Source organism: Rhizobium leguminosarum bv. viciae (assembly GCF_012276115.1).
In the GTDB taxonomy this organism is placed as follows: Bacteria; Pseudomonadota; Alphaproteobacteria; order Rhizobiales; family Rhizobiaceae; genus Rhizobium; species Rhizobium leguminosarum_T.
Genome location: NZ_WIEU01000019.1, coordinates 1 through 56376, shown reverse-complemented (window position 1 = coordinate 56376; position 56376 = coordinate 1). Strand labels below are relative to the sequence as shown.

Here is a 56376-nt window from a genome sequence, read left to right as displayed (position 1 = left end):
ATTATTATCAAGCAAGCCCTCACCGCTTTTGCGTTGGTAAAACTTCGTGCTAAGCGGATAGTCAGTCTTGCAAGGGGTTCGCGTGATCAAAAAGCCGACGATGTCCGACATCGCTGCCGCCTGCGGCGTCTCGCAGGCGACCGTGTCGCTTGTGCTCAACAATGCTCCGGGAACGCGCATATCGCCGGCAACGCGTGAGGCTGTTCTCAGTGCGGCGGCCAGGATGGGTTACAGGACGCAGGCTCGGCGCATCGATCGGCGTCCTCTGATTGCCATGCTCATCAACGAGGTGACAAGTTCGCCCCATGTCGCCGGCTTGATCGACGGAGCCGCAGAGGCGGCAAACGAGCTGGGCTATCTGCTCTCGGTGATGCCGACGGACGCCGACGAGGAGGCAGAGCAGGCCGCTCTCGGCCATCTCGCGACGCTGCCAGCTGCGGGCGTCATCTATGCGCGGCTGATCACGCAGCAAGTGACGCTTGCTCCGCAGCTCGCGGAATGGCCGACCGTACTTTTGAACTGTTATACGGTCGACAAGCCTCTGCCGAGCGTGGTGCCCGGAGACCTGTCGGCTGTCATGAAGGCAACGCTGTCGCTGATCGATGCCGGGCATACGCGCATTGCTTATATCGGTGGCGAGGACGCGATCGAAGCCTCTCGCGAGCGCATCAAGGGTTATCGCCGAGCGTTGACAATGCGCGACATTCCTGTCGACAACCATCTTATCATCAAGGGGCGTTGGACGATTCAGGGAGGCTATGCAGCCTTCAAGCGCCTGCAAGCGCTCGATGACCGGCCGACGGCGATATGCTGTTTCTGCGACCGAATTGCCATGGGTGTCTATGAAGCCGCAAAAGAAGCCGGCCTCTCTATTCCGCGCGACCTTTCGGTCATCGGTTTCGACAATGAATCCTATTCCGGCGATATGCTGCCGCCACTCACGACGATGCAACTGCCCCATGCCGACATGGCGCGCTATGCCGTCGAGAAACTTGCCGAGATGATCGCCGCGCCGCGGATGCGGCATGACAACCACAAGGTCAAGCTGGAGTGCGAAATGATCGTGCGCCAGTCGGTCGCGCCAATAGACCCCGTATAGGCCGGATGCCAGGGTGGATTCCCCGGTTGTTCACAAGCGCTTCCTCGGATGACCGGCTCAAGGGCGAAACTCTGTCGCGGTGCCGGTGCATTTGGTTGTCTGCGCGCGTCCGGGCTGGCGCCGACAGCTGGAGAAGGGCTGACTGCTCAGCTCCGACAGTTTAAGCACTAGCTCGCAAGATATACGTCCAGCTCGTGTGGAACGCTCTGGGCGGCTGGCGCTCGCTTGTCGCAATGCTATCTATGAGATAGCGCCCCGCTTCCTCCAACGATCCCCATTCCGGGCCGATCGTGGTGAGGCGCGGCTCGCAATAAAATCCTTCCTCCGCATTACCACATCCCACGACGGCGATCTCCCGCGGCACCGAGATACCCAGGCGGGAAAACTCCTCGATCACCGTCACGGCAGTATAGTCCGACTCGACAAAAACCGCTGTTGGGCGTGGCTCGAGCGCCACGATCCTGCGCGCGCAGTCGGCGGCTAACGATCTTTCGCTGGCCCCCACCATTGTGTCGATGACGACATCACCGTTGAGCCGTCTCTGGTGGTCCATGATGGCTTGAAGACGGTGATTGGGACTAAGGCCGGTATTTTGAACATAGGCAAATATTCGGTGCCCTTTCGAAATGAGATCCTCGAATGCGGTTTCGAGTGCCGCCACGAGGCCGTTGTTCAGCACGCTAAATCGCATTGATCGGGCCGTCGAGTGTATGATGAGGCAATCCTTGCCCATGCCGGCGAAAACTTCGTCAACCTGTTCTTCGCTCAGATACTCAACGTCGGCGACCACACCATCGGCCAAGCCGGCTTCCACTTCCGCAAGGACTTTCTGCAGCTCAGCGATGTTCGATGCCGTTGACACGATCGGCAGCAAACCACGTTCTACGGCAGCCTGGCCCAGATCCTGCACCATCTTATCGGCGTAAGGGATCCCGAGTTTTGGCAGAATGATGCACAGGCGCTCGCTCTTCTGGCGGCGCAAATGACGCGCAGTCTTGTTTGGCACATACCCAAGCGCCTCAACCGCTGCTCGGATACGTTCCCGAGCCTCGGGACCGACACGCTTCAGATGTTCAGCTCTGTCACTGAAGTAAAAGGAAACGGCAGCGGTAGAAACGCTTGCATGGCGCGCGACGTCAGCGACCGTCACGTTCCTTTCGTTGGACGCCGGCTGCAACGGCCGCGCCTGTTTCCCGTGCTCATTCATATCGGCGTTATCGTCGGTAGAGGTTCGCCTGCGTCGGCGATCCGGCGTAGGAGTTCTGTTCGCAGGCTCTTGCGAACATCCTCGAATTCGCCGTGCCTGCAAAGATTATCCAGCTCATACGGATCCTTTTCGAGGTCGTAAAGATGGGTCTCGACATAAGCGGAACCGTTCATGTCATGCCAGCCACTCAACTCCGGCCCGCCCACTTCGTATTTCCAGCGCCTGGTCCTCAAGGCCCGTCCGACATGGCTCTCGCTTATTTGCACGAAAATACTCTCGTTCTCCAACGGAGAACATCGGAATATCGACCGTCCTTGCATCTCGTCCGGCACCGGCAACCCGGCCGCCGCGAGCAAAGTTGGGGGAAGATCGATAAGACTTGCCAACCCCTCGTAGGGGCCGCGGTTCATAAATCCAGGCCCATGAAAAAAGGTCGGAACTCTGATCGATGCCTCGTGGCACGACCGTTTGTATTCCTTGTTTCTCGTCTTGAAATGGCAGCCATGGTCCGACGTGAACAGGATCACAGTGTTGTCGAGCTGCTTGAGACTGATCAACGCATCGACGAGCCGCCCAAGCGCTTCGTCAAGCCGCTGAATCATGCCCATATAGCCGGGATAATGCTCTGAGGACGATCCGCCAAGCACGGCCAGATCGGGGGGCAATTCCATTCTTTCTCGGATACGCTCCTCGTAGCCAACCGGGGCTGGATAATCATCAAACTCGTTTTGGTGGTGTGGCTCGATGAACGACAGAAACAGGAAGTACGGTTTGTCCCGCGGCTGGGCGACATAACGGATTGCGGCGTCTGTCAAAGCGTCGACCCTGTAGCCGGGCAGCTTCACCGCTTCGCCTGCCGCATTAAACATCGTCGTGTCGTAAGCATAGGAGGTGAATTCCAGGATGTTGGACGCCAGCCAGTGCTGATATCCACCTCGCTCCTCCGGCGGCACCGGTTCCCTGGAGGCAAGATGCCACTTGCCGATGTAGCTCGTCTCATAGCCGCCCTTGGCGAAATGGTGGGCCAGCGTCTTCTGTTCCGGAGGAAGCGGGATGTCGTTTCGAAAGCATCCGGTCGTCGTCGGATAGAGCCCGGTCTGAAGCGCGGAGCGCGCCGGGCCGCAAACCGGCTGGCAGGTAAAGGAATTGGGAACAAACATGCCTGCCTGGGCCAAGCGGTCGAAATTCGGCGTAAACCTGAGTGGATGACCGTGAAGTCCAACTGTGTCCCAGCGCTGCTGGTCCGTGAAGAACACGATGACATTCGGAGAAGAGTTCATGATAACCTCGTTCGACTATTTCATCCCGGACATCATCACCGACTGGACGAAATAACGCTGCATAAACACGAACAGCAGAAGGCTCGGGACGAAGAGAATGACCCCGCCCGTTGCGGTCAGATTCCACTGTGTAAAGAATTCGGAATTGAACAGAGTGAGCCCGGTGGTGATTGGCCGCATTTCGACCGAGCTGACGACGACCAGCGGCCAGAGAAACTCGTTGAACTGAAAGACGAATGTGAGAAGCCCGAGCGTGGCCATTGGTGGCCCAAGCTGCGGGAGAACGATCGCACGATAGATCCGCCACTCCGACGCTCCGTCCAGCCTTGCCGCATCGAGAAGCTCCGAGGGGACCGGCCGGATGAACTGACGCATCATGAAGATGCCATAGGCGCTCATCGCGAACGGCATGATCAGCCCCTGATAGGTGTTGAGCCAGCCGAGCTCCGCCGTGAGAATATAGAGCGGGATCATTCTGATGAAGAAGGGCAGCATCAGGGTCGATAGCAGGGCGGCAAACAGGAAGCGCCGGCCCGGGAATTCTAGCTTGGCAAACACATATCCGATCAGCGGATCGAACAGCAGATGGAGTATCGTTATGCCTCCGGCGATCACGAAGCTATTGACGATGAAGCGGGCAAAGGGAGCTTTGTCCCAAATGGTGATGTAGTTCGAGAATTGCAGTTCCGAGGGGATGATAACTGGCACGCCGCTGAACAGATCGGCGTCGCTCTGCAGCGATAACGACACCATGTAGAAGAAAGGAAAAAGCGCCAGGATCACGAAGAATGCGAGCACAAGATAGGTGATCAGAGACGTTCCAACCGAGCGCTGGTTTGCTACGCTTGCCATCAGTAAGAGATCTCCCGATTCAGGAAGCGGAACTGCAAGGCGGTGACGACCAGGATGACGATCAACATCAGAAATGACAGTGCCGATGCATAGCCGATATTGAGTTCGACGAAAGCCGTTTCGTAGACATGCAGCGCGTACAATCTTGTCGCTTCGGCAGGACCGCCACCCGTTAAGAGATATGGGGCCGAAAGGTCCTGGAGGTGGGCGATCATGCTGATGACGGCGAGAAAGAGCGTTGTCGGGGTCAGCAGCGGAACGGTAATGCGGAAAAACTTCTGCCTGGCCGATGCCCCATCGACGTCAGCCGCCTCGTATAGATCCTTGGGAATCGATTGGATCGCCGCAATGTAGATCAGCATTGCATATCCGATATCCTTCCATACCGTGACTGCGATGATGGTCGGCAAGGCGGTCGACGGTGTGCTCAGCCAGTTCTGCATCGGTAGCCCCAGGGAGGCCAACATTGCATTCAACATGCCGGTGTATGGGTCGAGAATGCTTTTCCACATCAGCGCAACGATAACGAAGGAAATGATGTAGGGGAAAAAGATGATCGCCCGGATCGTCGTTGCAGCCTTGACGGGTCCGGCGAGGATGGCGGCCAGGCAAAGGGCAGGCAACAGAGTCCCGATCGTTCCGCAGATTGCGAAGACAGCGGTCCGGATGAAGGCATTGCGAACCCTTTCGTCCGTCAGCGCTTGCATATAGTTGTCAAATCCGGCGAATTCGGAGTCACCGATCAGCGGCTGCCCGCGAAAGAAGCTGGCCCAAAGTTCGACGGCGATCGGGTAGAAGAAGTAGACGGTGAAATACAGGATCGCCGGCGACAATACGATATAGGCAAACGTTGCCTGACGGCCTTGGTGGCTGTTCAAGGACTTCATGCCGGCGATCTCCGGTTCTACTTTTTCGTCACTTTTTCTGAAGTTCTGCGTTTGCCTTTGCAGCGTAATCCGACAGCACTGCCTGGGCGGGCTTGTTGTTGTAGAGAATGTCCTGAACAGCCGCTTTGAACAGGTCCTGAACAGTCGCATTCTTGCCCGTCAGGGAGAGTTCCGCCGACGAATCCACCGCGTATGGTAGGCACTGACTGAATTTCCCGAGCACCGGATCAGACTTGACCTTTGGATCGGCAGCCCAGGATTTGCGCGGCATTGTCATGCCATTTGGTATCGAGGCCGCCAGTTCGGCATCAAGCGAGACCAAGCGCTTCAACAGATCCCACGCTTCCGCCGGATGTTTGGCATCCTTCGGAATGAAGACGCTGACACCTCCGGACATCGTTGCCTGATCCTTCTCTGTCAGCGAAGGCGCGACATCCCAATGCAGCTTTGGATTGCCTGTTTTGATGGGTCCGACATCCCATGGCCCTGTCAGGATCATGGCTGCCCGTCCAGCCGTGAACAGTTTTTGCGGACCCTCATAATCAGCGCCGGCGACAGGAAGGGTTGCGGCCTTATCCTTGTGGATCAGATCGGCGACGAACTGCAGCGCTTGAGCGGACTCGGGACTGTCGAAAGTCACCTTATTGGCGGCTTTGTCGTAAAACTTGCCGCCGTTTTGATAGATCCAGGGTGTGAAGTAGGTGGCCACCTGGTTGGGTGCGAAGCCAAATCTTCCGCTCTTCGTAACGGCAATGGCGGCGTTGCGGAATTCTTCCCAGTTGGCGGGTGGCTTTTCAAAACCTGCCGCTTTCAGCAGATCGACGTTATAAACCAGCGTCGCGCACGTCAGGTGTAATTGAACGCCGTAGTACTTTCCATCGATGGTATTTCTCGCCACCGAAAAGTCCTGCCAATCGTCAGGATAACCCATCGCCTTTCCGTCTTTGGCGACGAAGTCGTTGAGGGCGGTTATCTTTCCTTGCAACGCGAATTCCGGCACCCAGCCACCAGGTTCGGCAACAAGATCCGGCGCATTACCAACAGACAGGTCGGCCACCAGCTTCGTGCGCAGATCCGGCCATTGAAAACGGCCCCACTCGACGGTCCAGCCGGGATGATCCGTTTCGAACTGTTTGATGACGTCTGCATAAGCTCGGTAGGCGTGGCCGGCGTTCCAATAGATTCTTAGGGTTTCGGCCTTTGCTGGTGCGCAAAGCGCGAGGCCAAGTGCGGTAACGGCTATACGATTGACAAGCTTCATCTGTCTCCTCCTAGCGCAATCCTGGCCATATGTAGCAGGACGCCCCTCCTCAAGAACGTCGTGCAGCCAGCAAGTTAATGGATTAACTTACCTTGGCCGCGCTGTCAATCTGCCGATCAATTGATGTCGAAAGCGATGCGAAAGCCTATGTGGCCGGTCGTGGAGTCGCCGGTGCTGCCCATTCGAGCAGCGATGCGATACCGATGGCAGTAAGATGCATGACAGAGGTAAGAGCCGCCTTTCAGAACTCTTTTTCCTTCCTGTTTGGATGCCGAATTGGCTGAGTTGGCCGCCTTTCGGAGAGAACGAACGCGGAATGGATCGGCGGTCCATTCCCAACAGTTTCCGACCATATTGTAGAGACCATATCCGTTTGGCTCGAAGGAGAGTGCCGGCGCCAGGCCGGCATACCCGTCCGCAGCGGTATCAAGGTCGGGAAAACGTCCTTGCCATATGTTGCAGGGTGTGAACGTCTCGCTCGGCTGTTCATCGCCCCATGGGTAGACGGGCTGGTCGAGGCCGCCGCGTGCGGCCTGTTCCCACTCAGCCTCACTCGGCAATCGTCCGCCCGCCCAGTGACAATAGTCCGACGCATCCTGCCAGGAGATGTGTACGACAGGAAAGTTCCGGAGCTTTTCAAGCGACGAACCCAGACCACTGGGGTGGCCCCAATTAGCGCCCTCGACCTTCCGCCACCATTCGGCGCCGACTACTCCCGATGTCGGAATATTTCCATCGAGGAATTTATAGAAAACGTAGGACCAGCCAAGTCGCTCCGCCTCGGTCACGTATCCGGTTGCCTCGACAAACCGCGCGAATTGTTCGTTGGTGACTGCGCCGACAGATATTTCGAACGCGTTTATTTGAACCGACCTGACCGGTCCCTCACCGTCATGAGGCAACAAAGGCCGGCTCGTTCCGACCAAGACGCGACCACCTTCAATTCGGGCAGTTTGCAACACCGGACGGGATGAAGCAGAGTGGATCGAGGCCCGCGGCCCGTGCGGAACTTCCTGTCCGCCCGTCGATTGAAAACCACAACAACTCGCCATCAGCCTGCCTCCTACAGCATTGCAGATCTAAGCTTACATAAGGGGCTGACGGAACCATAATCCAGCGGCCCTCTAGCTACCGCGCCGCCTGACTTGGCGTTGGGATACCTTAACTGCCGATACGCAGCTTGCGCGCCAGCGCCTGAAGCTCCTTGAACCCTTCATAGCGCTTGTCATGAATATTGGGGATCGCCCCTTCTGATGGCAGAAATGTCGTTTCGACCGCCGAGAGTGTCGTCATCGCTTCGCGCACATCCGCAAACAGCCCGCCGGCGACCGCGCCCAGGATGGCGGCCCCCAGGAGCACCGGTTCCTCAGCCTTTGTCGCGATGACCGGCTTGCCGCTCGCATCGGCGAGCAGCTGGCGAACGAAATCGTGCTGGCCGGCGCCACCGCTGATGACGATGTTTTCGATGGTAACGCCCGCATCGGCTTGCGTCTCGATGATCTGCCTCAGGCCGTAACCGATACCGCAAAGCCCTGCGACGTAAAGCGAGACCAGGCTGCCTATATCGTCCTCCATCCCGAGACCGGCAATGATTGCGCGGGCGTGCGGATCGGCAAAGGGCGCGCGGTTGCCGAGGAACTCGGGAACGACGTGCAGTCCGCTCGCAAGCGTGACGGCGTCGGAAGAACGGCCCGCCTTTAGGGCGGCCATATCTGCAAGCAAAACCGGCAGCGGAACGCCCGCCTTCTTCGAAAGCTCCCGCGCTTCCGCGGCAGCCGGATGGAAGGAGAGCAGCTGGTCGATCGCCGCGCCGGCGGCACTCTGGCCACCCTCGTTCAGCCATAGTCCCGGCACCATCGCCGAATAATAAGGCCCCCAGACGCCGGGCACGAACGACGGTTCTGCTGTCGATGTCATCGTGCAGGAGGAGGTGCCGAAAACATAGGCCAGATTGGCTTGTGGACCGGCACCCGTGCCGACGGTTCCGATTCCGCCCGCATGGGCGTCGATCAGTCCGACAGCGACAGGCGTTTCCGGCTTCAGGCCGAGCTCGCCGGCTGCAGTCTTGGTCAGTCCTCGACCGAGGGCCGAGCCGGGCTCGACGATAGCCTGACCGATGCGGGCAAACTCTTCGTCGGCGAGACAGCCGAGGCCGATCTGATGAAAATAATCGCCATCCCAGCGGTTTTCATGAGCGAGATAGGTCCACTTGCAGGTGACCGTGCAGGTCGAACGCGACAGATCGCCGGTCGCTCGCCAGGTCAGGAAATCTGCAAGGTCGAAGAATTGCCACGCGGCATCAAAAACCTCAGGGCGATTTTCCTTCAGCCAGAGAAGCTTGGGCGTTTCCATCTCAGGCGAGATACGGCCGCCGACATAACGCAGGACGTCATGGCCGAGCGCATTGATGCGCTCCGCCTGCGGGACGGCGCGGTGGTCCATCCATACGATGATGTCCCGGTTCGGATCTTCCGAAGGCCCGACAGGAAGCGGCTTGCCGCCTTCGCCAAGGACGACGAGCGAACAGGTGGCATCGAACCCGAGCCCCATGACGGACGCCGGATCGACCCCGGCCGAGGAAACCACTTCGCGCACTGCCGCGCAAACGGCCGCCCAGATCTCGGTGCTCGATTGCTCAACCATGGAGCCCGGTTCGTGAAACAGGGTGATATTCCGCTTGGCGGACGCAAGCATCCGGCCGGTTAGGTCGAACAGGCCGGCGCGGGCGCTGCCGGTGCCGACGTCGACGCCGATGACATGTTTGGCATGTGCTTCTGGCGTGCGAGATGTGTCGCTCATGGTCTCTCCTTTGAAATCGGCAAGGATCAGGCTAACTGCAGTCTGGGCCGGTGTTTACAGATCCACGCTATTCGGCAGAATCACCAGATCGCGGACGGTCACATTACGCGGTCGCAACAGCATGAAAAGGACGGCGTCGGCCACTTCTTTCGGCTGCATCAGGCTGCCATTGGCCAGCGCTTCTTCCATTTTCGCTTTCGGCCAATCGTCTAGCAAGCTGCTCCGTTCCGCAGCCTGCGCATCTCAGGAACTCTCCGGTCGCCCATTTGTTTTATATTCTGCACCGCCCAGAAGTTTGCCCCCCGATGCAATCGGCGACAGTGGAGCTGATCCATGGATATGACGCGCATCCGAGATCGCATGGTGGAGCACCACGTGACGCGTCGTGGCATTCGCGATCAAAGCGTCATCGGAGCGATGCGCATGGTACCGCGCGAAAAATTCGTTCCTCCAGGCTCCGAGGAATTCGCCTATGAGGATGCACCGCTGTCGATCGGCGAGGGCCAGACAATTTCGCAGCCGTTCATCGTGGCGCTGATGCTCGAAAAGGCCAATCTGAATGCCGGTGACAAAGTGCTCGAGGTCGGAACCGGCTCCGGCTATGCTTCGGCCCTCATCAGCCGGATAGCAAGACATGTCTACTCCATCGAGCGTCATGAAAAGCTGGCGTTTCAGGCCAGGGAACGGTTCGAGAAGCTGGGATACCGCAACATTGACGTTCGCGTCGGCGATGGCAGCAAGGGCTGGGCGAAAGCCGCTCCGTTCGATGCCATTATCGTTTCTGCGGGCGCACCCGAGGTGCCAACCGCCTTGAAAGAACAGCTGCACCTTGGAGGGCGGCTCATCATCCCGGTCGGCGGCGGTGAAGGGCAGCGCCTGAAACGGTTCACGCGCACCGGCGCCGCCGCATTCGAGGAAGAAGATCTCGGCGGGGTACTCTTCGTTCCCTTGATCGGCGAAGACGCCTGGACAGCTTCACATCCAATGTACACGGCGACGACCCCCTCATTGCCGGGAACTATTGCGCCCAAGCCAAGTTCTCCGCCAAACGCACAGGGAGGGGGCATGGGACAGACAAACAAGTTGCCCGCGTTGCCGGAAGGCGTGCTCGATCATAGCGAATTTCAGCAAAGGTTCTGGGCTGTCCAACGTATTTCCTGGATCGTGTTCATGCTTCTTTTGGTGACCTGCTTGCTGGGATTGCTGGGAAGAGGTGGTCCGTTTTCGCGGCAAACACTCGTATTGCCCGAAGGATCCGTGGATTTTCCCGTCATCTCCCGATGGAATGCCCCCGAGGACATGACCGTGACCTTCACGCCGTCATCCGAAGACAGGGTCTTCACGATCGATGCCGCCTTTCTTCAAAGCTTTTCAGTTGAGGGGATCGATCCGCCCCAAAAGGCGACCTTCGCGCGCGACGGCCGGATAGGTTATGTGTTCCCCGCCGACCCGGCTGGGCCGACGCAGATCGTCTTCCGGCTGCAAACGCAAGTTCCCGGCCTTCGTCGCGCCCTCATCGGCATGGGCGGCGAGACTCGCACCCAATCGACTTTCATCTTTCCATGAGGGCGGCACGGTGGAAGCGGTATTACGTGGACTGGCAATTTATTTCACGCTGCTCGTGATCATCCGTCTGTCGGGAAGGCGGACATTGGCCCAGATGACGCCGTTCGATCTGGTCATCGTGCTGGTGATCTCCGAAACCACCCAGCAGGCGATGCTGGGCGATGACTTCTCGATCACCAACGCCGTCATCTTGATCCTCACGCTGTTTACGACCGATATCGGCCTGTCCTACGTGAAGAGGTGGTGGCCTCGCGCAGCTCATATAATCGATGGTGTTCCAACCATTCTGGTGACGGATGGCGTCTACGACGAAGGCGCACTCAAAGGTGCCCGGCTGCAGAAGGAAGATGTCATGCAAGCGGCTCGAAGCCAGGAAGGCATCGAGAGCGTGACGGAGATAAAATTTGCCATCCTCGAAGTGAGCGGCAACATCAGCATCATCAAGAAGCAGAAATCCGGCTGACAATCGATCTCTGGCATCAAAAGATCAAATGTGATCTTGTCACATCACTGAGGCGGCTCTGACTGGGGAATGATCCAATGCCCGTATATGAAACGACGAGGCCGACGACGCGTTGCCCTTCCCACCCTGGGGCACTGCTTGAGGACATCATCCCTGCAACGGGAAAAACCAAGGTGGAAATCGCCAATCTGCTCGGAATCTCGCGCCAGCAACTCTACGATATTCTGAACGAGAAGAAGCCGGTTTCGCCCAATGTCGCTGCCCGACTTGGGAAATTGTTCGGTGATGGCCCCGCAATATGGCTGCGCATGCAGGCTGCCTATGATGCTTGGCACGCCGAACGGGAGGTGGACGTCTCCAGCATCCCGACGATCAGGGCGGCATGATCAAAAGCGCGCTTATCGGCATTGCCGAGGCAGCAGCGAAAACATCGTGATGATCTTTCTGCTTTTTCGAGCGGGATGCGCTTCAGAAGGATAGGTCGAGCACTCTGCCCTCGAACAGGCGATCCCGGGAGCCTTCGAGATGCGCTTTCATCAGTCTTTGCGCATCGTCTGGCCGGCCATCGGCGATCGCCTTGTAGATGGCGTTATGCTCCTCATAGACCTGTTCCAACCCCTGGCGGGGGCCGAGCAAAGAGAGGCCGTGGAGATGCATGCCGACGGCGATATGGGCTTTCAGCGCATCGATCGAGGCCGTGTAATAATGATTGTTGGCAGCCTCCGTCACCGCGCGGTGGAAGAGGAAATCCGCATCGGTGCGGTGAAGCTGATGGCTGGTCGCCTCGCGCAGATCCGCAAGCGCACTGGCGATCTTCTGAATCGCCTGCTCATTGCGGCGTTTGGCGGCGAAATAGGCGGCGGCCGGCTCGATCGTCAGGCGGAATTCGTAGCAGCGCTGAATGTCGGCGATCGTCTTGACCGGCGAATAGGCAAGCTGCGTCGTCGGTGATCCATGTGCGCCGACGAAGGTGCCGGCGCCCTGCCGGGCATAGACCATGCCCTGATCGCGCAGGCGCGCCAGCGCATCGCGGACGATCGGCCGCGACACACCCAGCATGGAAGCGAGCTCGTGTTCGCCGGGAAGGCGTGAATCCGGCGGATAGTTTCCGCCGCGGATACGCTCGAGCAACTGGTCGAAGACGCGATCGACCAGCTTGACGGCCTTGCCGCGTTCGGGCTTGCCCTGCGGGCCGGCTTCCGCGTTCAAAGATTCGCCATTCCCTTCAGCCACGTCATTCTCCTCGGCGGTATCTTACTATGCCGCCCGATTCCAAAGGACTAGTCTTAGCAAACTATCGGGCTTGCCGAAGCCCCCCGACTTCACGGCGCACCGAAAATGCCGCCCGTCGGCTGCCGTGACATCGAACCACGGCACGCCGGCTTCGATTTCACCCTGCGGCGCCAACACTCTGACCCCGAGCGCCTGGAAAACGGCAAGGGCCGTATCGCCGCCGCCGACCATCAGCATGTCAGGCTTGGTATCGCCGATAACCGATCTGACGCCCGCCGCAAAACGGCGGGCGACCAATGCCGCATCGGCTGCCATATCGCCGGAGCAGCGCAGCAGCGCCGGCAGCGCCATACCCTCCCCGACTTCGACCTGCCCCATCGGCGCGTCCACGACCATGCGCAGGACACCCGAGGCTTGGAGCCGCTCCATCTGGATAGCGGTAATCGGGTCGCGCGAGCCAAAGGCAAACAGGGTGCGCCGGGTCGCCGCAAATTCCGGCACCGGCTGCCGCCCCATTTCGCCGAGCTGGCGGGCAAGCGCGGCCCCGAGGCCCCTTGCGCCGACCGCAAGTGTCGTCAGCCAGTCATGCCCCTCTGCGATCTGGTCGAGATCGCCATCGTCCTCGGCATCGGCAATCACGACGCCGTCCGCGCTGATTTCGAACAGCTCAGCGATCGGCAGCGGCTGGTTGATGCCGCGGCCGACGACACACCCTCGGTAGGTCAACCGCTCCTGATCGGGAATGGCGGGCGCTACTAGGATGGTCTTCCGATCGAATGCCTTCGCCAGCGCAAGGCTCTCGGCCGCGACATTGCCCTTGAGCCGGGAATCGATCTTCTTCATGACGACCGCGGGCTTCTCGCCACGAAACACCGCCGCCGCCGACCGTACTCTTTCGGCGGCTTCGCGCTCATCCAGCGCGCGGGAGGCGGTGTTGATGACGACAACGTCACAGCCGGTGGCGATCGCATCCTCTGCTGCCTCGACATCGACGGCAACCGCAACCGAAAGACCGGCTTCGACGAAGGGTGTGCCGGTATCGAGCGCGCCCGTCAGATCATCGGCAATGATGGCGGCCTTCAGCGTCATGCGGTCTGTCCGGTGTTGACCGCATGACAGGCGACGAGATGGCCGGGTTTTGTTTCCTGCCACGCGGGGATGACCTTGCTGCAGACATCCATGGCAATCGGGCAGCGCGTATGGAAACGGCAGCCGGATGGCGGGTTCAGCGGGCTCGGCACATCGCCCTGCAGGATCTGGCGCTGGCGGGTGCGCTCATGCTCGGGATCGATCTCCGGAACAGCCGACAGCAGCGCCCTGGTATAGGGATGCAGCGGATTGTCGAAGAGTTCCTCGCGGGTGGCAAGCTCTGCGAGCCGCCCGAGATACATGACGCCGACACGGGTGCTGATATGGCGCACGACCGCGAGATCATGGGCGATGAACAGATAGGTCAGCCCGTATTTTTCCTGCAGATCGAGCAGCAAGTTGATGATCTGTGCCTGGATCGACACGTCGAGCGCCGAGATCGCCTCGTCGCAGACGATGAATTTCGGCTGGCAGGCAAGCGCCCGGGCGATGACGACGCGCTGGCGCTGACCGCCGGAAAGCTCGTGCGGATAACGTTGGGCAAACCGAGTCGGCAGGCCTACATCAGTCAAAAGTGTCGCGACCCTGTCCTTCAGCTCGGCCTTGGTGCAGAGCTTGTGGAAGAGGATCGGCTCACCGATCGCCTCGCCCACCGTCATGCGCGGATTGAGTGTCGAATAGGGATCCTGGAAGACGATCTGCAGGTCGCGGCGGAAGGGCCGCATCTGCTTCTCGTCGAGCGCCGCGAGATCCTGGCCCTTGTAGACGACTTTGCCGCTGGTCGCCTTGTAGAGGTTGAGGATGGTGAAACCGGTGGTCGACTTGCCGCAGCCGGATTCGCCGACCAGGCTCAGCGTCTCACCTTCCATGATGTCGAGATTGACATTGTCGAGGGCATAGACGGTTGCTGAGCGTTCGCCGAAGGCGCCGAGCTTTACGTGGAAATGCTTGACCAGATTTTCGATCTTGAGCAGTGGTTGAGCGCCCATCACGCGGCCTCCTGCATTCTCTGGACGACGAAACAGGCGGCGCGGTGGTTGGCGCTGCCGCTCAACGGTTCGAGCTGCGGTACCTTTTCGTGACAGATGTTCTCGGCAAGCGGGCAGCGCGGCGCAAATGGGCAACCCTTCGGCCGGCGGCCAGGCTCCGGCGGCGTACCGCCGATCGAGCTCAGCCGGCTTGCCGGCGGGTCCGAGAGCTTCGGGATCGATGACAGCAGTCCGCGCGTATAGGGATGGCTCGGGCGGGCATAGAGCTCGTCGACCGGCGCATCCTCGACCACCGTGCCGGCATAGAGCACGGCGACGCGATCGACGAGGCCGGCGATCAGCGCCAGATCATGGGTGATCCAGACGACCGACATGCCGAGCTTGGCCCTGAGATCCTTCACCAGATCGACGATCTGGGCCTGGATGGTGACGTCCAGCGCCGTTGTCGGCTCGTCGGCAATCAAAAGCTTCGGATTGCAGGCAAGGCCGATCGCGATCATCACGCGCTGGCGCATGCCGCCGGAAAGCTCGTGCGGATAGGCCTGCAGCCGTTCTTCCGGACCGGGAATGCCGACAAGGCGCAGAAGCTCGACGGCACGGGCGCGGGCCTCCGACTTCTTCATTCCGCGGTGATAGATCAGCGGCTCGCAGATCTGGGCACCGACGCGCATCACCGGATTGAGCGAGGTCATCGGATCCTGGAAGACGAAGCCGATATCGCCGCCGCGCACCTTGCGCAGCTCGCGATTCGACATCGTCTGCAGATCGCGGCCGTCGAATGTCGCCGATCCCTTGGTGACCTTGATCTTGTTCGGCAGCAGCCGCATCAGGCTCAGCATCGTCAGGCTCTTGCCGCAGCCGGATTCGCCGACCACACCAAGCGTCTCACCCTTGTTGACATGCAGATCGATGCCATCGACGACCACGGCCGGGCCGTTGCGGCCATCGATCTCGACGGTGAGGTTCCTGACATCGAGCAGGCGGTCGGTGCTTTTCGTATCCATCATTTGCTGCCCCGCGGATTGAGCGCGTCGTTGAGGCCATCGCCAAGGAAGCTGAAGGCAACCGAGGCAAGGCCGAGCACGGCCGCCGGAGCGGCGAGAAGGTGGGGATAATGCTGCCAGACACGCAGGCCGTCGGAGATCATGTTGCCCCAGCTCGGCGTTGGCGGATTGACCCCGACGCCAAGGAAGCTGAAGGCGCTTTCCAGCACCATCGCCGTGCCGAGACCGGCGCTGACCGAGACGATCAGCGGTCCCAGCGCATTCGGAATCACATAACGCTTGATGATGATCCAGTTCGACAGGCCAAGCGCCTGGGCCGCGGTGATATAGGGTCGGCTGCGGATCGACAGCACCTGGGCGCGGACGAGACGGGCGTAAGGCGGCCAGGAGATCAGCGCCATCGAGCCGAAGACGAGGATGAAATCCACCCACATGGTTTCGCGATAGAAGGGATTGAGGGTCTCGAGGTAACGCGCCTCCATCCATTTGCTGATCGGCGATTTCAGCGAGGCGTTGATGACGACGACGAGCAGCAGGTTGGGAACCGACATCGTCACGTCGGTCAGCCACATGATGGCACGATCGAACGGATTGCCGAAGAAACCGGCAACGGCGCCGAGCACGAGACCGATCAGCACGGCGAAGACGGTGACGATGACGGCGACGAGGAAAGCGGTGCGCGTGCCGAAGACCACGCGGCTGAAGACGTCGCGGCCGAGATCGTCGGTTCCGAAGAGATGGCTCATCGACGGCAGGACATTGCGGGCGTTGAGGTCCTGGCTCAGATAATCATAGGGCGTAAGGTAGGGGCCGAAGATCGCCGTGAAGGCGAGGATCAGGACGATGACGAGGCCGAAGATGGCAAGCCGGTTGCGCTTCAGCCGATACCAGGCGTCGCGCCACAGGCTGACCGGCTCTTCGTCGGTTTCGATGGTGGAAAGAGGGATGGCGGACATGGTCAGCGGCTCCTTCTTGAATCATTGGCGCGCGGGTCGAGCAGCGGATAGAGCACATCCACCAGGAGGTTTGAGACCATCACCAGGAACGACCCGATCAGCGTGATCGCCAGAATGACCGGATAATCGGAATTGATCAGCGCCTGCACCGTCAACCGGCCGAGGCCCGGCAGGCCGAAGACGAGTTCGACGAAAATCGCGCCGTTGACGATGGTGATCATGATCAGGCCGAGCTGCGTGACAACGGGAGTCAACACCGGCCGCAGGATATGGCGCAATGCCACGATGATCTCGGGCACGCCCTTGGCGCGGGCGGTGCGGACGAAATCCTCCGACAGTACCTCGATGACGGCGGCACGCGTCTGGCGCACGATCAGCGCGATCGGCTGGAAGGAAAGGACGGTGAGCGGCAGCAGGATACGGACATCGAGGATACCGCCCCAGCCGTAAGGCACGCTCGCACCCGGCAGCAGCACGATGAGGCCGACCATCAGCAGCGGACCGGCGACATAGGCCGGGATCGCCCAGAGAAAGAGTGCGGAGCCCAGAATGGCATAGTCGATGCGCGAATTCTGGTTGAGCGCGGCGATCATGCCGAGCGGTATCGCGACGACGGCGGTCAGGATGATGGAACAGAGCGCAAGCTGGAAGGAGACGGGGGCTGCGGCCGAGACCATCGCCCAGACGGAGCGGCCCGAGGTCAACGAATTGCCGAACTGGCCGTGCAGCAGGTTCCAGATGTAAAGGCCGAACTGGACGATGAAGGGTTTGTTGAGGCCGGCACTTTCGCGAATGGCTTCGATGCGCTGCGGATTATAGGCGACGTCGCCTGGCGCGCGCAGGAAGATCAGCTTGATCGGATCGCCGGCGCCATAGAAGGCCAGCGCGTAAACGGCCAGCATCACCACCAGAACGGACGGAATCCAGATGGCAAATCGGGTTAGCACGTAGCGCAGCAAGGCCACCTCCCACCTGTTGTTCGATGCGTTCCCGCATTTGGCTGCGATCGCATCTCTTGTTCTTGAAACTTGCGCGAAGGCCTTGCGGCCTTCGCGCGGCTTATCGCCGACAGGGACGGTTTCCGCCGATCAACCGATGGAAATGTTCCAGGGTTCTACGACCTGCCAGTCAAGGTTCTTTTCCAGGCCCTTGACGTCCTTGGTGGCCCAGCGCGACATCGCCTGAGAATACCATGGAATGAAGGCCCAATCCTCGCGGAACACCTTCTGGGCTTCCTGGGCGAGAGCGATGCGCTGCGGATCATCTGCAGCCTTGGTCGTGGCTTCGGCAAGGGCACTGTCGACCTTGTCGTTCTTGTAGCCGCCGAGCTTATTCTGCGCGTTCGACGAGGTCGAGGCGATGCAGCCCGCCAGATAGGAGACGGCATCCGGCACGCGGGTGCCGACGTCGTCGCGGAAGATCTGGACCGAATTCTGATCCGGACCCGCATAGGAATCCTGCTGCGGCTTCATGTCGACGGCTGTGATGCCGAGATTCTGACGCCACTGCTCGGCGATGAACTGGGCGGCGGCCTGAATGGCCGGCGCCGAAATGCCGACGAACAGGATCTTCGGCAGGCGCTCCGGACCGCCGTAGGTCGATTCCGCAAGCAGCTTCTTGGCAGCCTCCGGATCATAGGGATAGGGCTCGAAGCCGGAATTCTCCGCACCCGGGACCGCATTGAGGATCTGGTCCGCCTTCTTATGCGGCCCGTCGGGATAGGAAGCCTTGAACAGGCCATCGCGATCGACGGCCATGATCAGTGCCTGACGAACCTTGGGATCGTCCATCGGCGCACGAGAGATGTTGAACCAGAAGTGCTGGCTGGTCGGAATCAGCGGGCCGGCGGAAAATTCCTGGCCGAGATCCTGGATGATGGTCGAGGTGATCAGCTCGGTATGGGCGTTGAACTCGCCCGACTTGATCAGCGACGTCGCGGTGACATTGTCCTCGATCGAGGTGATATCGATACGGGCAAGCTTCGGCTTCGGCCCGAAGAAGTTCTCATTCGGCTCGAAAGAGAGTTTGCCGGCGTCGATGTCGATGCTCGTGAGTTTGAAGGGACCGGAGAAGACCGGCTTGCTCTCTGGCTTGTACCAGTCGATGATCTCCTCGCCGTCGCTGCCGCGCGACTGCGAGGCCTTGGTGATCGGCGCGATGTGGTTTGCCAGGCGCATGAAGAAGATCGGGTCTGCGGCAGCCAGCGTCACGACGATCGTTCCCTCGTCGGGTGTCGCGACACCGGTCAACTCGTTGCCAGAGCCGGCGGCGATTTCGGCGTAACCCTTGACCCTGCTCAGCACCTGGTCGGCGCGCTGGTTCTTAGTGTTCGGCATCGAGGAGACTTCCCACGATCCCTTGACATCCGCCGAGGTGATCTTGCTGCCGTCGGAAAAGACGGCCTTCGGGTCGATCTTGAAGGTCCAGACCGTGTTGTCGGCCGATTCCCAGCTGGTGAAGACGTAGGGCTTGATATTGCCTTGGCTGTCGAAATACATCGGCGATGCCCACCAGATCGAATTCCAGCGGAACGTCCTGCCGCCGCCGCGCAGCGGCGACCAATCCTGGTCGAAGGCCGGATTTGCGACCTTCAGGACCTGGCCTTCATCGGCCATAACGATGCGGGCATTCATTCCGAATACGGTGAGGCCGACGCCGGCTGCAAGGCCGAGCTTCAGCGCGTTACGACGTGATATATTGGTTTTATCCGATTGATCAGACATGGCATTCCTCCCAGAGTGAATTCGGCAGCGCTCTCCCTGCACCTGCCAGGCGCAGCACAATCCGTTCCGTATCGTTCTCTCGTTATTGTAAATATGTCAACAAAAAATCGCAATTTCCATTCGAACAAAATTTTCCACTGAAAATATATAAGTTATAACAAATAGATAACTTTTCGCGGCGACGTCACGGCATTTTGTCTTCTTGACAAAAGCGCGGCAATATAAAAGTTCTTTGCACTCCATCGCGACAGACGGATGACAATTGCAATGCGCAGCGCCCCGGTTCGAACACGGATCGGCAAGACAGGACGCGCCGAGGAGGGCGGAATGAGCCATCACAGGATTACCGGCGTTTTCAGCGCCTCCGCAACGCCGCTGACGGCAGACAACAGGCCGGATTTCACCCTTTTCACCGATCATTGCCGGCAGTTGCTGGCCGAGGGGTGCCATGGCGTGGCGCTGCTCGGCACCACAGGCGAGGCCAATTCCTTCTCCGGCGCCGAGCGCCGCGGCATTCTGGAAGCAGCACTGAAGGCCGGTATTCCCGCCGACAGGCTTTTGCCGGGCACCGGCGTCGTCGCCATTCCTGAGACTGTGGAATTGACCCGGCACGCGCTGTCGCTTGGCGTCACCAAGGTGGTGATGCTGCCACCCTTCTACTACAAAGGCGTCTCCGACGATGGTCTTTTCGCCGCCTATTCGCAGGTGCTGGAGAAGGTCGCCGACACGCGCTTGCAGGTCATCCTCTATCATATTCCGCAGGTCTCAGGCGTTCCGCTATCCATTCCGCTGATCGGGCGACTGATTGCGGCCTTCCCGGAAACAGTCGTCGGCATCAAGGAATCTGCTGGAGATTTCAACAACATGCAGGCGATCATCGCCGCCTATCCCACCTTCTCGGTGCTGGCGGGCGCCGATCCGCTGCTGCTGCCGTTGCTGAAGGCAGGCGGTGCCGGCTGCATCACCGCCACCTCCAATCTCGTGGCGAATTCGCTGCGCACTGTCTACGACCATGTCCATGATGAGGCGCGCGCCGCCGATGTCGAGGCGGCGCAAGCGCGCATCAACGCCTATCGCACGCTTTCCAATTCCTACGTCCAGATCCCGACCATCAAGGCGATGGTGGGGCTGAAGACCGGCAATCCCGCCTGGAAGCGCACGCGCGCGCCGTTGATGCCGCTCGGCGATGCCGACTATGCCGCACTCGCCGAAAGCTACGCCAAGCTGCCCTGAGGAGATCCGTCATGAGTTTTACCGGCCTGCCTCCGGAAGTCGTTCCGGCCCTGATGACCGGGGCCATCGCCCCTCACCCCACCCTCGAAGGTCGTGCGGATGCCTATCTGCCCTCCCCCTGCATCCAGAACCATGCCGCAAATCTCGCTTTTCTGCCCGACGGCACGCTAACCTGCGTCTGGTTCGGCGGCACGATGGAGGGCATGGGTGATATCTCGATTTACATGTCGCGGCTGGCGCCGGGCTCCGAGCGCTGGTCCGTGCCGGAAAAGATGAGCGACGACCCAGAGAAATCCGAACAGAACCCATTGATTTTCAATGCTCCGGACGGAAAAGTATGGCTGCTCTATACCTCGCAGACCTCGGGCAATCAGGACGGCTCGGTTGTCAAATGCCGGATTTCAGGCGATGGCGGCCAGACCTTCGGCCCGGTTCGTATCCTCTGCGACAGCCCCGGCACATTCGTTCGCCAGCAGATCGTCGTCAACGGCAAAGGCGACTGGCTACTTCCGGTGTTCCGCTGCGTCGGCCTGAATGGCCGGCGCTGGAGCGGCGATGCCGATACGGCTGCTGTGCTGATGTCGCGTGATGGCGGCGCCAGCTGGGAAATGCGCGATATTCCAGACAGCATCGGCGCGGTGCACATGAACATTCTGCCGCTCGGCGGCGACGAGATGATCGCCTTCTACCGCAACCGTTTCGCCGAAAACATCCTGTCCAGCCGATCATCCGACGGCGGCGAGACATGGAGTGCGCCCGAGCCCGCCGAATTGCCGAACAACAACTCCTCGATCCAGGCCACGATCCTGAACGATGGAGCAATCGCAATGGTTTACAACCATTCAAACGCCGGCATGTCGGATGCGCGGCGCCAGTCTCTCTATGACGAAATCGAGGGTGGCGAGGCTGGAGAGACAGCCGTCGTTGCCGATACCAGCGCACGTAAGGCCGTCTGGGGTGTTCCGCGTGCGCCGCTGAGCCTTGCGATATCAAGGGATGGCGGCAAGAGCTTTCCGCATCGCATCGATCTCGATACCGGTGACGGCTTCTGTCTCAGTAACAATTCGAAGGAGTCGCTGAACCGCGAATTCTCCTATCCCTCGATCGTCCAGGGCGGCAACGGCACGCTCCATATCGCCTACACCTACTACCGGCGCGCCATCAAATATGTGCGCCTCGCCCCGCAATTCCTGCCGTAAACGAAGCGGCAGCCGGAAAATTGTCATCCTGCATCCGCTCGCATGCGAAAGCATGCAGGATGACAACGGCTGCGTGTTGACTGACGAACGATTTGACAACAGGGTCGGATAATTCACCGTCGCCACAAAGAGATGGCCAGCCGGTGTCTGACATGTAGTTTTCATCATGACGGATTTCATAACACACTGATATCTTTATCGATACGCGCAGGACAACGCCGCCTTGAAGCGCGCGACCGAGCGCATATCAGATGATAAAAAATTCCGCTCGCTGGAATGTCGGCTTGACATTGACCTTACAACTTTACATTAAAGAGGGCAACGATAGTGCCGCAAGATCTTGCAAGGAGGACTGGTTCATGGCCAGCTTGGATTCGCCGATCACGATAGTTCGGCCGCATCTGATCGAATTCGGGGTCGGTACGGCGGGAAAGCTCGGCCAATGGGCTGCCGAAAAGGGCTATCGGCGCACGCTCGTCATCTCCGATGCGTTCAACGCCTCGCGCATCGACGTGCTGGATCTCAAAGGCGAGGTATCCGTCTTTGCCGAAGTGACGCCCGAGCCGGATACGGCCAATCTCGAAAAGGTCCTGGCGGCGGCAAACGCCGCCGATGCCGAGCTGATCGTCGGCTTCGGCGGCGGCAGCGCCATGGATCTGGCAAAACTCGCCGCAGTGCTTGCCGGTTCCGCCCAGACGCTGCAGGAGGTCGTCGGTCCGAACAAGGTGCATGGGCCGCGCAAGGTGGCGCTCGCCCAGGTGCCGACGACATCGGGCACCGGCAGCGAGGCCGGCATCCGTGCGCTCGTCACCGATCCGGCGACGATGGCAAAGCTTGCCGTCGAAAGCCTGCATATGCTGGCCGATATCGCCGTCATCGATCCTGCTTTGACCTTCAGCGTCCCTGCCCGCACGACGGCCGCCACCGGCGTCGATGCCATGGCCCATTGCGTCGAGGCCTTCACCAACCGCAAGGCCCATCCGATGGTCGACATCTATGCGATCGAGGGAACGCGCCTGGTCGGCAAATATCTCGCCCGGGCGGTCAGGGACGGCAATGACGCCGAGGCGCGCGCCGGCCTCTCGCTCGCCTCGCTTTATGGCGGTTTATGCCTCGGCCCGGTCAACACAGCTGGCGGCCATGCGCTTGCCTATCCCCTCGGCACGCGCTGGCATGTCGCCCATGGCGCGGCCAATGCGCTGATTTTTCCGCATGTTCTCGCCTTCAATACGCCGTCCGCGCCTGAGAAAACCAGGGCGGTGATGGAAGCGCTTGGACGTGAAACCTCCGAAAACGTCACATCCGTCTTCGATGCGGCTTACGCTTTCTGCGCCGAACTCGGTATCGAGATGAAGCTTTCCGGTCTCGGCGTGCCGGAAAGCGATCTCGACGCCATGGCCGAAGACGCCTTTGCCATTCGCCGTCTGCTCGATAACAATCCGCGCGATCTCACGCGCGCCGACATTCGCTCGATTTATGCGGCCGCTTTCTAGGCCAAAAAGTTTTCAGAAGGAATTCGATCGATGGACAGGAATGCGAAAGTCGCGGTAACGCTCGGCGATCCGGCCGGCGTCGGCCCCGAGGTGATCGTCAAGGCCTTGGCAGCCCTTCCAAGAGAAGAGCGCCGCGATTTCGTCATCGTCGGCAATGTCGAAGCGCTGGAGCGCGCCGACCGCGTCAGCGGCACCGGACTACGGTTTGGGCCTGCCGATGCACCTGATGACGACAGGATCGCCGTCGACGAAGTCGCGCTCGGCGCGGCCCTACCCGAGATCGGCAAGGTCAGCCCCGTCGCCGGCGATGCCTCGGTGCGCTATATCACCCGCGCCGTCGATCTCGCCATGTCTGGTCAAGCCGATGTCATCGTCACCGCGCCGATCAACAAGGAAGCGATGAACCTCGCCGGCCATCACCATGACGGCCATACCGGGCTTCTCGCACATCTGACAGGCTCGAAGAGTTCCTTCATGCTGCTTGCCTCCGAGCGGCTGAACACCATCCATGTCTCGACCCATATCTCGCTGAAGGGCGCGATCGAGCGCGCCAAGACCGAGCGGGTACTGGCGACCATCGAAGCCGGCCACCGGCACTTTCTGCGGCTCGGCAAGACGGCGCGCATCGCCGTCGCCGGCCTCAATCCCCATTGCGGCGAAAACGGCCTGTTCGGCACCGAAGACATGGAATTCCTGGCGCCCGCCGTCGAGCAGGCGCAGGCAAAGGGCATCGACGTCGTCGGCCCGATCTCGGCCGATACGGTGTTTGCCCGCGCCTATAACGGCGCCTTCGATCTTGTCATCGCCCAGTATCACGATCAGGGCCATATCCCGATCAAGCTCGTCGCCTTCGATACGGCGGTCAACGTCTCGCTCGGCCTGCCGATCGACCGCGTCTCGGTCGATCACGGCACCGCCTTCGACATTGCCGGCACCGGCAAAGCCAACCACGTCAACATGCTCTCGGCCATCGCCTATGCCAGGCTGATGGCCCGCTCGCCGCGGCAGAGAGCGTGATCGCGGCTTCCAGTAAGACCGACAGGCGCCGATCGCCGACACAACGATGTCGAACTTTGTTATGACACCTCATAGCAGAACCGGACTCTGTCGTTCAGGAACGTCCCGCCGTTGACGCGCAAGCATTCCGCGCCCTACATAGCTAGACAGTCTAGCTAGGAGCGGAATCGATGGAATGGCAACTGCAGGACGCCAAGAACCAATTTTCGAAGGTCGTGCAGAAGGCCCGACAAGAAGGGCCGCAGGTGGTGACCGTGCGGGGCGAGCGCACGGCCGTCGTTCTGTCCGCCCGCGACTACGACGCCTTGCGCGCCGGTAGGCCGACCCTCGTCGACGACCTGCTCGGTGGCCCCGCCTGGGACGATGAGTTCGCCGATGCGGTCGAAGCACGCAACAAGACTCCGAGCCGCGACGTCGCCTTCTGATGTATCTGGTCGACACCAACATCGTCTCGGAGGCGCGACGCGGCACGCCGCAGGCGGTCTCCTGGCTGCGCTCCGTCGATCCGCTCACCATCCACCTGAGCGCGCTGACGCTTGGCGAGATCATGCGCGGCATTGCCCTCAAACAGAAATCGGATTCGAAGACCGCGGCCCATCTCACCGAGTGGCTGCGAAAGCTGCGTTATGATCATGGCGACCGGATCCTGCCGGTGACCGACGAGATCGCCGTCGAATGGGGCCGCATCGCCGCCATCCGGCCGCGTGGCGATATCGACGGGCTGATCGCCGCAACCGCAATCGTCCATGATCTGATTGTCGTCACTCGCAATGTCGGCGATTTCGACGACACCGGTGCAGCGGTGATAAATCCATGGGAGACGGACGCGTGAGCAGTCGAGGCAGCCACCTCCTCGTTTAAAATGGCCTCCTGTGCAGTGTGACCAAGCCCCATCTGTCCGGCGTTTTGATCTGCTCTGCGGAAACGTTGATTGCACCGCCAACCCATCACATGCCGAACAAACGGCGATCCCAGAAAACCGGTTGGTGAAGGCTTGTCGTGATCGACGGGAATTCCGGGTGGGCCGGATTGATCAGCACGTTGCGGTCGACGCGGGCGACGACGCTTGGCACCAACAGGATGGCGCTGCGCTTTTCCTGGCACCACCGCTCGCCGAAAGCCTTGCTGACGTTTGCCGGCATGCAGTCCCAGCCGGGCAGCGCGGGCTCGGAGAAGACCTCGTAGCTTAGCCCCCGCGGTAGGGTGATCGTGACATAGTGCTGGTTGGGCGGCAGCCGCCCGCTGCCATGGACGAGCTTTTCGAGCAGCGCCGTCGAATAGTGCTCGCTCGTATAGATGATCGGGCTGCCCGAAGTGTTCCACCGCCCCGGCGCGATGGTCGAGCCGGTGGCGTCGAAGATCGGATAGGTTCCACTGGGATCTCCGATGCGGATGGATGTCAGCGTACGGTCGAGATGCTGTGCACTCACGCAGCACTGCCGTATTTCAGGCTTCCGAGGATATCGAGCACGAGCTCGCCGCCGATCTCGCTCTGGATGACCACGTCGATCGGCCGCTTGTCCTCGAGCATCGCATGCGGCCGAAACAGGAAATCGCGTGCCTCGGTCTCTGTCTGCCAGACATCCAGTGCCGATCCCCAGACGCGCGCCAGACGGGCAAGCTTTATGCCCTCGTCGGAAGAGAGCCGATGCTTGGATTTGCGCCGCTCATAGGTGGCCTTCGGAACGAGCCTATATTTGAACTGGGTATCATCAGGCGCCAGAAGCAGCGCCATGCGATCAAGCGCCTTGACCGGCAAGCCTTCCTCGATGCTGGAGAGCAGGCCAAAGGCGGAACGCGACGCCGGTTCCCTGGCGGGCAGTCCGAGAACGTCGGCGATGACTGCAAATCCCATCATGGCAAAGCTCCTTTTCACTTGAGGTTATATTTAGCCTCAAGTGAGCAAATGTTCAAGAGTGCCATTCAGACAACGCGGGAGGCCTTGTCATATCCTGGAAGCGTCAGCGTTTCGGTGCCCGCACTGAACGGCTTTCAGTTTCGCCCCAGCTGCAGCCGACGGAAAATCCGCTCGATCTGGGCAACAGCGGCAAAAAAGACGATGCCGGAGAAAGAGGCGAGCACGACGGCGGCAAAGAGCCTTTCCGCCTGATAGTTGAATGTCGACTGGATGATGACGGCCCCGAGCCCCTGGTTCGAACCGATCCACTCCCCGACGATCGCGCCGATCACACAGGTGGTTGCAGAAATGCGCAGCGAAGCAAAAAGCAAGGGGGCAGATCGTGGCGCGCGCAGGCGCCAGAACGTCTCCCACCCGCTCGCCGAAAGCACATGCATCAGGTCAAGCTCGCTCGTCGTCGCCAGATTGAGGCCCCGGGCCGTATTCACCAGGGTTGGGAAGAAGCAGATGAGAGCGGCGATGATGACCTTTGGCAGCATACCGAGGCCGAAGATGAGGATGATGATCGGCGCAAGCGCCAGCACGGGGATGGTGTTGAAGAGCAGGACAACGGGAAAATAGGCGGCCTGGAACCGCGGATTATAGACAAAGGCAATCGCCATGATCACAGCGAGACTGTTGCCCAGGAGGAAACCGAGACCCGCCTCGCCCCATGTCGGGATCGCATTCGACAGAAGGAAGCGCCATTCGATGCCAAGCGTGCGCAGGATCGCCAGCGGCGTTGGAACGATATAACTGGGAATACCGAGAGCCGGCACCAGCCATTGCCAGGCGAGAAGCAACGAGAGGGCGCCGATAACAGGAAGGCCGATTGCCTCGGTGAGGGATAGCCGACGATGCGTCATGCAGCCGAACTCCCCTGCTGCAGCAATTGGCGCAGATGAGCAGCGGCCTCCTGGACATCGAGGCTCTCGCGCCGACAGAGGCCACGCTCGTCTTTCAGCGGTGCAAGGTCGATCAGCGCCTGGACGCGGCCCGGATTGGCCGCCAGGACCAGCACGCGTCCGCCGAGATAGATCGCCTCGATGACGCTGTGGGTCACGAAAAGGATGGTCGTGCCGGTCCGGCGCCAGACGTCCAAAAGCTCGTCGTTCAGTCGTTCGCGCGTGATCTCGTCGAGCGCACCGAAGGGCTCGTCCATGAGCAGGATATCCGGCTCGCATTGAAGCGCGCGCGCTATGGCGACGCGTTGGCGCTGGCCCCCTGACAGTTGGTGCGGGTACCGATCGGCCAGATGCGACAGGCCGACCAGTTCAATCCAATGGTCGGGCCAATGGTCGGGCCGCGGATCGACCGATCGCGAGACGCTGTTCTTCCCCACCTGCAGCGGCAGCGCGACATTCTCCCTCACGGTCCGCCAGGGCAACAGCGTTGCGTCCTGAAAGACGAAGGCGACCTCGCGGCGCCGGCGCGCCTCCGACGCTGTTCTGCCGAGCACCGCCAGCTGCCCGTCAAGCGGCGGGAGAAGATCCGCCACCGCCCGCAGCAAGGTCGACTTGCCGCAGCCGGAAGGGCCGAGAATGGTCAAAAACTCGCCCCTGCCGACGCTGAGGTCGACGCCGGACAGAATGCGGGTCGTCTCGCCGGCGCCGGCATAACCGACAGCCAGATCCTTGGTTTCGATGGCCGCTGCTTCAGGCAAATCCGCTCTCACGCAATCTTCGGACGGTCGTCCGCCGTCATGTCGAGGATCCTGGTCGTATAGCAGTCCTCCAGCTTCGGCGCGCCGCTCTTGAACTGGCCGATCTTGTCGTAGACGGAAATCTGCTCGGCAAGAGCGGCCGGATCGAAACTGCCCCAGCCGTCCTTGCCTGTCGTCGCGTCGAAGCTCAGCGACAATATGCGCGGCACCGTCTTCAGCTCCACGGCAAGATCGAGCTGCGGATAGGCCTCTACCGTCAATTTGACCGCCTCCTCAGGATGTTCATGCGTCCAGGCCCAGCCCTTGGCGACGGCACGCAGCACCTTTGCCAGTGTCTCGGCATGGCCGCTCACGGCATCGTCGGTGGCGAAATAGACGTTGGCATAGGACGGCAGGCCCGTGTCCTTCATCATCAGATCGATGCGGTCGGGGCCGATGATGGAAAGGGCCTGCGTGTTGGTGATCCATCCGGTTACTGCATCGACCTGACCGGTCATCAGCGGCGTCATGTCGAAGCCGATATTGGTGATGGTCAGGCTCGAGGGATCGATATTGTTCCTCAGCAGGATGGCATCGAGCACATAACGGGCCGTCGGCTGGATGCCGATGCGCTTGCCAACCATATCCTTGACGGTGCGGATCGGCGCCTTGGGCAGCGAATAGAAGGCGAAAGGCGCCATGCGGAAACCGCAAGCGAAGATCTTGATCGGCACGCCGGATGAACGGGCTAGAAGAAGCTGTGCCGAATCCGAGAACTGGCCGAGCTGCGCATCACCCGTGATCACGGGCGGCACCGTCGCCGAATTGGGGCCGCCGGGGGAAAACTCGACATCGAGACCCTCGGCCTGGAACAGGCCCTGCTTGACTGCGACGATATCGCCGATCTGTCCGTTGCTCATCAGCCAGTCATATTTGATGACGACTTTGGATGCGGCGGCTTTCGAGTGACGCGGCACGAACAGGCTGATCCCTGCCGCCGCTGCAGCAAGGGCAAAGGCTCCGCCCTTCAGGACGGTACGCCTGCCGACCACGATTTGTTTGTCATCCCCACTCATTTGCTTGCCTTTCCCCTTGTTGGATTGTTGGACGACCGGCCGATTGCGCTCGCTATTGCGGGTCGATGTCACCGATCGGGCCGCCTGCGGACCACGCATAGATTTCCCAGAGATTGTCGTCAGGATCGGCGAAATAGACGCATCGCGCGTTCCAGACATAGTCCTGCGGCGGCGCGTGGAAGAGCACGCCCGCAGCTTTCAGCTCCGCATAGGCAGCATCGACCTGCTCTGGCGAGGCGAGCTCGATGGCCGCGCAGGCCTTGTGCACACCTGGAGGGGCACGGCGGCTTGAGACACCGGTATTCTCGGCAATATGCTCGATCTCCCACAGCGCCAATGTCACGCCCGCCCCTTTGAAATCGGCAAAGCCGGGAGCCCGGCGGCGAGGTTTGAAGCCAAGACGCTCGACATAGAAAGCCGATGCTTTGTCGATATCCTCGACCAGGAAGCAAATGTCGGTAATCGGATTGGTTTGGGCAAAAGCGGTCATATGGGCCTCCTGATGGGAAAAGCCTCGCAGACCGCAGCCTCAAGAGATTTCAAATTCGTGCGGTTGTCTTTCGCAAAGCTGCTGATCTGTCATCGGCAAGAGCCGGCTCAAAGACGGACCGAACGCTGGTATTCCTTCGGGGTCGCCCCCATCAGACGGCGAAAGACGCTGGAGAAATGCGCCTGGCTGGAAAAGCCTGTGGCATAAGCGATGTTTGCGAGCGTCTCCTTGCCATCGGCGAGGTAAAGTCGCGCCCGCTCGATCCTGCGTTCGAGAACGAAGCGATGCGGCGCCATGCCGGCCGCCCGTTTGAATTCCCGGCTGAAGTGAAAGGGGCTCATATGGGCCACCCCGGCCAGCTCCTCGACACTCAGATCGGATTTGCCAAGCAGGTTCTCGATGTAATCGATCACACGCCGGAGATTGTCCGATGTCAGCGGACGATCGCCGGCTTCAGGTTTGGCGCCCAGCAGCTTTACGACGCAGCAGGCGAGCGCCATCCCCAGATGCTGCATCAAAAGCGGGTCGTTACGCCCGGTCTCCTCGGCGGCAAATGCAAGGGAGAGCGCGACCTGCAGCGTTGTCGGATCAGTCGTCGCGCTGAGCGCGTCACTATCCCAATGCTCGGGATCGAAGCGAGAGCCGCCGATGCCGCTGTAAAGCGCAGGTGACTGGAAGATCGAGATATAATCCGCCGCATCGCCCTCGACTTCGAGGAGGGTGGCGGCCGGTTGAAATCCGAGGGTGAACGGCGGCCTCTCAACTTTGCGGAATGCCCCGCTTCCAAGCCGATAGGCATATTTGCCGTGCGCCGTGCGGTTGATCGAAATTCTATGAAGGGAGCCCCTCGAAACCATTTGCCCCGCGGCGCTGCGATAGGTCTCGACGATCATGTCGCGTTGAACGAAGGCCTTGTAGCCTCCGAGGGATGGTCGGCTTATTGAGAAAATCTGCGGGTCGATGTCGGGCATTGTTTCATTCTCCCTGGCAGGAGAGAGGCAAGTTGCGCGCCAAATGGAAGCCAAGCTTCGTGCCGGATATCTGCGCTGCGAGATAAAACCTGACGGCGCCCTATTAATCGCGATTTTACACCTGCCGTCCCCGCACGATACCACGGCTGAGCAAGTATCCGCGCCACGGCGGATTGGTCGCCATGCGCAAGAATTATGCAGCTTATGTTTCCTCAAGAGCGGCGGCGGGCTATCTGAAAGCTCGCAGCTATCCCGCCGAGGCGTCCGAAATCATTCTGGAGACGGCATTCTTCCAGCCGATGATCTTGCCCTGCCGCTCGGTCTCGTCCATCGAAGGGCTGAAGCGGCGGTCGCAGGCCCAGGCTTTGGCAAAATCCCGCTTGCCGGGCCAGATGCCGGCTTTCGAGCCGGCAAGCCAGGCTGCGCCGAGCGCCGTCGTCTCGCGGATCGCCGAGCGGTCGACAGGGTTTCCGGTCATGTCGGCCAGGCACTGCATCGTCCAATCCGAATCCGCCATGCCGCCATCGACGCGCAGCACCGTTTCCAGCTGGTTGGCGCCCCAGTCCTTCTTCATCGCCACCAGCAGATCGAGCGTCTGGTAGGCGACGGATTCAAGCACGGCGCGGGCGAATTCCGCCGGCCCGCTGTTTCGCGTCAGACCGAAGATCGCGCCCCGCGCCGCCGGATCCCAGTAGGGCGCGCCGAGGCCGGTGAAGGCCGGAACGATATAGACTTGCTGTCCGGGATCGGCCTTGGCGGCAAGCACCCCTGCCTCGGATGCCTGGCCGATGATGCCAAGGCCGTCGCGCAGCCATTGCACGGCAGCACCGGCGATGAAGATCGAGCCCTCGAGCGCATAGGTCGTCTCGCCGTCGAGCCGGCAGGCGATCGTCGTCAGCATCCGGTTGGAGGAGGAAACACGATCCCGGCCGGTGTTCAGCAGAGCGAAGCAGCCAGTGCCATAGGTGGACTTCATCATGCCGGGCTCGAAGCAGGCATTGCCCATCGCCGCTGCCTGCTGGTCGCCAGCGACCCCGAGGATCGGAAGTTCCGCGCCGAACAGCGTCTCGTCGACGCGGCCGAAATCATCGGCGCATTCCCTGACGTCAGGAAGCATGGCGGCCGGAATGCGGAGAATGCCGAGAAGCTCCTCGTCCCAGGCACCGTCATCGATATTGTAGAGCAGCGTTCTCGACGCATTGGTCGCATCGGTGGCATGCACGCGTCCATCAGTCAGATTGTAGATCAGCCAGCTGTCGATCGTACCGAAGCAGACATCGCCGGCCTCGGCCTTTTCACGCAGGCCATCGACATTGTCGAGCAGCCAGCGCAGCTTCGTTCCGGAGAAATAGGGGTCGAGCAGCAGGCCGGTCTTGGCGCTGAACAGCTTCTCGTAGCCATCGGCCTTCAGGCTCTCGCACATTTCCGCCGTGCGCCTGTCCTGCCAGACGATCGCCCGGTGAAGCGGTGTCCCGGACCTGCGATCCCAGACGACCGCCGTCTCGCGCTGGTTGGTGATGCCGATCGCGGTGATATCGGCGGCGTCAATACCAGCATCGGTGATCGCCTTGCGCACCGTATCGACGACGGATCGCCAGATTTCGGCGGCGTCGTGCTCGACCCATCCGGGCTGCGGATAATATTGGGTGATCTCCGCCTGCGCCGAGCCGGCCATTTTCATGTCGCCATTGAAGATGATGGCGCGCGACGATGTCGTGCCCTGGTCGATTGAAAGAATATAGCCGCTCATATCCGTCTCCGGCTCGCACGAAACCGCTCCGCCTGCAGAAGACAGCAGGACGCCGACGTTTCATGAGAGAAAGATTGTGGGTGCCACCGGCTTGTTGCCGGTGGCAGGAAGTGATGGCCGGAAGCCTCGTCGCTTCCGGCCTGGTCCGCCTTACTTCTTCTGCCAGCTCTTGACGAGTTCGTCGTAGTTGACAGTGACCGGCTTGTCCTTCTCGTTCTCGATCTTCAGCTGCGGGGCAAGGTTGCCGTTCTTCACCGCATCCGCGTTCCAATAGGCGAGATCATGCTCCTCGGCGAGCTTCGGGCCGATGTCGCCCTGGACCTTGGCGCGTTCCAGGCGCTGCAGCACCTTTTCCTGCTCGGCGCAGAGCGAGTCCATCGCCCCCTGTGCCGTCTTGGCGCCGGAAGAGGCATCACCAATCGCCTGCCACCAAAGCTGAGCGAGCTTCGGATAGTCAGGAACGTTCGTACCGGTCGGCGACCACTGCAGGCGGGCCGGCGAACGATAGAATTCGATCAGGCCGCCGAGTTTCGGCGCACGATCGGTGAAGGACTTGTGATCCAGCGTCGACTGGCGAATGAAGGTCAGGCCCATGTGGCTCTTCTTCACGTCGACGGTCTTCGAGGTGACGAACTGGGCATAGAGCCAGGCCGCCTTGGCGCGGTCGTCAGGCGTAGACTTCATCAGCGTCCACGAACCGGCATCCTGATAGCCGAGCTTCATGCCGTCCTTCCAGTAGACGCCATGCGGGCTCGGTGCGAAACGCCATTTCGGCGTGCCGTCCGCATTGACGACCGGCAGGCCTTCCTTAACGAAGTCGGCGGTGAAGGCCGTGTAGGTGAACATCTGCTGGGCGACTTCGCCCTGCGACGGGACCGGGCCGGATTCCGAGAAGGTCATGCCCTGGGCGGCAGCCGGCGCATAGGCCTTCATCCAGTCCAGATATTTCTGGATGGAATAGACCGCAGCTGGGCCGTTGGTATCGCCACCGCGCGCGACGCAGGAGCCGACCGGACGGGAGTTCTCGTCGACCTTGATGCCCCATTCATCGACTGGCTTGCCGTTCGGGATGCCCTTGTCGCCATTGCCGGCCATCGACAGCCAGGCATCGGTGAAGCGCCATCCGAGCGATGGGTCCTTCTTGCCGTAGTCCATATGACCGAAGACCTTCTTGCCGTCGATCTCGCGGCCGGTGAAGAACTCGGCAATATCCTCATAAGCCGACCAGTTGACCGGCACACCGAGATCGTAGCCGTACTTCGCCTTGAAGTCCGCCTTGTTCTTCTCGTCGTTGAACCAGTCGTAACGGAACCAATAGAGGTTCGCGAACTGCTGGTCAGGCAGCTGGTAGAGCTTGCCGTCAGGCGCCGTGGTGAAGGACTTACCGATGAAGTCGTCGATGTCGAGGCCGGGATTGGTGACATCCTTGCCTTCGTTGGCCATCCAGTCGGTCAGCGAGCGGGCCTGCTGATAGCGCCAATGGGTGCCGATCAGGTCGCTATCGTTGATATAGGCGTCATAGATGTTTTCGCCCGACTGCATCTGCGTCTGCAGCTTCTCGACCACGTCGCCTTCGCCGATGAGGTCGTGCGTGATTTTGATGCCGGTGATCGCCGTGAAGGCGGGCGCCAGCACCTTCGATTCGTATTCATGGGTCGTGATCGTTTCGGACACGACCTTGATGTCCAGGCCGGCGAAAGGCTTTGCAGCATCAACGAACCACTGCATTTCCTTTTCCTGGTCGGCGCGCGGAAGCGCCGAGAGATCACCGACTTCCTTGTCGAGGAACGTCTTGGCCTCGTCCATGCCGGCATAAGCCGATGCTGTCATTGCCAGCAGCAAGCCTGCTGTCGTCGTCAATAAGTGCCTTCGCATAATATCCTCCCAGGGTTTGCGATTGCAGTCACGTCTCAGGCGGCCAGTATCCCCGGCCATCTGTCTTCTCCTTGCCTTCACACGTAGCGGAAGACGCCGATGGCGTAGACCACGGAGATGGCAAGAGCCCACCACAGGTTGGGCCCACCGAGCCCAAGCCATGCAAGATGAATGAAAGCGCTGCCCAGCAGCGAAATGAAGAGCCGGTCGCCGCGCGTCGTCTCGAAACGCAGCACGCCCGTGCGCGGCGAGCCGCCCGGCGAAAAATATTCCCAGACACTCATGGCGATCAGAAGCGCCAGGATCGTCAGGAAGAACAGCGTCGTCGGCAGCGTCCAGGCCATCCAGGAAAAATTCATGACCGTCTCCTCCTCAAACGCGCCCGAGCGCGAAGCCCTTGGCGATGTAGTTGCGGACGAAATAGATGACGAGTGCGCCCGGGATGATGGTGAGCACGCCGGCCGCTGCCAGCACGCCCCAGTCCATGCCCGAGGCGGAGACCGTTCGCGTCATGATCGCCGAGATCGGCTTTGCAGCCGTCGTCGTCAGCGTGCGGGCCAGCAGCAGCTCGACCCACGAAAACATGAAGCAGAAGAAGCCCGCGACACCGACGCCGCTGGCGATCAGCGGAATGAAGATCTTGATGAAGAACCGCGGGAAGGAATAACCGTCGATATAGGCGGTCTCGTCGATCTCCTTCGGCACGCCGGACATGAAGCCTTCGAGGATCCAGACGGCGAGCGGCACGTTGAACAGGCAGTGGGCAAGCGCCACGGCGATGTGCGTGTCGATCAGGCCGAAGGCCGAATAGAGCTGGAAGAACGGCAGCGCGAAGACCGCCGGCGGCGCCATGCGATTGGTCAGCAGCCAGAAGAACAGGTGCTTGTCGCCGAGGAAACGGTAGCGCGAGAAGGCGTAGGCCGCCGGCAGCGCCGCAGCGACCGAGATTACCGTGTTCATCACCACGTAGATGATCGAGTTGATATAGCCGTTATACCAGGACGGATCGGTAAAGATGACCGTGTAGTTGCGCAGCGTCGGGTTCGTCGGCCAGAGCGAGAAGGCGCCGGTAATCTCGGAATTCTCCTTGAAGCTCATATTGATGAGCCAATAGATCGGCAGGATCAGGAAGACGATATAAATCGTCGGAACGAGCCAGGAAAGGCTGCCTGCAGGTTTGTATTTGTTGGTCATATCTCGCCCTCCCTTTTAGCTCGCGTCGCTGCTGGTCATCACGGTGTAGAATACCCATGAGAGCAGCAGGATGATGAGGAAGTAGATGATCGACATCGCCGCCGCCGGGCCAAGATCGAACTGGCCGACGGCCATCTTCACGAGGTCGATGGAGAGGAAGGTCGTCGAGTTGCCGGGCCCGCCGCCGGTGACCACGAAAGGCTCGGTATAAATCATGAAACTGTCCATGAAGCGCAGGAGCACGGCGATCAGCAGCACCCGCTTCATCTTCGGCAGCTGGATGTAGCGGAAGACGGACCAGCGCGAGGCGCCGTCGATCTTGGCGGCCTGGTAATAGGCGTCCGGGATCGACACCAGGCCGGCATAGCAGAGCAGCACGACGAGGCTTGTCCAATGCCAGACGTCCATGACGATAACGGTCACCCAGGCATCGATCGGATCGCGGACATAATTATAGTCGAGGCCGATCGCTTCGAGCGTGTGGCCGAGCAAGCCGATATCGACGCGCCCGAAGACCTGCCAGATGGTGCCGACCACGTTCCACGGAATGAGCAGCGGCAGCGCCATCAGCACCAGGCAGACGGGAACGCCCGGTCCTGATTTCGGCATGTTGAGCGCGATGAAGATGCCAAGCGGAATCTCCAGCGCCAGGATGATGAAGGAGAACAGCAGATTGCGCTGGAGCGATTCCCAGAAGCGGTCGGAATGCAGGGTCTGGACGAACCAATCGGTACCGGCCCAGAAGAACTCGTTGTTGCCGAACGTATCCTGCACTGAATAATTGACGACGGTCATCAGCGGGATGACGGCCGAAAACGCCACGAGCAGCAGCACCGGCAGGACCAGAAACCAGGCTTTGTTATTCCACGTCTTCTGCATGGTTCAGGCCTCCCTGCCGACACGCCAACTGTCGGCGTAGATGCTGATGGCGGACGGATCAAAGGTGACGCGGGCGTCCGCGGGAATGTCGGCGTCTTCAGTCACGACGATGGCGATCGGCTGGCCGGCAAAGCGGGCGCGCACGATCTTCTGCCGACCGATATCCTCGACCTTGCTGATCGTGACCTGCATGCCCTCCCGTCCGAGGCGAATGAATTCGGGACGGATTCCGAGTTCGGTTTTGGCCGTGCCTGACGTCTTCGGCGCGTAATCCAGCGTCAGGGTCTCATCTCCGACCTTAACAGTGCTGCCTTCGATCCTGGCCGGCATGAAATTCATGCCTGGCGAACCGATGAAATAGCCGACGAACGTATGGCTCGGCCGCTCGAAGAGCTCGGCCGGCGTGCCGATCTGGACGATCTGGCCGTCATACATGACCACCACCTTCTCGGCGAAGGTCAGCGCCTCGGTCTGGTCGTGGGTGACATAGACCATGGTGAAGCCGAACTGCTTGTGCAGCCGCTTCAGCTGCGAACGCAGCACCCATTTCATATGCGGATCGATGACGGTCAGCGGCTCGTCGAACAGGATGGCGTTGACGTCGTTGCGCACCAGTCCGCGGCCGAGCGAGATCTTCTGCTTCTGGTCAGCGGTCAGGCCCTGCGCCTTGCGCCTGGCCCAGCCGGCGAGATCGATCATTTCGAGGATATCGCGGACACGCCGGTCGACATCCGCCTCGGCCACACCGCGGTTGCGCAGGGGAAAGGCGAGATTGTCGTAAACGGTCATCGTGTCGTAGATGACGGGGAACTGGAAGACCTGGGCGATGTTGCGGCTCTGCGTCGAAAGGTTCGTGACATCGTTGCCGTCGAAGAGGATGCGGCCGTGCGAGGGCTGTAGCAGCCCGGAGATAATGTTGAGCAGCGTGGTCTTGCCGCAGCCGGAAGGGCCGAGCAGCGCATAGGCGCCGCCATCGTTCCATTCGTGGTCGACTTCCTTCAGCGAATAATCCTTGTCGGACTTCGGATTGGCGCCGTAGGCGTGGCGGATATGGTCGAGGGTGATGCGTGCCATTGTGCTCTCCTACGCCTTTCCAGCTGCTGCAGTAGCGCGGCCGGCCGCAGCGATGGCGCGGCCGTCGCTGCCGAAGGCCATCAGGTGGCGGGTGTCGAGAAAGGCCTCAACTTCCATGTCGGGATCGATGTCGTGAATGCCGTGCGCCAGCATCACCCAGCGCACACCGTCATATTCCAGGTGAACGAAGCTCTCCGAGCCGGTGATTTCGGAAACCAGCGTGCGCGCCTGCAAGCGGGCCGCGTCGCCGGTCTGCGGCGCAAGGCCGAGATGATGCGGGTGAAAGGCGATGGTGGCGGGACCATCCGGCACGATGGCCAGATGCGAGGGAACCGAGATCGCCACCCCGCTCGGGCGCGTGAACACATTGCCGGATTTCGTGACGTCGAGGGTGTTCAGCGGTGGATCGGCGAAAATGCCGGCGGTGGCGAGATCGACGGGTCGGCGATAGACTTCGATCGTCGGCCCGAACTGGGTCACCCGGCCCTGGTTCAGCGTTGCCGTATTGCCGCCAAGCAGGAGCGCCTCGGAAGGCTCGGTCGTCGCATAGACGAAGATCGCGCCGGATTGGGCAAAGATCTTCGGCAGTTCCTCGCGCAGTTCCTCGCGCAGCTTGTAATCGAGATTGGCGAGCGGCTCGTCCATCAGCACGAGGCTGGCATTCTTGACGAGTGCGCGCGCAAGCGCCGTGCGCTGCTGCTGGCCGCCGGACAGATTGAGCGGGGTGCGGTCGAGATAGGGCGTCAGCTTCAGCAGCTCGGCCGCCTTGCGCACCTCACGGTCGATCGTCGCGGCATCCTTGCCCGATATGCGCATCGGCGAGGCGATGTTGTCGTAGACGGTCAGCGCCGGATAGTTGATGAACTGTTGGTAGACCATAGCGACGTTGCGCTTCTGCACCGGCATGCCGGTGACGTCAGTGCCGTCGAAATGGATGGAGCCGCCGGTCGGCCGGTCGAGCCCCGCCATCAGCCGCATCAGCGAGGTCTTGCCCGCGAGCGTCGGCCCGAGCAGGACGTTCAGCGTGCCCCGCTCGAGAACCAGGTCGGTCGGATAGATATGATAGTCCGCGCCCACCATCTTGGCGGCGTTTCGCAGTTCCAGCATTCCGATTCCCGTGCCTCCACGCATCGGGACCACATGGCTCCTACCCGGCCATCGCCGGCATGGCAGCCATGTACTCCTCCAGTGACTGGGCCTGCTCCTTCGAAAGGCGCAGACCATCCTTTGTTCTCCTCCACAGCACGTCTTCGGCGTGCCGGGCCCATTCCTGCTCGACGAGATAGGTGACCTCTGCCTCGTAGAGATCGCCGCCGAACAGCCGTCCGAGATCGTCGATGCCGCGGGCATCGCCAAGTAACAGCTCTGCCTTTGTACCGTAGCGGCGCACCAGCCGGCGGGCATGCCGATCGGCGAGGAACGAATAACGCCGCTTGAGCTTGTCAACCTGCGCCTCGTAACCCCGGACAGGGAAATCGCCGCCCGGCAGATGGCTTTTGGCCGTCCACGGGGCGCCTTTGGCGCCGATCGCAGCACCGATCTTCTCCAGCGCATGTTCGGAAAGCCGGCGATAGGTGGTGAGCTTGCCGCCGAAAACGTTGAGCAACGGCGCAGCGTCACCCTCGCCTTCCAGCTTCAGCACATAGTCGCGCGTCGCTTCCTGCGCCTTCGAGGCGCCATCGTCATAAAGCGGCCTGACCGCCGAATAGGTCCAGACGATATCCTCCGGCCTCACCGGCTCCTTGAAATATTCCGACGCTGCGTTGCAAAGGTAGGCGGTCTCCTCCTCCGAAATCCGGACGTCCTTGGGATCAGCGGTGTAGTCGCGATCCGTGGTGCCGATCAGGGTGAAGTCACCCTCATAGGGAATGGCGAAGATGATGCGATTGTCGGGATTCTGGAAGAAATAGGCTCTCACATCGTCGAATTTCTTCTTCACGACGATATGGCTGCCCTGGACGAGGCGGACATGGTGGGCTTCGTTCTGGCCGAAAGCGGAACGAATGACGTGATCGACCCAGGGACCGGCGGCGTTGACCAGCATCCTGGCCTGGTGGCTGTCATTGCGACCGGAGACTGTATCGGTGGTTTCGATCTGCCACAGGCCATTCTCGCGCCTTGCCGACACCACTTTGGTGCGCGGCATGATCTGCGCACCTTTGTCGGCCGCGTCTCGGGCGTTCAGCACCACCATGCGGGCATCATCGACCCAGCCGTCGGAATATTCGAAGGCCTTGGAAAACAGCGCCTTCAGCGGTCGGCCGGCCGGATCTTGGCGCATGTCGAGCACCGATGTCGGCGGCAACAGCTTGCGGCCGCCAAGATGGTCGTAGAGGAAGAGGCCGAGCCGGATCAGCCAGGCCGGGCGGATGCCGCCCTTGTGGTAGGGCAGCACGAAGCGCAACGGCCAGATGATGTGCGGCGCCATCGCCCAGAGGATCTCGCGCTCCATCAGCGATTCACGCACCAGGCGGAACTCGTAATGCTCGAGGTAACGCAGGCCGCCATGGATCAGCTTGGTGGCGCCCGACGAAGTACCCGAGGCGAAATCGTTCATCTCCGCCAGCGCCACCGAATAACCGCGCCCGACGGCATCGCGCGCAATGCCGCAGCCGTTAATGCCGCCACCGATGACGAATATGTCGTGAATATTTCGGCCCAATTCCCCCTCCGAGCCCGCAGTCAATTTCGCATCGCACAAAACTTGCGCAATTGCGAAAGTAACATCAGTTAAAACGAAAGCAATACGAATGTCAAACGAATGTTTGTGAAGGATCCGTCGCCTAGCGAAATCTGCCGTTCGTTTCGATCAGTTTCACATTGTTTTCGAGGCAGAGATTGCGGATCGACGGCACAGGACAGCGATCGGTGATAAAGGTATGAACCTGGGAAAGCTGACCGATCCTGACCGGTGCGGTGCGTTCGAACTTCGTCGAATCAGCAACGAGAATGACATGCCGGGCATTGGCGATGATGGCCTGGGCGACCTTCACTTCGCGAAAATCATAGTCAAGAAGCGCGCCGTCGATATCGATCGCCGACGCGCCGATCACGGCGTAGTCGACCTTGAACTGGCGGATGAAATCGACGGCCGCCTCGCCGACGATCCCGCCGTCCGAACCGCGCACGACCCCGCCTGCGATCACCACCTCGATCGCCGGCAGCAGACGTAACCTATTGGCAACATTTATATTGTTGGTGATCACCATCAGCTCGTGATGGTTGGCGAGTGCCTCGCCCACCGCCTCGGTCGTCGTTCCGATATTGATGAATAGCGAGGCCCCGCTCGGAATCAGCTCGACCGCGGCAATGCCAATCGCCTGCTTCTCGGAAGCGGCGATCTGACGGCGCGCTTCGTATTTGACATTCTCGGTCCCGCTCGGGAATGTGGCGCCGCCATGGATGCGCGTCAGCACCTGCGCATCGCAGAGATCGTTGAGGTCCTTGCGGATCGTCTGCGGCGTCACCGAAAAGCGGGAGGCGAGCTCCTCGACCAGAACCCTGCCGCTCGATTTCGCAATCGCCACGATTTCAATTTGCCGGTCGGTCAAGAACATGAGCGCGCCTTTCGATGTGCTTTCGTTTTAAAGAAAGCGAACCGCAGCGCAATGCCTATCTGTTACCGGGCCGGCTTCCCGGCCCGAATTCGACGCTTACCGCTTCCGCATCACGTTGACGACGAGCACGCCGAGGATCGCCATGACGCCACCGACCGCGCCGAGCGCCGTCGGCGTTTCGCCCAGCCAGACGAACCCGATCAGCGTGGCAACCGGCGGAACACCGTAGAGGAAATTCGATGCGCGGGCGGCCGTCAGCCGCTTCAGGGCGATTGCCCAGGTGAGATAGCCGATCGCGGTCGGGAAGATAACGAGATAGGCAACGCCCCAGTTCACCTCCGCCGGTGCGGCGGCCAGCGCCTGGATCGTCGCCGGGACGGCCGGAAACAGTGGCACGGAACCGATGAGCAGGATCCAGGCAGTGACGGCAAGCGCCGGCAACCGTCCGAGCAGCGGCTTCTGCAACACGCTGGCGATCGCCGAGCAGAGCGCTGCGCCAAGGATGAGGACAGCATTCGGATCGAGCTTGAAGCCGCCATCGGAGGCGACCGCGATCAGCGCCACGCCGCCGAAAGAAACCGCGGTGCCCACCCAGCCCCAGCGGCCGAAGCGCTCGCCGAGCGCGAATGTGGCAATGAGGGCGGTGAAGACGGGCATGGTGTTGATGATGAAGCTCGCCGGTCCTGCCGCAACGGTCTGCTCGCCGGTGTTCAGCAGAACCGCATAGGCGGCGATGAAGAGCACCGCGGCAACGGAGAGGCGGAAAAAATCGCGTTTTTCCGGCATCGGCCGATAGATGATGAGATAGACGAGGGCGATGACGCCGGCCGCCACATAACGCGCCGTCGCCAGTTCGATCGGCGTCAGCGGTCCGAGGCAGATGCGGATCACCACGAAGGAAGAAGCCCAGGAGAGGATGGTGACGACGATCGCCGCAAAGGCCACCAGATCGAACCCGCCTTGCTGTTTCGCCGAAACCGGTACGCTTGCCGCCATGCTCATTTTTGCCTCCATATGTTCCTGCGACAGTGATTAGGCCTTCGATGCGTGCTTGAAAAGCATCGCAATCGATGATCAAATGTGCGTATGGTTCACAGCTCGCCAGTGCTTCCGCCGCTCGATACGCTCGAGACCTTTGCCCGCGCCGCGCGGCTAGGATCGTTTTCGGCTGCGGCTGAGGAAAGCGGCATCACCCACGGCGCGGTGTCGCGCCAGGTCTCGCGCCTGGAGCGCTGGATGGGCGTTCGCCTGTTTGCGCGCGAAGCCCGAGGCGTGCGCCTGACGCCGGAAGGCATGCGGTTTTTCGCGCGGACGGAAGAAGCACTTACGCTGCTCGGCAATAGCGGCGAACGCTGGCTGCCTCGCCGCAACAAGGCGGTGGTACGCCTTTCGGTGACGCCCTCTGTCGCCTCTCTATGGCTGTTTCAACGCCTGCCGAAGCTCGAAGGAAACGAGCTGCATGTCGAGCTGACGCTCGAACACCGGCTGGCGGATTTCGGCGAAGGCGCCGATCTTGCCATTCGCTGCGGCAAGGGACCGTGGGCCGGCGTGCGCGCCCTGCCGCTCTGGCAGGAGAAATCGTTTCCGATCGCCGCCCCGGCGCTGGCGGAGCGGCTCGGGCAGCGCTCCGATGCCTTGGCGTTGCTCGATCTGCCGATCCTGCACGATTCGAATATTGAAGGCTGGCGGCGCTGGCTCTCTCGTGAGGGCGTCGACTATATACCGCGCGGCCAGGATCGGCGCTTCGAGGATTACAATCTGGTGATCGATGCCTGCGCCCAGGGCCTCGGGATCGCGCTCGCGCGGCCGCCGCTGTCGGATGCCGCGTTGGCCACCGGGCGCGTCGTCGCTGTCTCGGAGCGGACGCTCGATTATCATGTGGCCTTTCATCTGATTAGACCGGACGAGGCCCTTAGAAGTCCTGCCATCGAATTCGCCAGCCGCTTCCTGCGCGAGGCCGGTCACGACGAGACGACGATCGCCGCGTTCACCGCGCCAGGCCGGGCCAAAACGTAGGCGGATCGGACGGCCAGCGCTAGATCGAACCAGTTTATCATAGAGCAGACAAACGACGGCATTGCCGCTGCGCGGGCCAGAGGAAAGAAACCGCGGCGCCAGCCGCTCGATGGCAACAAAGTCGAGGCCGCTCAACTGTTTATCGCGAATGCACCAGCTAGGTGTCAGACGCTTCGAGCAACTGGATTTTCTTATGATACGCAACTCCTTGCAAAGCAATATCCTGAAACACACGGTACGATCCGATGCAGAAAAAGCGCGCATTTGTGCCGCTAACAATGCAGACCTGTATCAGGCGATGTTCCGTGCCCATGGACTGCCTGATCAGCGAACCAACGCATTTTGGTCAAGCGATGCGATCGCACCCCCCTACTATTCCAACATGACGACACTCGACCCGGATGCAACAGAGGAACAGCTGATTGAAATCGGTCGGCTGACAGATCGGCTAGGACGGCGACCTGGTTTCAAAGACGGGTTTTCCAGGCTCGATCTCGTCAACAAAGGGTTCCAGTTGTTGTTTTCAGCATCATGGATTTGGGCTGAACCTCGCAGAATTTCAGCGCGTGCGCCTCAGGATTGGGCCCGCATTCGCGATGCATCGGCACTGGATCGCTGGGAACATTCCTGGAAAGAGTCTGGTAGCCAGACCGATGCCAACGTCTTCACACCGGCCCTGCTTTCCGATCCCAACATACATATCTATGGCCGATGGGCCGGCGACGGTTTTGATGCGGGCTGCATCGTAAATCGATCAACCGAGGCTGTAGGGATCTCCAATATCTTTAACTTGACTGGTACGCCGCGGGCGTTCGGGGATGCCGTGTCGTTGGCCACTATCGCATTTTCACCCGACGTGCCGCTAGTCGGGTATGACAGTGGCGCAACGCTAAACGAAATGACAAAGCTGGGCTTCAGGCCAGTCGGCAAACTGAGGATTTGGCTACCTGATGACGGTTCCTAAGCGTCTTTCTCTATTTGTTATCCAATAGCGTAGTTTGATGGGACCAACGCTCGCCCTCTATCGTGCTTCGGCGGCGTGCCGTAGATATCCCAGATCTTCAGATAGTGCCCAACCAGGATCTCGTCCTCGCCGGGCGTTGCCATTCGAATATCCATCATGTCGTGATCCGGCTTGGGCATGCGAGGGTGCAAAATCGCGCCTCAGACGAGATGACGTCCCCTGCCGCGTCGCGGCAGGGGACGTCAAAAGGCCATATCAATTCGCTGGTGTGAGTGTCATCGAGGCGCTGCCGGCCGCAACGTTGAGGCCGAGCTGACCGGTCAGGCTGACCGTCTGCAGATGGATCGAACCGGACGTACCGCCAACCAGGAGATTGGCGCCGACACCGGCGCCGAGCGTCGCTTCGGCGGTGGCGCCGACGTAGAGGCCGGCGAGCGATCCGCGGTGATAGCCGGCCGTCGGCGCGAACACGGCCCAGATCAGGCGGCTGCGCGTGGTGAAGCCAAGGTCGATGCCGAGCTTTCTCATTTCACCCGTATAACGATCCGAAAGTTCGTTGCCGACGGTCGACTGGAAGATGCAGTCGGCCTCTTTGGAGGAACCGAGCACGTAACCCGTGCCGCCGCCGATATCGCAGGTGAGGTAACCGATCTTCACGCCATTGCGCAGGTCCGGCTCTTCATATGTCCTGGTGCCGAGGTCGGCGGCATTGACCGCCCCAGCGCCGACAAACGTCAACGATACCGCGGCAAACGCCGTCGCAAGAATTTTGTTCATAAGTCTCTCCTTCTCAAATCGTGACGGGAGCATACCCGGCTACTCGCCACCAGATTCGGCAACAGATAACGGACGGAACCGCAAAACGATCCCGAACCGGCATCATTACGCATCGCATGTCAAAGCGCCTGGGAGGGCGCAAGCGACAAACACGCTTACGGTTCAGCTCCCATTGGGACATTTCGAAGGCACCTTTTCGCGTCATCCGGTTATTTCACGATCTTGTCAGGGATGGTTGCCGGAAAGGCACGATCCTGATCGCCGTCAACTCTCGACGAGCGGTATCGTGCACATCGCAGGCGCCCCCTATTTGGATAGGCGATCGATGATCGCGCAGGTTGCCATGCCGTATAGATAGCTGTACTATTTGAAAATACTCTCCATGCAGTACTGCAACTGGAGAGGAAACTGCATGATTGCTTGGCATTGCCGCAGAATTTCCGCTTGTTTTCCGGAATTCTGCTTCTGTTCGAACAGAAACTAAGTCTGAATTTGAGAAATATCATCAGGCGATATTTTCGCGGGGGCCGGACAATCGTACGCCCGCCGATCTCTATTGGAGATAACGGGTAATTTATCGGGAGGGAAAGATGCGCATACGCAGGACAAACATCATACTGGCGGGATGCCTTGCCATCTCCGCCTGCCAGTCCGGCCCGACATCGCAGGCCGTCTCGGATCGTAATTCCGAATTCGGCTGCATCGCGGGAACCGTCGGCGGCGCGATTGTCGGTGGCTTGATCGGCAGCACGATCGGCGCCGGAACCGGGCAGGTGCTTGCTGTCGGCGCCGGCATCGGCGGCGGCGGTTACGTCGGCAACCGTCTGGCTTGCCGCTAATTGGGGAGGGATATCAAGCGATGAAGACCTTGGCTTTGGTGACCACATTCATACTGTGCCAATGCGTTGGGGCAGCGGCGCAACAACAGCAACAGCCCGGATCGATGTATCAGGGCCAGATGGATCGGCTTGACGCAAATACCAGCAAGACCGTCGACCGATCGGAATACGAGACCTTCATGGGCACGGCCTTCGTTAGTCTCGACAAGAACAAGGACGGCAGCCTGCAGTCCGATGAGACGGTGCAGATCCTGACTGTCGAGCAATTCACTTTGACCGACGCCAACCACAACGGCCGCATTAGCCGAAGCGAATTCATGCAGCGGGTGATGGCGGATTTCGCGACAGCCGACCACGACCGGGACGGAAACCTTCAGTGACGGAGACGTCAAACCGAATGTGGCAATAAAGAAAAACCCGGCGAGATGTTTCGCCGGGTTTTTATACTTTAATCTGTCCGCGTTATACTTTTCGCATCAGTTGCATGACGAGCGATACGACGAACAGCACCAGGAAAATGAAGAACAGAACCTGGGCAATGGAAGCTGAAGCCCCTGCGATGCCGCCAAATCCGAGGACGCCGGCAATCAAGGCCACGACGAGAAACACCAGAGCGTAATAAAGCATCGCAATCTCCTTGTACGTTGCTGCGGAGATAACGGAGGCAGCCCCATTTGGTTCCCGTCTGCCTGATGGCCGGGACCTGCAGCGTCGCATCAGCTCCATTCAGCCGAGGTGAAAGACGCCGCTGTACATCCGGTCGCCTTCATTCGGCTCGGGAGGTTCGGCTGCGTCGAGATAGGCCTTGAGCGGCCCGGTCAGCACGAACCAGATGCTGGCTCCCAGCATGAAACAGGCTCCCACCGGATCGTCGACGCGGGCGATGAACGGAAGGCAGGCCGATGCGAAGAGAACGATGATCCGCACCGACCACTCTGCCTCACGTTTGGCGATGGCGCGCGCTCTCAGCGACTTGTACTCCCGGGCGCCGTAACTGCCTTGCCCTGCCTTCACAGCCGAAAGCAGCTTTCGCGCGGACGGCAGCGCCAGCATGACCAGCGCGGCAACACTGAGCGTGAAAGTCTCGCCGGCCATGACCTGCCCGCTCGCGATCAGGAGAAAGGAGAGCACAACGAGATTCCACGTCGGCTCCAGCAACTCCGGCGGTTGCCGCGTGCGGAGATGCCAACTCCGCAGCAAACCCGCCGCGCCGTGCAGTAGCGGCTGATCGATATAACGATTGATCCAGTCCATGCCGATGCGCCCGTCCCCGATTGCATGAAGAGGCCTCCGAACACCACGGAATTTGGTCATCATCGTGGCGACAACCGTCGAATCCGTCCGCAACCGATCGAACCGCGTGTCGCAACCCCTAAAATTTGGAGCCGATTTCAGACGCGCGGCAGCCGTCCAGCGCAATTCCTGCGCGACTTCCCAAACATGGCCGATGGATCCGCAAAGGCCGCGGTGCGTTTTCGCCTCCGTTGCCCCGAGCGGCCAATCGATGTCGCTAGCCGGCTCTTCACTGGTCGTTTCGACACTGACGGTTTCGACATGCCGGGCAAAATAACCGTCAGCTTCGCAGGCCGGGCGCCTCCTGACCGGTGCGCGCCACATATTCGGTATAGCCGCCGCCATATTGATGGATGCCGTCGGGCGTCAGCTCCAGCACCCGGTTGGAGAGTGCCGCCAGGAAATGCCGGTCGTGCGAGACGAACAGCATCGTACCCTCATATTGCGACAGCGCCTTGATCAGCATTTCCTTGGTGTCGAGGTCGAGGTGGTTCGTCGGCTCGTCGAGCACGAGCAGGTTCGGCGGGTCGAACAGCATCATTGCCATGACCAGCCGCGCCTTCTCACCGCCTGACAGCACCCGACACCGCTTTTCGATATCGTCGCCGGAGAAGCCAAAACATCCGGCTAGAGCACGCAAAGGCCCCTGCCCTGCCTGGGGAAAACGGTATTCCAACGATTGGAAGACGGTGTGCTCGCCATCGAGAATATCCATGGCGTGCTGGGCGAAATAGCCCATCTTGACGCTGGCGCCGAGAGCGACGCTGCCTTCGTCAGGCTCGGCCGTGCCCGTCACCAATTTCAACAGCGTCGATTTCCCGGCGCCGTTAATACCCATGATGCACCAGCGTTCCCGGCGCCGCACCATGAAATCCAGCCCTTCATAGATGCTTCGACTGCCGTATTTCTTGTGAACGTTCTTCAGGCTGACCACGTCCTCGCCGGAGCGCGGTGCCGGCTGGAAATCGAAGGCGACCGACTGGCGGCGCTTAGGCGGCTCTACCCGGTCGATCTTCTCCAGCTTCTTGACGCGGCTCTGCACCTGCGAGGCATGCGAGGCGCGCGCCTTGAACCGCTCGATGAACTTGATTTCCTTGGCGAGCATCGCCTGCTGGCGTTCGAACTGGGCCTGCTGCTGTTTCTCGTTCTGCGCCCGCTGCTGCTCGTAGAATTCATAGTCACCGGAATAGGTCGTCAAGGTGCCGCCGTCGATCTCGATGATCTTGGTGACGATGCGGTTCATGAACTCGCGGTCGTGCGAGGTCATCAGCAGCGCGCCCTCATAACCCTTCAGGAACTCCTCCAGCCAGATCAGGCTTTCCAGATCCAGATGGTTGCTCGGCTCGTCGAGCAGCATGACATCCGGGCGCATGAGCAGGATGCGGGCAAGCGCCACGCGCATCTTCCAGCCGCCCGACAGCGCGCCGACATCGCCATCCATCATCTCCTGGCTGAAGCTCAGGCCCGCGAGCACTTCGCGCGCCCGTCCCTCGAGCGCATAGCCGTCCAGTTCCTCGTAACGCGCCTGCACCTCGCCGTAGCGCTCGATAATCTCCTCCATATTATCGGCCTGCTCGGGATCGGCCATGGCCGCCTCCAGATCGCGCAACTCCGCAGCAACGATGCTGACCGGCCCAGCGCCGTTCATCACCTCGGCGACGGCGCTATGGCCGGCCATCTCGCCGACGTCCTGGTTGAAATAGCCGATGGTGACGCCCTTCTCGCAGGAGACCTGCCCCTCGTCGGGCTGCTCCTCGCCGTTGATCATCCGGAAGACCGTTGTCTTGCCGGCGCCGTTCGGACCGACGAGACCGATCTTCTCGCCTCTGTTGAGCGCTGCGGAAGCCTCGATGAAGAGGATGCGGTGGCTGAGCTGCTTGCTGATATTTTCGATACGGATCATGATTTACGCGGCGCCTGGAGAAAGAGATTTTGGCGCGCTTATGCCATGCGGGGAAACCGCAGGATAGCCCCGTTTCCCACCCTCTCGATCAAGAATATGATGCCGAAAAGCCTGAGCGGTTTTCGAACCACATCATGCTCACCTTCTTTAATTTGCGACAGGATTGAGTAATATCGCGGCTCACGCCAACGGAGACCTGTGCCAATGAGCGTTCGTCCGCCGCAATCCTTCAGACAATCCGAGCAGGATAGAAACGGCTTCAACGTCCTCGAATACGAGTTGATGTCGGAACGCGCGGATTCGCTTGGACGTCACGGGCTGAAGGTGGAGGCGACGCTCGCCGCCCTGAAGGCCTGGACTGCCGATCGCCAGAGCACTGAGGAACGCGAGAGGCTTCTCAACGAAGCATCAGACGCCGTCTGGGCATTCTTCATCCAGCGTGAGATCTGCGGCTTGCGGAACAACCGCGACGCCATCCAGCGCTACGGCATCCCGAACGAAGTGATCGCGAGATTGGGCGCGATCAGGAAATAACGAGGGCGGCGGCTGGTGTGGCTGCCGTCCCCGCCCTCTATTGGGTGGAAATCCCTCGTGCGGAACGGTATGGCTTGGTGCCGAACCAATGCGAAAGGAAACGCGATGCCAATCTCCATCCGGATCGGGAACAAGGATCTCACCGTCGATGTCTCCTCCCTCGGCGCCGAGATGCAGGCGCTCACGTCAAGCGACGGGCGCTCTTGGTTATGGACCGGCGACGCAACCTTCTGGACCGGGCGGTCGCCGATCCTGTTTCCGATGGTCGGCAAGGCGTCTGATGACAAGATAGCAATCGACGGCACGGTCTATCCGATGGCCCAGCATGGTTTTGCCCGCCGCAGCGAATTCGCGCTTGCGGCCTCCACTGAGACGATGTGCCGGTTCGAACTGGCCGCCTCGGATGCGACCCGGGCGGTCTATCCGTTCGAATTTCAGCTGACCGTGGTGCATGCGGTCGAGGGCCGTGTGCTGACCGTCACGGCGGAGGTCACCAATCGCGGCCGGAAGCCGATGCCGTTCGGTCTCGGCTTCCATTCGGCCTTCGTTTGGCCGCTGCCCGATGCTTCCGGCCGCGACCATATCGTCACGCTCGACAATGAAGGCGAGCCGGCGCTTGTGCGGCTGGAAGGCGGTCTCATCAACCCCGCGACCCTGCCCTCGCCATTCGATGCCGGCCGGCTGGTGCTCGATCATTCGATGTTCGAACAGGATGCAATGATTTTCCCTGATGGTGCGGGCGAAGGCCTGCACTATGGCGCGGAAGGCGGGCCGGTCATGCAGTTCCATTTCGAAAACCTGCCCAACCTTGCGCTGTGGACCAAACCGGGTGCGCCCTTCCTCTGCATCGAGCCGTGGCATGGAACGGCTGCGGAAGCTGGGAGCTCCAGCGAGCTTTCGAAGAGGCCGTCGACCACGATCCTGGCGCCGGGCGCCGTGGCAAGCTTCGCCTTCACGGTTGAAACTCCGCAATAAAAGACTCTCGGAAAACGATGTTTCAGTGGGCGCCGGCGCCACCACCGGCCCGCGGTTTTTGGGTGAGCAGAAGGGCGACGGCTGCAATGGCAAGAACCACGCCGATGACGGCGAAGGTATCGGCAAAACCCAGGATGAGGGCCTGGCGTTTGACGATCTGGCCAAGCGCCACGACGGCCTTCTGGGCTGCGACGGCATGGTCGGAGACACCATGCTGCATGAAGTAGGCTGTCAATTGGTCGAGACGTGTGCGGACTTCATCGCGGCCGGGTGAGCGACACTGGGAGCGAATGCACTGAGCGCAAGCGAAGGGCAATATTGAGCGACGTGCCGCGCGGCCCCCTCAACCGCCTGCCGGCACCTTCTCCCCGCTGGGGAGAAGAGGCGTGTGGCAGCGTCTTGCCATCTCTCCTTACCCGATATCCTTCGACGATACCCTCAGTTTGGCGGAGCGCCCAGCGCATGCAGGATGCCGCGCAGTTCGGCGAGGCCGCGCATGCGGCCGATCGCCGGGTAGCCTGGTGTGACGACCTTGTCGAGGTCGTCGAGCATGCGATGGCCATGGTCCGATCGGAACACGATGGTGTCTTCGGGACTGCGGCGGCGGTCTTCCGCGACCAGTTCGCTGAGAACGGCGACCATGTCGACGTCGCCTTCCAGATGCGCGCTTTCATGGAATGTCCGGCCGTCACCCTCGCGCGTCGTGGCACGCAGATGGGCGAAGTGGATACGCGAGGCAAAGCGTCGGGTGATCGCCGGCAGGTCGTTTTCGGCGCGCACGCCGAGGCTGCCGGTGCAATAACACATGCCGTTCGCCGCCGACGGCACCGCATCGAAGAGAGCGGCATAGTCGTCCGCCGTCGAGGCGATGCGCGGCAGGCCGAACAGCGAACGCGGCGGATCGTCGGGATGCAGCGTCAGCTTGACGCCGCGGGCTTCGGCCGCCGGCGTCACCGCCTCCAGGAATTCGATCAGGTGCCGGCGCAGTCTTGCAGCATCGATGCCGCTGTAGGCGACGAGCTTTTCGCGGAAAGCCGGAATGGTCAGAGGTTCGGTGGTCGACCCCGGCAGAGCCGAGGTGATGATGCGGGTGATGTCGGCGACCTCGTCGTCCGTCATCGCCTCGAAGACGATACGCGCCCGTTCGCGGTCTTCGCTGGAATAGTGCTGCGCCGCATCCGGCCGTTCCAGAATGAAGAGATCGAAGGCTGCAAAACGCTCGTGGTCGAAGCGCATGGCAGTGGCGCCGGTCGGCGTCACGAAATCGAGTTCGGTGCGGGTCCAGTCCACCACCGGCATGAAATTATAGCAGACGATTGGAATACCGCAGGCGGCGACCGCTTCGAGACTGGCGATCCACGCCTCGATTTCGGCCTTCGCCTCCCCGCCCTTGCGCTTGACGGCATCGGGGATCGGGATGCTCTCGACCACTGACCAGACGAGCGACGAGCGATCGCCGGGCGTCGTCTCGATCAGAGCCTGGCGTTCGCGCACTTCCTTCTCCGTCCAGGCCCTGCCGATCGGCACCTGATGCAGCGAAGAGACGATATTCGTCGCGCCCGTCTGGCGGACATCATCCAGCGTCACCGGCGCTTCCGGCCCGAACCATCTCCAACCCTGTCGCATCCTTCTTCCTTCCCTCTCGCTTTTCGTTTCGTGTTCTGGCCTGCTGTCAGCAGAAATAATCGGGGTAACGCGCGCGCAACTCGTCGACATCGGGAATGACGGCACTCAGATGATGGGTCATCGCGCTGCGTGCAACCGCCGCATCATGGGCGGCGAGCGCATCGCGGATGATCATATGTTCGGGCACGACGTTATCCATACGCCCGAGCACCGGCAACGTCAGCCGCCGTGCCCGGTCGATCTGCACCTTGACCGTTTTCAGGATTGCCCAGATGCCGGGATAACCTGAGATCTGCGCGATCGCCTCATGAAAGGCCTCGTCCTCCTCATGGAAGCTCGAGGCATTGCCGGTCGCGGCATGCGCCCGCTGCCGGGCTATGATGGCGTCGAGACGGGCGATATCGGCGGCCGTCGCGGTCAAAGCCGCAGCCTCGACGGTCGCGCCTTCGAGCGCCTTACGCACGACGACCGCCTCCGGGATCGCCGAGACCGGCACCCGCGACACGACGGTGCCCGACTGCGGGTAGATATCGACCAGTCCGCCTTCGGAAAGCCGGAGCAGCGCCTCGCGTACCGGCGTGCGGCTGACGCCGAAATCATCGGCGATCCGCTTTTCCTGCAGCAGCATGCCGGGCGGCATCCGCAGCGACACGATGTCGGCATAAAGGCGATCGTAGATGGCGCCGGCCGTGGTGATACGGCGCAGCCTGCCCCCGGGCTTCCGCGACGTCGGGACGACCAAAACTTCGGTTTCTGATGCTTGCTGCATGGATATACCGGGACGCTGAAACTTCGTGGCATACTAGTATATCAGTTCTATCCCCGTGCCAAGACATGCCGCTCAAGGTTCGGCGCTTGGCGAATTGAGCAAGTCGACCGCGGGCCGCAGGCTGGAGCAAAAACATGGAACGGCAATTACAGTGCGCAAGCGCGGGTGAACGGCATAGACCTCGCGGAAATGAAAAGCCGATCTCTACGCCGAGGCACTCTTTGTTTGGAACTTAGATCGGCCAAGTTGGTTGAGATCCGCAAGGAGACCCTCATGAAAAAGCCTGCACCACGCAAGACAAGCGAAAATACGACTGACGGCGGCCGGCCGAAAACTACACCCGCCGCGGACGCAGGCGGAAGGAAGATGGCTCGGCGAGCCGCAAACGAAATCGACAGGCTGAGCGGCGAGTCGCCAGCCGCCGGCCGCGAGGAGGAGATCCGAAGAAAGGCATATTCCCTGTGGGAGAAAGAAGGGAGGCCGGAAGGCAAGCACTGGCATCACTGGACCCTGGCCGAATATGAACTCGATGCGCAGCAGGGTGAAGCCGACAATCCCCCAAACCTCGCAGCATTGCGAGAGGCCTCGCGCGAACATACCGATGCATTCCTCGTCAAGACCGATCTCGAGGACGCCGATCAACGCGAAGCCTCTCCCGGCACACACGAGCAGGATTGAACTTTCCGCCTCGCGCCAATCTCAGACCTCTTGCCATTCAGAAAGGTCCCCGGCATGACCGGCAAACAGAACTTGAACGCCGGATTCACTGGAACACCCACTGAGCAGCCGGAGGGATTGAACAAGGTCGCGAAGTCGGCAGCCAAAGAGATGAAACGTGAGGCCTATGCCGTCGCCTTCGGTGCCAGAGAGCACCCGCATACCGCAAGCGCATTGCTGCTCACCACCGGCATTGTCGCATTCGGGCTTGGCTATCTCTTTGGTCGATCATCGGCGGAAGGTTCGACACGCCCATATTGGCGATAGCGGCAGCCGCTTCACTTCAACGAGGCGCATGCATCGGTTCTTCGACTAGCGTGCAGACCGATGTTGCCGCCTTCTTTCTCTCGGTGTGCTCGTCGGCTGCTTGCTACACCGTCACATCACGCCCGCACCTCAGACGTGTTTTCTGTTGAAGCCGGCCTTACCGTCGCACCCGCTTGCCACCCATCATCGGATAGAACCACGTCCGTCTGGACGACTGTTGCCGGAATACCACGTCGAATAAAGCCATAGATTGCACCCTCATCACAGCTTGACAGCTGTGATGACGATCCTTAGCGAGGCAACATCGACACGGTCAGGACCGGCAAAGTGAATTATTTTAGACAACTCAAGATGGCAGTGCTTTATCCGGGGGATGAGGCCGGAAGCGCACTCGACCGAAACAACCGTATTGCCGTCTTTCTCTTTGCAATCCTTCCAGGGCTTTCGCCGAACTTTAACTCCTTCATCCTCCTCGCGTCGATTGTGTGGGGCGTCTACTGTCTGGCGACGGGCAGCCTCGCCTTGAACCTGTCGAAATCCGACCGGCTGGTTGCCATTGGCATGTCGATCTACCCGCTGGTGATGATCGCCAGCATCTTCATCAATCCGCCCTACTCCGAAGTCCAGGACTGGATATTCCGGCTCCTGCCTTTCTTTTCCATCTGGCTGATATTGCCGCGGATGCGCCAATCTCCCGATGGCCGTCTTGTGCCGCTCTTTATCCTCGGCGCAGGCATCGGCATGATCGTCACCTTTCTTTTCAGTCTCCTGCAGATCATGTTTCTGATGGACAGGGCAGAGGCTGGAACGTCCAACGCTGCACTCCTCGGCGTGATAGGTATTCTGTTCGGCGGCATTGCGCTTCTCAACATTCAATCTCCCAGAAGCGTGGAGCAAAGAATTGCGATATTGGGATATGCCGCGGGTCTAGGCTGCGTTCTGCTTTCCGGAACGCGCTCGGCCTGGCTGGTCATTCCCATCCATATCGTCATCTTTCTCTGGTACTTTCGCAAACATAGCTTCCATCTGAGTTTGCGCAGCCTGGCTATTACCAGCTCCTTGCTGTTGGCGGGACTTATCACCCTGGGCAGCGGCCAGATCCTCCATCGCATCCAGGCGCTTCAGGAAAATCTGACATCGCTCGAACGCACCGACGGCGAGATCACGTCGCTGAGTGCCCGGTTCGCCTTGTACAAAGGCGCACTATCAGCAATCAGTAAGGACCCGTTGACAGGTTATGGCCCGCAGAACCGGATGAGTTCGGTTTTGGCAGAGCTTCCCGATAATATAAGGCCGCAGTTGCCTTACTCGCATGTCCATAACGGCTTTCTGACCGCGGGAATCGACGCCGGCGTTTTCGGCATTGCAGCGCTATCGCTGATGCTGCTGACGCCCGTGATCGGAGCGTGGAGAAAAGAAGTGGGACCGGGCCGGGATTTGGCGATTGCGCTCGCTCTTCTGCTCGTCAGCAGCTACGTCATAACAGGCAGCTTTGGCATCATGTTCAATCAGAAAGCTTTGGATCCGATCTTCGCCTACATGGTTGCCCTTATTTGTGCGGATCGCGGCAGCACGGGCTTTGCACCCGTCGCTCGGAGCTGACGTCCGACCCCTTGAGCCTGCAGACCCTACAGCGTGCCTTGAATTGTCTGAGGCAGCCGTATTGGCTCGGCGCCGGTGAATGCTAGATCAGAAACCTCACCCGTTGAGGAATAGCCGGAAACAAGCTCCGCCAATGTCGCACGTGCAGCGATCATATCGTTCCGGTCCAATGCCGCGTTGAGCGCGTTGAGCCTTCGCGACAGCTCCGGCCAGGACAGGAAATCCTCGCGCGCCTTCATAATCCGAGGATGTTCGGTTGTTTCAGGGTTGTCCCCGATCAACAGTTCTTCAAAGAGCTTCTCGCCGGGCCGAAGACCGGTAACGGACAGCTCGATATCGCCTTCGGGATTGTCTTCGTCGCGGACGGCCAGCCCGGAAAGCTCCACCATCTTGCGGGCAAGATCTGCGATGCGAACCGGCTCTCCCATGTCGAGCAGGAAGACATCTCCGCCCTCCGCCATCGCGCCGGCCTGTATGACGAGTTGAGAAGCCTCCGAAATGGTCATGAAATAGCGGGTTATGTCAGGATGTGTCAGTGTCACCGGGCCGCCCTCCTTGATCTGCTGCCGGAAAAGCGGCACGACGGATCCGGAGGAGCCGAGGACGTTTCCGAAACGGACCATGGAGAAATTCGTTCGCATTCTGTCGACTGCCGATTCCGCCGCAAGCGCCTGCAGAACCATCTCTGCCAGCCTTTTGCTGGCGCCCATCACATTTGTCGGACGCACGGCTTTGTCTGTGCTGATCAGCACGAAATTCGAGACGCCGCATTTATTCGCCGCGCGTGCCGCAACCAGCGTACCCATCACATTGTTCTTGATGCCTTCCACGGCATTGTGTTCGACAAGGGGAACATGCTTGTAAGCGGCTGCATGATAGAGCGTCTGAGGTCGCCAGCTCTGCATGACATGTTCCATGCGATCCTGATCGCGGACAGAACACAGAATCGGAACGATCTGCATATTTTCATGTTTGTACAGTTCGGCGAGCTTCTGCAATTCGGCATGGATATTATAAAGCGCAAACTCATTCTGATCGATGAGGATCAGGCTGGAAGGCCCGGTGCGCAAAATCTGACGACATAGCTCGCCACCGATCGAGCCGCCAGCGCCGGTGACCATCACCACCTTGTTGCGCATCGACTTGTCGAGTAGCTCCTGGCGCGGCGCGACCGCTTCTCTTCCCAGCAGATCTTCGATTTCCAGCTCGCGGATGTCGGAGACGGCGATGCGTCCCTGAGCCAGGGCAGTGAGATCCGGCAACGTGCGAACATTGACCCTGGCTTTACGGATGTGCTCCAGGATTTCGTTGCGACGCTGCCGCGATGCGGAGGGAAGAG

The 56376-nt window shown here is 60.5% G+C and carries 57 protein-coding genes and 3 pseudogenes; 19 read left to right on the top strand and 41 right to left on the bottom strand.

Annotated features, from left to right (window positions below; genetic code table 11):
- Positions 1-82 precede the first annotated feature (82 nt).
- Positions 83-1099 (top strand): LacI family DNA-binding transcriptional regulator, encoded by a 1017-nt coding sequence (locus GFM02_RS26600; protein WP_168282903.1) that lies wholly within the window; start codon positions 83-85, stop codon positions 1097-1099.
- A gap of 160 nt (positions 1100-1259) precedes the next feature.
- On the opposite strand, the gene GFM02_RS26595 is transcribed toward GFM02_RS26600, so the two are convergent.
- The 8 genes and pseudogenes from GFM02_RS26595 to GFM02_RS26560 all read right to left on the bottom strand — a co-directional run.
- Positions 1260-2306: a LacI family DNA-binding transcriptional regulator gene (locus GFM02_RS26595; protein WP_168323271.1), complete on the bottom strand. Its 1047-nt coding sequence runs from the start codon at positions 2304-2306 to the stop codon at positions 1260-1262.
- Positions 2303-3586 (bottom strand): sulfatase-like hydrolase/transferase, encoded by a 1284-nt coding sequence (locus GFM02_RS26590; RefSeq protein WP_168323270.1) that lies wholly within the window; start codon positions 3584-3586, stop codon positions 2303-2305. The genes GFM02_RS26595 and GFM02_RS26590 overlap by 4 nt, the downstream gene beginning before the upstream one ends.
- A gap of 15 nt (positions 3587-3601) precedes the next feature.
- Positions 3602-4438 (bottom strand): carbohydrate ABC transporter permease, encoded by an 837-nt coding sequence (locus GFM02_RS26585; protein WP_168271167.1) that lies wholly within the window; start codon positions 4436-4438, stop codon positions 3602-3604.
- Entirely contained in the window at positions 4438-5325 is an 888-nt protein-coding gene (locus GFM02_RS26580) for a carbohydrate ABC transporter permease (protein WP_168323269.1), read from the bottom strand. The genes GFM02_RS26585 and GFM02_RS26580 overlap by 1 nt, the downstream gene beginning before the upstream one ends.
- 28 nt (positions 5326-5353) lie before the next feature.
- A complete protein-coding gene (locus GFM02_RS26575) occupies positions 5354-6586 on the bottom strand; it encodes an ABC transporter substrate-binding protein (RefSeq protein WP_168323268.1) in 1233 nt (410 codons plus the stop codon).
- A gap of 116 nt (positions 6587-6702) precedes the next feature.
- Positions 6703-7638, bottom strand: coding sequence for a formylglycine-generating enzyme family protein (locus tag GFM02_RS26570; protein WP_168323267.1), 936 nt, complete (start codon positions 7636-7638; stop codon positions 6703-6705).
- Positions 7639-7747: 109 nt separating this feature from the next.
- Positions 7748-9385 carry an FGGY-family carbohydrate kinase gene (locus tag GFM02_RS26565; protein ID WP_168323266.1) on the bottom strand — a complete coding sequence of 546 codons (1638 nt, stop codon included), beginning with the start codon at positions 9383-9385 and terminating at the stop codon, positions 7748-7750.
- Between the two features lie 54 nt (positions 9386-9439).
- Positions 9440-9607 (bottom strand): annotated as a pseudogene (locus GFM02_RS26560) (glucose dehydrogenase); the annotation flags it as partial.
- 111 nt (positions 9608-9718) lie between these two features.
- Here GFM02_RS26560 and GFM02_RS26555 point away from each other — a divergent pair.
- The 3 genes from GFM02_RS26555 to GFM02_RS26545 all read left to right on the top strand — a co-directional run bounded on the left by GFM02_RS26555 (position 9719) and on the right by GFM02_RS26545 (position 11800).
- Complete coding sequence (locus GFM02_RS26555) at positions 9719-10951, top strand: protein-L-isoaspartate(D-aspartate) O-methyltransferase (protein WP_168323265.1); 1233 nt, start codon at positions 9719-9721, stop codon at positions 10949-10951.
- Positions 10952-10961: 10 nt separating this feature from the next.
- Positions 10962-11414 (top strand): DUF421 domain-containing protein, encoded by a 453-nt coding sequence (locus tag GFM02_RS26550; protein WP_168303557.1) that lies wholly within the window; start codon positions 10962-10964, stop codon positions 11412-11414.
- Positions 11415-11491: 77 nt separating this feature from the next.
- Positions 11492-11800 (top strand): HigA family addiction module antitoxin, encoded by a 309-nt coding sequence (locus GFM02_RS26545; RefSeq protein ID WP_131665618.1) that lies wholly within the window; start codon positions 11492-11494, stop codon positions 11798-11800.
- 82 nt (positions 11801-11882) lie between these two features.
- Here the strand turns inward: GFM02_RS26545 and GFM02_RS26540 are convergent, their stop codons facing one another.
- The 7 genes from GFM02_RS26540 to GFM02_RS26510 all read right to left on the bottom strand — a co-directional run bounded on the left by GFM02_RS26540 (position 11883) and on the right by GFM02_RS26510 (position 19408).
- Positions 11883-12647, bottom strand: a complete 765-nt coding sequence (locus tag GFM02_RS26540; RefSeq protein WP_168323264.1) for an FCD domain-containing protein — start codon at positions 12645-12647, stop codon at positions 11883-11885.
- 24 nt (positions 12648-12671) lie between these two features.
- Positions 12672-13736: a four-carbon acid sugar kinase family protein gene (locus GFM02_RS26535; protein WP_168323263.1), complete on the bottom strand. Its 1065-nt coding sequence runs from the start codon at positions 13734-13736 to the stop codon at positions 12672-12674.
- Positions 13733-14725 (bottom strand): ABC transporter ATP-binding protein, encoded by a 993-nt coding sequence (locus tag GFM02_RS26530; RefSeq protein WP_131641753.1) that lies wholly within the window; start codon positions 14723-14725, stop codon positions 13733-13735. Before GFM02_RS26530 ends, GFM02_RS26535 begins: the two co-directional genes overlap by 4 nt.
- Positions 14725-15732 carry an ABC transporter ATP-binding protein gene (locus GFM02_RS26525; RefSeq protein WP_020047565.1) on the bottom strand — a complete coding sequence of 336 codons (1008 nt, stop codon included), beginning with the start codon at positions 15730-15732 and terminating at the stop codon, positions 14725-14727. The genes GFM02_RS26530 and GFM02_RS26525 overlap by 1 nt, the downstream gene beginning before the upstream one ends.
- Complete coding sequence (locus GFM02_RS26520; protein ID WP_168323262.1) at positions 15729-16685, bottom strand: ABC transporter permease; 957 nt, start codon at positions 16683-16685, stop codon at positions 15729-15731. The genes GFM02_RS26525 and GFM02_RS26520 overlap by 4 nt, the downstream gene beginning before the upstream one ends.
- 2 nt (positions 16686-16687) lie before the next feature.
- A complete protein-coding gene (locus tag GFM02_RS26515; protein WP_168323261.1) occupies positions 16688-17644 on the bottom strand; it encodes an ABC transporter permease in 957 nt (318 codons plus the stop codon).
- A gap of 129 nt (positions 17645-17773) precedes the next feature.
- On the bottom strand, positions 17774-19408 hold the full coding sequence (locus tag GFM02_RS26510) for an ABC transporter substrate-binding protein (RefSeq protein ID WP_168323260.1): 1635 nt from the start codon (positions 19406-19408) through the stop codon (positions 17774-17776).
- Between the two features lie 327 nt (positions 19409-19735).
- On the opposite strand from GFM02_RS26510, the gene GFM02_RS26505 reads away from it, so the two are divergent.
- The 6 genes from GFM02_RS26505 (at position 19736) to GFM02_RS26480 (ending at position 25182) form a co-directional block, all read left to right on the top strand.
- The gene (locus GFM02_RS26505) at positions 19736-20641 is read left to right on the top strand and encodes a dihydrodipicolinate synthase family protein (protein ID WP_168271158.1); all 906 of its coding nucleotides are present in this window, start codon (positions 19736-19738) and stop codon (positions 20639-20641) included.
- 11 nt (positions 20642-20652) lie between these two features.
- Positions 20653-21840, top strand: a complete 1188-nt coding sequence (locus tag GFM02_RS26500; RefSeq protein WP_168271157.1) for a sialidase family protein — start codon at positions 20653-20655, stop codon at positions 21838-21840.
- Positions 21841-22199: 359 nt separating this feature from the next.
- Positions 22200-23333 (top strand): iron-containing alcohol dehydrogenase, encoded by a 1134-nt coding sequence (locus GFM02_RS26495; RefSeq protein ID WP_168303562.1) that lies wholly within the window; start codon positions 22200-22202, stop codon positions 23331-23333.
- A gap of 30 nt (positions 23334-23363) precedes the next feature.
- Complete coding sequence (gene pdxA / locus GFM02_RS26490) at positions 23364-24350, top strand: 4-hydroxythreonine-4-phosphate dehydrogenase PdxA (RefSeq protein WP_168323259.1); 987 nt, start codon at positions 23364-23366, stop codon at positions 24348-24350.
- A gap of 170 nt (positions 24351-24520) precedes the next feature.
- Positions 24521-24775: a type II toxin-antitoxin system Phd/YefM family antitoxin gene (locus tag GFM02_RS26485; RefSeq protein ID WP_011649626.1), complete on the top strand. Its 255-nt coding sequence runs from the start codon at positions 24521-24523 to the stop codon at positions 24773-24775.
- The gene (locus tag GFM02_RS26480) at positions 24775-25182 is read left to right on the top strand and encodes a type II toxin-antitoxin system VapC family toxin (RefSeq protein ID WP_168323258.1); all 408 of its coding nucleotides are present in this window, start codon (positions 24775-24777) and stop codon (positions 25180-25182) included. Before GFM02_RS26485 ends, GFM02_RS26480 begins: the two co-directional genes overlap by 1 nt.
- Before the next feature lie 115 nt (positions 25183-25297).
- Here the strand turns inward: GFM02_RS26480 and GFM02_RS26475 are convergent, their stop codons facing one another.
- The 17 genes from GFM02_RS26475 to GFM02_RS26395 all read right to left on the bottom strand — a co-directional run bounded on the left by GFM02_RS26475 (position 25298) and on the right by GFM02_RS26395 (position 41769).
- Positions 25298-25780, bottom strand: coding sequence for an RES family NAD+ phosphorylase (locus GFM02_RS26475; protein ID WP_168271152.1), 483 nt, complete (start codon positions 25778-25780; stop codon positions 25298-25300).
- Positions 25777-26208, bottom strand: coding sequence for an antitoxin Xre-like helix-turn-helix domain-containing protein (locus tag GFM02_RS26470; protein WP_164575549.1), 432 nt, complete (start codon positions 26206-26208; stop codon positions 25777-25779). The genes GFM02_RS26475 and GFM02_RS26470 overlap by 4 nt, the downstream gene beginning before the upstream one ends.
- A 134-nt stretch (positions 26209-26342) precedes the next feature.
- Positions 26343-27113 carry an ABC transporter permease gene (locus GFM02_RS26465; RefSeq protein WP_168323257.1) on the bottom strand — a complete coding sequence of 257 codons (771 nt, stop codon included), beginning with the start codon at positions 27111-27113 and terminating at the stop codon, positions 26343-26345.
- A complete protein-coding gene (locus GFM02_RS26460; protein ID WP_168323256.1) occupies positions 27110-27910 on the bottom strand; it encodes an ABC transporter ATP-binding protein in 801 nt (266 codons plus the stop codon). Before GFM02_RS26460 ends, GFM02_RS26465 begins: the two co-directional genes overlap by 4 nt.
- Positions 27911-27918: 8 nt before the next feature.
- Positions 27919-28965 carry an ABC transporter substrate-binding protein gene (locus GFM02_RS26455; protein ID WP_168323255.1) on the bottom strand — a complete coding sequence of 349 codons (1047 nt, stop codon included), beginning with the start codon at positions 28963-28965 and terminating at the stop codon, positions 27919-27921.
- A 52-nt stretch (positions 28966-29017) separates the two neighbouring features.
- The gene (locus GFM02_RS26450) at positions 29018-29455 is read right to left on the bottom strand and encodes a VOC family protein (protein ID WP_168323254.1); all 438 of its coding nucleotides are present in this window, start codon (positions 29453-29455) and stop codon (positions 29018-29020) included.
- Positions 29456-29562: 107 nt separating this feature from the next.
- Positions 29563-30426 (bottom strand): AraC family transcriptional regulator, encoded by an 864-nt coding sequence (locus tag GFM02_RS26445; protein WP_168323253.1) that lies wholly within the window; start codon positions 30424-30426, stop codon positions 29563-29565.
- A gap of 247 nt (positions 30427-30673) precedes the next feature.
- A complete protein-coding gene (gene glpK / locus GFM02_RS26440) occupies positions 30674-32176 on the bottom strand; it encodes a glycerol kinase GlpK (RefSeq protein ID WP_168323252.1) in 1503 nt (500 codons plus the stop codon).
- Positions 32177-32326: 150 nt separating this feature from the next.
- Positions 32327-34051 carry an ABC transporter substrate-binding protein gene (locus GFM02_RS26435; protein WP_020047582.1) on the bottom strand — a complete coding sequence of 575 codons (1725 nt, stop codon included), beginning with the start codon at positions 34049-34051 and terminating at the stop codon, positions 32327-32329.
- 77 nt (positions 34052-34128) lie between these two features.
- Positions 34129-34410 carry a DUF2160 domain-containing protein gene (locus GFM02_RS26430; RefSeq protein ID WP_003549529.1) on the bottom strand — a complete coding sequence of 94 codons (282 nt, stop codon included), beginning with the start codon at positions 34408-34410 and terminating at the stop codon, positions 34129-34131.
- Positions 34411-34423: 13 nt separating this feature from the next.
- Positions 34424-35245 carry a carbohydrate ABC transporter permease gene (locus GFM02_RS26425; RefSeq protein WP_130785530.1) on the bottom strand — a complete coding sequence of 274 codons (822 nt, stop codon included), beginning with the start codon at positions 35243-35245 and terminating at the stop codon, positions 34424-34426.
- Positions 35246-35260: 15 nt separating this feature from the next.
- Positions 35261-36124, bottom strand: coding sequence for a carbohydrate ABC transporter permease (locus tag GFM02_RS26420; RefSeq protein ID WP_020047583.1), 864 nt, complete (start codon positions 36122-36124; stop codon positions 35261-35263).
- 3 nt (positions 36125-36127) lie between these two features.
- Positions 36128-37198, bottom strand: coding sequence for an ABC transporter ATP-binding protein (locus GFM02_RS26415; RefSeq protein ID WP_168323251.1), 1071 nt, complete (start codon positions 37196-37198; stop codon positions 36128-36130).
- A gap of 9 nt (positions 37199-37207) precedes the next feature.
- Positions 37208-38305: an ABC transporter ATP-binding protein gene (locus GFM02_RS26410; protein ID WP_168323250.1), complete on the bottom strand. Its 1098-nt coding sequence runs from the start codon at positions 38303-38305 to the stop codon at positions 37208-37210.
- A 40-nt stretch (positions 38306-38345) separates the two neighbouring features.
- The gene (gene glpD / locus GFM02_RS26405; protein WP_168323249.1) at positions 38346-39860 is read right to left on the bottom strand and encodes a glycerol-3-phosphate dehydrogenase; all 1515 of its coding nucleotides are present in this window, start codon (positions 39858-39860) and stop codon (positions 38346-38348) included.
- Positions 39861-39981: 121 nt separating this feature from the next.
- Positions 39982-40755 (bottom strand): DeoR/GlpR family DNA-binding transcription regulator, encoded by a 774-nt coding sequence (locus GFM02_RS26400; protein WP_020047586.1) that lies wholly within the window; start codon positions 40753-40755, stop codon positions 39982-39984.
- A 96-nt stretch (positions 40756-40851) separates the two neighbouring features.
- The gene (locus GFM02_RS26395) at positions 40852-41769 is read right to left on the bottom strand and encodes a DMT family transporter (RefSeq protein ID WP_168323248.1); all 918 of its coding nucleotides are present in this window, start codon (positions 41767-41769) and stop codon (positions 40852-40854) included.
- Positions 41770-41841: 72 nt separating this feature from the next.
- On the opposite strand from GFM02_RS26395, the gene GFM02_RS26390 reads away from it, so the two are divergent.
- Positions 41842-42771 (top strand): LysR family transcriptional regulator, encoded by a 930-nt coding sequence (locus GFM02_RS26390; RefSeq protein WP_168323301.1) that lies wholly within the window; start codon positions 41842-41844, stop codon positions 42769-42771.
- A gap of 193 nt (positions 42772-42964) precedes the next feature.
- On the top strand, positions 42965-43735 hold the full coding sequence (locus GFM02_RS26385; RefSeq protein ID WP_168271139.1) for a hypothetical protein: 771 nt from the start codon (positions 42965-42967) through the stop codon (positions 43733-43735).
- Positions 43736-43791: 56 nt separating this feature from the next.
- Here the strand turns inward: GFM02_RS26385 and GFM02_RS26380 are convergent.
- Both GFM02_RS26380 and GFM02_RS26375 read right to left on the bottom strand, forming a co-directional pair.
- Positions 43792-43914 (bottom strand): annotated as a pseudogene (locus GFM02_RS26380) (GNAT family N-acetyltransferase); the annotation flags it as partial.
- A gap of 76 nt (positions 43915-43990) precedes the next feature.
- Positions 43991-44512 (bottom strand): DUF992 domain-containing protein, encoded by a 522-nt coding sequence (locus GFM02_RS26375; RefSeq protein WP_017957594.1) that lies wholly within the window; start codon positions 44510-44512, stop codon positions 43991-43993.
- A 590-nt stretch (positions 44513-45102) separates the two neighbouring features.
- On the opposite strand from GFM02_RS26375, the gene GFM02_RS26370 reads away from it, so the two are divergent.
- Together GFM02_RS26370 and GFM02_RS26365 are read left to right on the top strand one after the other, a co-directional pair.
- Positions 45103-45351 carry a membrane protein gene (locus tag GFM02_RS26370; RefSeq protein ID WP_017957595.1) on the top strand — a complete coding sequence of 83 codons (249 nt, stop codon included), beginning with the start codon at positions 45103-45105 and terminating at the stop codon, positions 45349-45351.
- A gap of 20 nt (positions 45352-45371) precedes the next feature.
- Positions 45372-45731 (top strand): EF-hand domain-containing protein, encoded by a 360-nt coding sequence (locus GFM02_RS26365; protein WP_168323247.1) that lies wholly within the window; start codon positions 45372-45374, stop codon positions 45729-45731.
- Between the two features lie 82 nt (positions 45732-45813).
- On the opposite strand, the gene GFM02_RS26360 is transcribed toward GFM02_RS26365, so the two are convergent.
- From GFM02_RS26360 to GFM02_RS26350, 3 genes are all read right to left on the bottom strand, one after another.
- Complete coding sequence (locus GFM02_RS26360; protein WP_017969338.1) at positions 45814-45978, bottom strand: DUF1328 domain-containing protein; 165 nt, start codon at positions 45976-45978, stop codon at positions 45814-45816.
- Positions 45979-46077: 99 nt separating this feature from the next.
- Positions 46078-46668, bottom strand: coding sequence for a hypothetical protein (locus GFM02_RS26355; protein WP_168303579.1), 591 nt, complete (start codon positions 46666-46668; stop codon positions 46078-46080).
- A 256-nt stretch (positions 46669-46924) separates the two neighbouring features.
- A complete protein-coding gene (locus GFM02_RS26350) occupies positions 46925-48547 on the bottom strand; it encodes an ABC-F family ATP-binding cassette domain-containing protein (RefSeq protein WP_168323246.1) in 1623 nt (540 codons plus the stop codon).
- A gap of 204 nt (positions 48548-48751) precedes the next feature.
- Here GFM02_RS26350 and GFM02_RS26345 point away from each other — a divergent pair, with 204 nt between their 5' ends.
- Positions 48752-49081, top strand: coding sequence for a DUF6665 family protein (locus tag GFM02_RS26345; RefSeq protein ID WP_168323245.1), 330 nt, complete (start codon positions 48752-48754; stop codon positions 49079-49081).
- Between the two features lie 105 nt (positions 49082-49186).
- The gene (locus GFM02_RS26340) at positions 49187-50056 is read left to right on the top strand and encodes an aldose 1-epimerase family protein (RefSeq protein WP_168323244.1); all 870 of its coding nucleotides are present in this window, start codon (positions 49187-49189) and stop codon (positions 50054-50056) included.
- A gap of 22 nt (positions 50057-50078) precedes the next feature.
- On the opposite strand, the pseudogene GFM02_RS26335 reads toward GFM02_RS26340, so the two are convergent.
- The 3 genes and pseudogenes from GFM02_RS26335 to GFM02_RS26325 form a co-directional block, all read right to left on the bottom strand.
- Positions 50079-50321, bottom strand: a pseudogene (locus GFM02_RS26335) (EmrB/QacA family drug resistance transporter); the annotation flags it as partial.
- A gap of 173 nt (positions 50322-50494) precedes the next feature.
- On the bottom strand, positions 50495-51682 hold the full coding sequence (gene uxuA, locus GFM02_RS26330; protein WP_168323243.1) for a mannonate dehydratase: 1188 nt from the start codon (positions 51680-51682) through the stop codon (positions 50495-50497).
- Between the two features lie 46 nt (positions 51683-51728).
- Positions 51729-52451, bottom strand: a complete 723-nt coding sequence (locus tag GFM02_RS26325) for a GntR family transcriptional regulator (protein ID WP_168323242.1) — start codon at positions 52449-52451, stop codon at positions 51729-51731.
- Between the two features lie 273 nt (positions 52452-52724).
- On the opposite strand from GFM02_RS26325, the gene GFM02_RS26320 reads away from it, so the two are divergent.
- From GFM02_RS26320 to GFM02_RS26310, 3 genes are all read left to right on the top strand, one after another.
- Positions 52725-53129 carry a DUF2934 domain-containing protein gene (locus GFM02_RS26320; protein WP_168323300.1) on the top strand — a complete coding sequence of 135 codons (405 nt, stop codon included), beginning with the start codon at positions 52725-52727 and terminating at the stop codon, positions 53127-53129.
- A 54-nt stretch (positions 53130-53183) separates the two neighbouring features.
- The gene (locus tag GFM02_RS26315; RefSeq protein WP_168323241.1) at positions 53184-53435 is read left to right on the top strand and encodes a hypothetical protein; all 252 of its coding nucleotides are present in this window, start codon (positions 53184-53186) and stop codon (positions 53433-53435) included.
- 327 nt (positions 53436-53762) lie between these two features.
- The gene (locus GFM02_RS26310; RefSeq protein WP_168323240.1) at positions 53763-55037 is read left to right on the top strand and encodes an O-antigen ligase family protein; all 1275 of its coding nucleotides are present in this window, start codon (positions 53763-53765) and stop codon (positions 55035-55037) included.
- A 26-nt stretch (positions 55038-55063) separates the two neighbouring features.
- Here GFM02_RS26310 and GFM02_RS26305 read toward each other — a convergent pair.
- Positions 55064-56376, bottom strand: a 1313-nt coding sequence (locus tag GFM02_RS26305; protein ID WP_168323239.1) for a polysaccharide biosynthesis protein, incomplete at its 5' end; no start/stop codon positions are given.

Coding starts and splice junctions, on each gene's coding strand:
- GFM02_RS26595 (WP_168323271.1), bottom strand. CDS start 2,306: ATGAATGAGCACGGGAAACAGGCGCGGCCGTTGCAGCCGGCGTCCAAC.
- GFM02_RS26590 (WP_168323270.1), bottom strand. CDS start 3,586: ATGAACTCTTCTCCGAATGTCATCGTGTTCTTCACGGACCAGCAGCGC.
- GFM02_RS26585 (WP_168271167.1), bottom strand. CDS start 4,438: ATGGCAAGCGTAGCAAACCAGCGCTCGGTTGGAACGTCTCTGATCACC.
- GFM02_RS26580 (WP_168323269.1), bottom strand. CDS start 5,325: ATGAAGTCCTTGAACAGCCACCAAGGCCGTCAGGCAACGTTTGCCTAT.
- GFM02_RS26575 (WP_168323268.1), bottom strand. CDS start 6,586: ATGAAGCTTGTCAATCGTATAGCCGTTACCGCACTTGGCCTCGCGCTT.
- GFM02_RS26570 (WP_168323267.1), bottom strand. CDS start 7,638: ATGGCGAGTTGTTGTGGTTTTCAATCGACGGGCGGACAGGAAGTTCCG.
- GFM02_RS26565 (WP_168323266.1), bottom strand. CDS start 9,385: ATGAGCGACACATCTCGCACGCCAGAAGCACATGCCAAACATGTCATC.
- GFM02_RS26555 (WP_168323265.1), top strand. CDS start 9,719: ATGGATATGACGCGCATCCGAGATCGCATGGTGGAGCACCACGTGACG.
- GFM02_RS26545 (WP_131665618.1), top strand. CDS start 11,492: ATGCCCGTATATGAAACGACGAGGCCGACGACGCGTTGCCCTTCCCAC.
- GFM02_RS26535 (WP_168323263.1), bottom strand. CDS start 13,736: ATGACGCTGAAGGCCGCCATCATTGCCGATGATCTGACGGGCGCGCTC.
- GFM02_RS26530 (WP_131641753.1), bottom strand. CDS start 14,725: ATGGGCGCTCAACCACTGCTCAAGATCGAAAATCTGGTCAAGCATTTC.
- GFM02_RS26525 (WP_020047565.1), bottom strand. CDS start 15,732: ATGATGGATACGAAAAGCACCGACCGCCTGCTCGATGTCAGGAACCTC.
- GFM02_RS26520 (WP_168323262.1), bottom strand. CDS start 16,685: ATGTCCGCCATCCCTCTTTCCACCATCGAAACCGACGAAGAGCCGGTC.
- GFM02_RS26510 (WP_168323260.1), bottom strand. CDS start 19,408: ATGTCTGATCAATCGGATAAAACCAATATATCACGTCGTAACGCGCTG.
- GFM02_RS26505 (WP_168271158.1), top strand. CDS start 19,736: ATGAGCCATCACAGGATTACCGGCGTTTTCAGCGCCTCCGCAACGCCG.
- GFM02_RS26500 (WP_168271157.1), top strand. CDS start 20,653: ATGAGTTTTACCGGCCTGCCTCCGGAAGTCGTTCCGGCCCTGATGACC.
- GFM02_RS26495 (WP_168303562.1), top strand. CDS start 22,200: ATGGCCAGCTTGGATTCGCCGATCACGATAGTTCGGCCGCATCTGATC.
- pdxA (WP_168323259.1), top strand. CDS start 23,364: ATGGACAGGAATGCGAAAGTCGCGGTAACGCTCGGCGATCCGGCCGGC.
- GFM02_RS26485 (WP_011649626.1), top strand. CDS start 24,521: ATGGAATGGCAACTGCAGGACGCCAAGAACCAATTTTCGAAGGTCGTG.
- GFM02_RS26480 (WP_168323258.1), top strand. CDS start 24,775: ATGTATCTGGTCGACACCAACATCGTCTCGGAGGCGCGACGCGGCACG.
- GFM02_RS26470 (WP_164575549.1), bottom strand. CDS start 26,208: ATGATGGGATTTGCAGTCATCGCCGACGTTCTCGGACTGCCCGCCAGG.
- GFM02_RS26465 (WP_168323257.1), bottom strand. CDS start 27,113: ATGACGCATCGTCGGCTATCCCTCACCGAGGCAATCGGCCTTCCTGTT.
- GFM02_RS26455 (WP_168323255.1), bottom strand. CDS start 28,965: ATGAGTGGGGATGACAAACAAATCGTGGTCGGCAGGCGTACCGTCCTG.
- GFM02_RS26450 (WP_168323254.1), bottom strand. CDS start 29,455: ATGACCGCTTTTGCCCAAACCAATCCGATTACCGACATTTGCTTCCTG.
- GFM02_RS26445 (WP_168323253.1), bottom strand. CDS start 30,426: ATGCCCGACATCGACCCGCAGATTTTCTCAATAAGCCGACCATCCCTC.
- glpK (WP_168323252.1), bottom strand. CDS start 32,176: ATGAGCGGCTATATTCTTTCAATCGACCAGGGCACGACATCGTCGCGC.
- GFM02_RS26435 (WP_020047582.1), bottom strand. CDS start 34,051: ATGCGAAGGCACTTATTGACGACGACAGCAGGCTTGCTGCTGGCAATG.
- GFM02_RS26430 (WP_003549529.1), bottom strand. CDS start 34,410: ATGAATTTTTCCTGGATGGCCTGGACGCTGCCGACGACGCTGTTCTTC.
- GFM02_RS26425 (WP_130785530.1), bottom strand. CDS start 35,245: ATGACCAACAAATACAAACCTGCAGGCAGCCTTTCCTGGCTCGTTCCG.
- GFM02_RS26420 (WP_020047583.1), bottom strand. CDS start 36,124: ATGCAGAAGACGTGGAATAACAAAGCCTGGTTTCTGGTCCTGCCGGTG.
- GFM02_RS26415 (WP_168323251.1), bottom strand. CDS start 37,198: ATGGCACGCATCACCCTCGACCATATCCGCCACGCCTACGGCGCCAAT.
- GFM02_RS26410 (WP_168323250.1), bottom strand. CDS start 38,305: ATGCTGGAACTGCGAAACGCCGCCAAGATGGTGGGCGCGGACTATCAT.
- GFM02_RS26400 (WP_020047586.1), bottom strand. CDS start 40,755: ATGTTCTTGACCGACCGGCAAATTGAAATCGTGGCGATTGCGAAATCG.
- GFM02_RS26395 (WP_168323248.1), bottom strand. CDS start 41,769: ATGGAGGCAAAAATGAGCATGGCGGCAAGCGTACCGGTTTCGGCGAAA.
- GFM02_RS26390 (WP_168323301.1), top strand. CDS start 41,842: ATGGTTCACAGCTCGCCAGTGCTTCCGCCGCTCGATACGCTCGAGACC.
- GFM02_RS26385 (WP_168271139.1), top strand. CDS start 42,965: ATGATACGCAACTCCTTGCAAAGCAATATCCTGAAACACACGGTACGA.
- GFM02_RS26375 (WP_017957594.1), bottom strand. CDS start 44,512: ATGAACAAAATTCTTGCGACGGCGTTTGCCGCGGTATCGTTGACGTTT.
- GFM02_RS26370 (WP_017957595.1), top strand. CDS start 45,103: ATGCGCATACGCAGGACAAACATCATACTGGCGGGATGCCTTGCCATC.
- GFM02_RS26365 (WP_168323247.1), top strand. CDS start 45,372: ATGAAGACCTTGGCTTTGGTGACCACATTCATACTGTGCCAATGCGTT.
- GFM02_RS26360 (WP_017969338.1), bottom strand. CDS start 45,978: ATGCTTTATTACGCTCTGGTGTTTCTCGTCGTGGCCTTGATTGCCGGC.
- GFM02_RS26355 (WP_168303579.1), bottom strand. CDS start 46,668: ATGATGACCAAATTCCGTGGTGTTCGGAGGCCTCTTCATGCAATCGGG.
- GFM02_RS26350 (WP_168323246.1), bottom strand. CDS start 48,547: ATGATCCGTATCGAAAATATCAGCAAGCAGCTCAGCCACCGCATCCTC.
- GFM02_RS26345 (WP_168323245.1), top strand. CDS start 48,752: ATGAGCGTTCGTCCGCCGCAATCCTTCAGACAATCCGAGCAGGATAGA.
- GFM02_RS26340 (WP_168323244.1), top strand. CDS start 49,187: ATGCCAATCTCCATCCGGATCGGGAACAAGGATCTCACCGTCGATGTC.
- uxuA (WP_168323243.1), bottom strand. CDS start 51,682: ATGCGACAGGGTTGGAGATGGTTCGGGCCGGAAGCGCCGGTGACGCTG.
- GFM02_RS26325 (WP_168323242.1), bottom strand. CDS start 52,451: ATGCAGCAAGCATCAGAAACCGAAGTTTTGGTCGTCCCGACGTCGCGG.
- GFM02_RS26320 (WP_168323300.1), top strand. CDS start 52,725: ATGAAAAAGCCTGCACCACGCAAGACAAGCGAAAATACGACTGACGGC.
- GFM02_RS26315 (WP_168323241.1), top strand. CDS start 53,184: ATGACCGGCAAACAGAACTTGAACGCCGGATTCACTGGAACACCCACT.